The organism is Plantactinospora sp. CA-290183, from assembly GCF_050936375.1.
GTDB lineage: Bacteria > Actinomycetota > Actinomycetes > Mycobacteriales > Micromonosporaceae > Plantactinospora.
Genome location: NZ_JBNJMX010000018.1, coordinates 1 through 55,909, shown reverse-complemented (window position 1 = coordinate 55,909; position 55,909 = coordinate 1). Strand labels below are relative to the sequence as shown.

Below are 55,909 nucleotides of genomic sequence, written 5' to 3'. Positions count from 1 at the left end.
TACGCCGGTGTCGTCGCGCACGATCCGCACATGCCGGCTGCCGAGGTGCTCACCGACCGGGCGATGACTGATCACGATCAGCGTCTCCACCCGCCGCCGCGCCTCAGCGAGCAGCCGCAGTTCCAGGTCCCGGTCCAGGGAGTTGGTCGCCTCGTCGAGGATCAGCAGCGACGGTCGGCGCAGCAGCGCCCGGGCCAACGCGAACCGCTGCACCTCTCCCGCGCTGAAGGTCGAGCCGTTGATCCGCAGCCGGGTCCGCAACCCGAGCCGCAAGGGACGCATCACCTCGGTCAGCTCCACCACGGCGAGCAGGTCGTGGATCTCCTGGTCGGTCACGTCGGTCGCCCCGCTGGACAGGCTCTCCCGGATCGTCGTGTGCAGGAAGTCGGACCGGGGCGGGACGTAACACACCAGCGGGCGGAGCCGATCCGGGTCCCAGTCGGCGACCGGCACTCCGTAGACGGTCACCTGCCCCGCGGGCACCGGGTCCAGGCCGCTGATGATCTGGGCCATGGTGGACTTGCCGACCCCACTCGCACCGCTGACGGTCACGGTCTCGCCCCGCTCGACCCGCAGGTCCAGCCGCAGGTCGAAATGCTCCCTCGGGCGGTGCACCCGAACCCCCTCCAGCAGCACCGCCGACGCGTCCGCTACCGGCTCGGTGTGGGCTCCCCGCTCCATCACCGGCAACGTGAACAAACTTGTCACGTAGCGCAGTTGCCGCTCCAGCGCGGCGGCGTTGGTGAGGCTCTGGGCGATCGTGGTGACCGAGAACAGCACCGTACCCCCGAGGGTGAGGAACCCGAACAGCTCTCCGGTGCTGACCAGACCTGCCGACAGGAGCACCGAGCCCACCACGAGAATCACGTACAGGCCGGCGAACCGCAGGGCGCTGCTCGGCCCGTGCACCCAGGCGAGCCGGTACTCGAGCCCGCGGATCGACCGCTGCAGCCGGTCCAGCCGCCGGGAATGCTCAACCTGCAGGTGTGAGATCGTCCCGAGCCCTCGGTAGGTGGTCAACCCCTGGGAGATGCTGATCAGCAGATCCTGGAGCTCAGCGTCGAGTTGCAGTTGCTCCTCGGTACGGCGGTTGATCGGGATCCGTCCGAGGATCGTCAGGACGATGTGGAGCGCGGCGACGCCGGCCACCACGCCGGTCAGCGGCAGCGACATCGTCGCCATGAACGCCAGCAGGATCACCACGGCGATCACGTCAGTGAACAGCGACAGCGCCAGGCCGGTGCCTGCCTCCCGGACGGCGCGGGCGCTCTGCACCCGGTGCAGCACATCGCCCGAGGTCAGCTCGGTGCGTGCCGACGTACGGGTCAACCGGTCGATCAGTTCACTCAGCATGGCCCGGTCGAACGAGAGCCCTAGAGAGGTAAGTTGCCGATGTCGAAGCCAGAACAGCGCGCTGGTCGCGACGCTGAACGCCACCAACGCGGTGACCAGGGTGGACGTGGCGACCGTGCTGGCGACGGTGACCTCGTTCAGGTAGGGCAGCAGGATCATGTTGAGCAGGGTCAGGCCGGTGTAGAGCAGCAGGCTCATCGCGAGGACCGGCACGACCTGCCGGAACTTGATCTGTCCGGAGCGCAGCATCGGCCACAGCCAGGCGGCCCGAGTCGCGGCCCGTGGACGCCGAGGCGCGCCCGCCGCCGGTGCCGGCGTGGCTGGCGACAGCACCCAGCCGCTGGCCTGCTCCTGGTACGCGGCCTCGGTCAGCCACCCGTACCCGACCGAGGGGTCGAAAATCGATACGCGCCGCCCTCGCCGTCGCTCAACGGTCACGAAGTGATCGACGCGCAGGTGGATGATGGTGCCCGGAGTTAGTTCGGCGAACGGGAGGTCCCGCCGGCCGCGGTAACGCACGCCCACCACCGCGGCGCAGGTGTCCCGCAGGTCCTGAAGCGACAACGCGCCCCGGGTCGCCAGCGCGTCTCGCAACAGCGGCTCGGAAAACTGATATCCCTGCAGGCGCAGGCTGGCGACGAGTGCCGACACGCCGCAGTCGTTGTCCTCGGTCTGTAGGCTGATTGTCATCGGCTGCTCCCAGTTGCTCTGCCGCCGGCCACGGCGGCCGATCCGTCACTCAGACTCAGGCAGACCCCCCACCATGGCCGCGACGTGGTCTCGGTCTCCGCCAGTGCCAGCGCCATCCCGAGTGTCCCCTCGAGGACCGACAGCACGAACGGCGTGTCAAAGATGGCGGCCACCGCCTGGTCATCAATCTGGTCCAGGTGACGGGCGAGCCGGACCGCCAGCCGGTCCCGGCGGTCCGGCCCGACCAGTTCCCGCCACGCGGGAGCGAGCTTGGTGACCAGGCTCAGCCCGGCCAGTCCGTGGCAGACCGTGACGTCGGAGCCGATGTCGGCCAGCAGGTCATCCAGCCGATCGAGGGCCGCGCCGGTGATCGCCGCATTGACGAGTCCCGCCAGAACCACCGGGTCAACCTCCGGCCCCAGCGCGGTCAGCATCCCCGGCTGGCCATAGCACATGGTGACGCCGCCGACGCCCAACCAGCCGCGGTCGAGCACGGCGGGGGTCAGCTGCTCCAGATGCAGGACGAGCGCGTCGACCGCTGCGGTCACCAGCCGGTCCTGGCCGTAGCGGCGGTCCAGCATCCGCAGCAGCAGGATGCCGCCGCTGCGGCCATGGTAGAGACCGTGCGACTCCTGCTCCATGATGGAGAGCGCGACCTGGGTGATGGACTGTGCCATCCTGGCGCGAGCCGGCTCGTCAGCGAGGTCCCACAGGGTCATCCCGACCCCTCCGGCGCCATTGACCAGATCGACGTTACCGGCCTCGACGTAGTGCCGATAAAAGGCATCGAGCACTTCGACCGCCTCCGCCCGGGTCCGTGCCAGTGTCTCGGCGTGGCCGGAGCCGGGCGAAAGGCACTCGCCCACCAGGCGGTGGCGCAGCCAGCTGACCCGAAAGTCGGGCACCTGCCCGCCCCGTACGGTCAGCTCGGTCAGGGACGCCGCCAGGGCCTGCTGACCCAGCCGGGACGCGAGCAGGGCAAGGGCTGCCGCCGCCTCCGGGCTCGCGTGCCCCCGCCGCCGTAGCTCGGTGACAAGCCGACGCAGCAGTCGCCGGGCGGCATCGGCCTCAGCCATCGACCGCTCTGCTTCGGGTTACCCGCGCCTGCCGACCCTTCAACAGCCGCGCCGCCGCCAGCACGAGTTCCGGCTCCCGTTTTGTCGCCTGGCCGAGCGGCAACCCACGGTTGACGCTCATGTGGACAAGGCTGCTCAGCGCCGTGGCATAGGCGTCGCTGTCCAGGCCGGCCAGGTAGGCCAAGGCAGGCTCCGGCTCGGCGAGCGTGGCGTCGAGGGCCTGCTCCAGGTCCGGCCGAGCAGCACGGAAGGTCGCCATCCACTCCCGCTGAGCCCGCGAGCTGGGCAGCCGCGGATCCAGCCCGCGCAGCCCGCAGAGCAGGGTCAACGCCTGATCGTCGCCAGCGAGCTGCCGACACCAGGCGGCGATCCGGGCCACCGCCAACGTGTACCGGCCGGCCTGGTCCGGGCCGGCCGCGAGCCGCTGCGCCCACCAGGCCGAGTCGGCGCAGAACAGCCGTACGGCATCGGCCCGGCTCGCTACGCCTCCGTACCGGTAGTCCTCCGGTATCCAGGTCCGGAGGTCGACCTCGCAGGGCTGCTGAGGCACCATCGCGGCCAGGTGGGCGCGTAGGTCGGCCAGGAGCGGCTCGGCATCGACGCTGTGGTGCACCCGTACCCGCAGATGCGGCCGTTCGTCGTGATAGCGGATGTAGAACAGGTGCGCCCGACGCATCAACGTCATCACTTCGGTGCCCGCCAGCCAGAGCTCCACCACCCGCTCCGGGGCGTAGACGAACCAGCTGGTCCACTCCGGGTCCTCAGCCGGCGGCCGGTCCACCAGGCGGGTCCGCGATATCGGCCTGACCGGTCGCGGATCAGGACGCAGCCACGGCACCCATACGTCATGGACGTGCCCGCCCAGCTCCGACTCGATCAGCGTCGCCACCGGCAGGGCCTCGTGCAGCGTCAGCCGGCCCTCGCGACGTAGCCGCCGGGTGAACCACCACCGCTGAGTGACGTCGGTGAGATCCAACCGCATGGTCACATCCGGTCCCTCGCCCACCTCCAGCTGCGGTCCGAGCCCCACCTCCGTGAGCACATCGCACAACTGCGCCGGGTCCTCGGCCAGCGTCAGCAGATCGGCGCGGTGCTGCGCGTCCAAGACGACGCCGCGCCGAGCCACCAGACAACGGCCGGCGGTGATGCGAGGGACCATCCCGCCCGGCGGCGCCCACAGGCTGGGGTCGGCGGCCAGCGCCGGGCCGTGGGCCTCGTCCAGCAGCAACCCCAGCAGTTGCACCGACCACGGGTTGAGCTTGTTACCCAACGTCAACGGGCTGTCCCACCGAAGCTGCACGTGGCGTCCGTCGGACCGGTGAACCAACTGGAGCCGCCCCGCCAGCACGGTCACGGCCAGATCCGCTAGTTGTAGGTCACCGGTACGGTGCGGCAGGTTGAGGTTGAGCCGGGGCAACCCGCTCTCCGGCCGGCGCGCCAACGGCGCCCGCCGGTCCGGCGGGACCCACCCGATCTCTACCGGAAGCCAGCCGGGGACCGCCGGACCGGGCTCGGGCTTCGGAATCCCTAGCTGCTCACTGAGCCGGGCGCCGGGCCCACCCCAGAAGCCTGGCAGGACCAGTTTGAGCCAGGCGTCCGCTCCGGCAACCGGCTCGGCCAGCAGCGCGCCGTTGACCATCCCGAACTGCGGCTGGGTGACCACGGCGGGGTCTGGGGGCGGCGCGCGGCGCGCCTGCCACTGGTCCAGCGTGAGCGCTTCCTGCCACCACTGCACCGCGCCGCTGTCGCGACGGGTGCGCGGCACGAACAGCCGTCGGGCCGGGACCAGGCGGTCGGCGCCCTCGACATCTGCTTCCTGCCGCCGCCAACTGCCCAGCGGGTGGTCCACCGGAGCGGCCAGCAGCCACACCAAGGGCACCGCCCCGCCGCTGTAGCCGCCGGCCACATGGTCCCGCACCCGGTCGAGTCGCCCGGGTCGCCAGTGCGCGCGCAGAAGCTGAGCGGCCCCGTCCAGCAGCGCCGCCGCGCCCGCGCCGGGCAGTCGGGCCCGGACCTCGCTGAACGCGTCCACGAACTGGTCGTCCCTGAACGGCCGCTCCGCGGCGAGCGCCGCCTTGACAGCCTCGGTCGGCGCGGCCGGCCCGGACGGCTCGACCAGTATCGGTGGCACCTGCTCCGGCAGCAGCAACCTCTGGCGTACCCCTAGGTGGAACTGGGTTTCGCCACCGAGCACGACCGCCCATTCCTCCGCTGACCGGGGTGCGGCGGTGAGCTGCGCGGCGAAGCGCTCCGCGAGCTGGCGCACGCCCGAGGCGTCCGACATCGACGTGACCCCACCCTTGTCCGGGTGCAGGTACGACCACCGGCCGTGCTCGGCGGCGAGGGAGGGATTGACGAACCACCTCCCGGTCTGCTGCGGCAGGTCGAGGCGGCGCAGCCGCACATCGGTCTCAAGATCGAGCCGGGTAGCCGGTGCGCCGCTGTCGTTGTCGCTGATTTCGGCAAGCAGGCTCAGGCTGAACACGCCGAACGGGGTTGGCCGGTACCTCGCCCGGCTGCCGTAGACGGCCAGTCGAGTCGCCGGGTCCTGCCAGTCCCGGTTCTCCTCCGCCGCGCGCTGGAACACGGTCGCGTAGTCGATGGCCAGGTCCAGCAGCTGCCGCGCCAGGCCCTCGGGCGCGGCGGCATCTGGCACCGCCGGCAGTACCGGAATCCGAAGCAGGCACCAACCCGGCATCGACAGCACCGGCACAGAGGTCATCGAAGCCTCCCCGCCGGGGCCGACGAACCCGCGTTGACCAACCTGGACGGTCGCATCGCCCCATGCGGTCGCATGGTCGCTATGTCGACCCGCGCCTGCTCGAGCTGCTGCCGAATTTCCGGGTCCGTCGAGTCGCAGCCCTCCGCCAGCGCGAGCGCGGCATCGAGGGCGATGTGATAGGCAGCGCTCAACATCAACAGGAACTCCCGCCGCAGCGTCGGCGAGAACAGCGCGAGTTTCCCTGCCCCGGCCAACGTGTCGAGACTGCGCAGCATCCCGACCAGGCCGCGCCGGGCGAGAGTGTTCCGGGCGACTGCCTCGGCGTAGGTGGCCTGCCACGCACCGGGTACCGGACCCGGGCCGAGCAGCGCCAGCAGCCGTTCGGCGAGCCCGAGCGCCACCCCGGGCATGTTCGCCAGAAACAGATCCGGATCGGCGTAGATCCCGACCAGTCGACCGGCCGGGACGTCCGTCATGTCGACCACATCCGCCGGCGAGACGCGGACACCGCTGGCCCGCAGGGTGTGGCTGGCGGTCGCGAGCAACCCCGGCCCCTCCCATGGGTGCGCCACCTCGAGCCGCAGGCGGTCGACGAGGACGGTGGCCCGCCGGCCCGCCACTGGCTCGCACCCCATCGCCATCACGGCAGCCCGGTCAGACCCCGAACCGAACCGCCAGCACCCGTCAAGCACCAGCCCGCCATCCGCGCCGGTGCGTAGCCGGCCGACCGGGGCAACCACGCCGTACAGTTCGTTGCCGGTGGTGTAGAGCCTCGACAGCAGCTCCGTCGGCGCGTAGGTGGACAGGTAGTGCGCGGTGCCGTTGGCAATCATGCAAAGCCACGCGTGGCTGGCGTCCTCGTGCGCGGCGGTCCGAACGAGGTCCAGGCCCGCGACCAGGCTCTGGACCTCCTCCGGACCATTCCGCAGCCACAGCAATGGAGGGCTGAGCTGTTTCACTGGTCTTTAACCAACCTGTCGGAACTTAGTAGTTCTCACCCGGCGGCGGGCCACAGTCGATCGAACCGCAGGCAGCCCGGGTGACAATCGTGATCGTCCGCGTGACGCACGCCATGGTGGTGCCGCCCGCGGTCTTGTCCCAGGTGTCTACGTCAACCCCGGCGAGGTCGAGGTCGTCCAGGTCGACGAAATACTCGGCCTGGTTGCCCGCGGTGGAACCCGCGGTCATGTTGTCGGCCATACCAGTCCTTTCTTGTTAGGGCGAGTCGTCACGCGGGGTTTCCGCGCCACGCCCTGTGGAGGCCAGTGTGATCGAGTCGCTTATGCGTCGGCTATGCGTTCGCTATCGGCTCGGCCGCCTCGTCCCAGCGCGTCCCGGCTGGGGTGGGCCGACCCACTCCGCCGCCGGCCTTTCCATCGGACGCCGGCACACTTCGATACCGGCCCTGACGTCCCGTGCTCCTTCACTTCGGGGCCCAGCTCTGGATTCCCGAGGTTGGGGAGCGGTCGACGCCGGGCCTGTCCTATCTGGCCGCCCTGGCCGCTGCCTCGGCGCGGGGGGTGCCCGGTTCCTTCGCGCCGAGCCGTTCGCCGAACTCCTGCCAGCCGCCCGCGCAGGCCTCCGCGACAGCGCGTAGCGACTCCTGGCAGTGACCCGGGACGTTCTCCGCGACCGCGTCCGACTGGGCGATGAACGCCAGCGTCGTTGACACCAGCCGGAGCAGTGCCCTGCCCCGCTCGGTGTACCGCAGCGACGGGTCGTGGACCAGACGCCGCAACCGTGCCTCGACAGTCAGCTCGGACCCCTGCCCGGTCGCCGACGGCCATCCGCCGGCGGGCCGTAGGACACTGGCCGTGGACTGGACCCGGGCTGCCGGACCGGCCTCTGCGGCGGGCAGGAGTTTCGCACCCGCCTCGGCCGGACTCGGCACGCCGTTCTGCGCGGCGAGCTTGCGCCGCACGTCCATCGCGGTGCCCACGGAGATTCCCGCCTCGCGGGCGACCTCGCGCAGACTCACCCCTGGCCGGTTTCGCATGATCTCCGTCGCGATCCGGCGGCCCTTCTCCGCGGAGAGCGGGTGCCGGCGGCCGTCCTGGCCGATCCGGATGCTCGGTCGGTTCCGGTCGTCGGGTGACCGCCGCCGCTGCGCGGCAACGGTCTTCGGGGCGACCCCGCACACGGCCGCGATCCGTCGGTCCGACCAGTGCGGGTGCGTCGCGAGGATGCGCACTACCGCCGCGGTACGGTCCCGCGCAGACAGCGGCATACCGTGTACGGCGTTGAGTCGTACCGCGGCGACGAAGGCCTCCTCGTCCGTTCCGTCGAAGTAGACGACGGGAATCAGGCGTTCGCCGCGTGATCGCGCCGCCTCCAGCCGATGCATGCCATCGACGACGCGTAACGACGAACGATGCACCACGATCGGTGGAACCTCGTCGGCCAGGTCGACGAGCTGCTTGGTGCGGACCGGGCTCGTGCCGTCCAGACGCGGCGAGAGGCCGTCGCGCAGCACGGCGATCTCGGCCAGTTCCACCGGTTCGGACGAGGTACGAGCGAGCAGGTCCGAAAAGCACGCGGGCGCCGATTCCCGGCGACGCTCCGGTTTTCCAGCCACACACACCCTGGAAACTGTTTCCACATGGGTAACAATCGCTGAGGACGGGACCGCATACACCGGGGCTCCTGGATCGGTTGGAGGCGTCGCCGAACCCGCCGCGCAATGTCGGTCGAGGGGGTCCGATGGCCGCGCCCTCATTCGGAGCGCCAGCGAAGGCCGGTAGATCGGACATGACACGGATGCCATTGCGCTTTTGTGGGTCCGTACGGAAGAAGGGTACGGCGATCCACGTACAACTCCGGTACAAGTGGCGTACAGCCGTGCCAGGTAGCAGCGCGTGCTGGACATCAATGGGCGTGTGTCCATGCACATCGGCCGTCAGGTGCTCGTCGGCGGTCGGCTTGACCTGCGCCGTCTGGCCTGCGTACCGCTACCGCGACGAAGGCACCGCGGTCTGCTCGTCAGCATGCGAGATCAGGCCACACTGCACTTTTCGGGTGGCGACCAGTATCTCGACATGCTGTGGGATGCACTCGATGGTGTGGCCGAGCAAGCTGAGACCGCGGAAGACCACAGGGTCAACCGGCGGCACGGAGACGGTCATCGCGACCACCCCAGCCCCTGCGCGGCAATTACCCACAGTGACGGAAGACGATAAATTGGGTGTTCAAGGGGACTTGAACACCCACACGGGTACTGCGCACCGGTGCGAAGAATCTGTGTTCGAGGGGGGGAATTGAACCCCCTTGATCCGGTGCGCACTTGTGAGTGCGCACGCGCAGATACTACAGCCTGCGGCCACACGGTACCGAAACTCGCGCGGCCTGCCGCCGATGAGCGTCACACGCCGAGCACGTCTCGATCCCGACGAACGTCTTATGAAACGCGCCTAGTGACCATCCCATCAACCGGCGACAGCCGCCTCCCCAGCACCCCGATGGCCGATGTCAGAAACACCCCAAGGCATCTTGGGGATAGCCCCCGCGCACAGGGCCATCCGGTGGGCACGGTCGAGGTCGGCCCTGAACGTCCAACGTCCACACGAGATTGGCCGGGTGCACCTTTGGTGCCGGACAGTGGCCGCAGCTATCCAAACGGGTACTGAGCCGATCCGCGAAGCCCCTTCGGGGGCGTACGTCCGCCTATGATGGGTGGCCAGTTCAGCCCTCGGAAGGACACCTGACCGTGCCAGACAGGGTGACCGCCCCGGACCGCCCGCCGGACGACGGTGTCGCCTCGAGGCCTCCTACGGCTGATCCACCAGTGGCTGAGCCGGCGGGCGCTACGCGATCGCCACCCGTGGAGCCCCACGATGAGGTCCGGTGGTGGCGCTTCGGCTCGGTGGAGGTGCTCGCCGGGCTGCTCATCCTGCTGGTCGTCTTCCAGAGGCCGGTGGCGTCGGTCATCTCCACCCCACGGCTGCAGACCTGGACCACCGTCTTCGTCTCGGTGATGGTGCAGGCGGTGCCCTTCCTGGTCTTCGGGGTGCTGCTCTCGGCGGTGATCGCCGTCTTCGTGCCGCGCTCGTTCTGGGCTCGGGCGTTGCCCCGGCATCCGGCGCTGGCCGTACCGGTGGCGAGCGCGGCCGGGGTGGTGCTGCCGGGCTGCGAGTGCGGGTCGGTGCCGATCGCCGGGTCGCTGATCCGCCGCGGTGTCACCCCGGCCGCCGCCCTGGCGTTTCTGCTCGCCGCTCCGGCGATCAACCCGATCGTGCTGGCGTCGACCGCGGTCGCCTTTCCGGACAATCCGGAGATGGTGGTCGGGCGAGCGGTGGCCAGCCTGATCGTCGCCATGATCATGGGGTGGCTCTGGTTGCGGCTGGGCCGGGCCGACTGGATCCGGCTGCCGCGCCGACCCGAGCTGGACGACCTGTCGAAGGGCCGCGCTTTCTGGGCCGCGGTACGCCACGACGTGGTGCACGCCGGTGGCTTCCTGGTGCTCGGCGCGATGGCCGCGGCCTGCATCAACGTGCTGATACCCGAGCGGTGGTTGCAGACCCTGGCCGACAACCCGGTGCTGTCGGTGCTGGCGCTGGCCGTACTGGCGGTGCTGCTGTCGATCTGCTCCGAGGCCGATGCCTTCGTGGCCGCCTCGCTGTCGCAGTTCTCGCTCTCCTCCCGGCTGGCGTTCCTGGTCGTCGGCCCGATGGTCGATCTCAAACTGATCTCGATGCAGACCGGTGTCTTCGGCCGCCGGTTCGCGGCCCGGTTCGCCCCGACGACGTTCGTCGTGGCCGTAGGAGTGGCCGTCGGAGTGGGAGCGGTGGTGCTGTGAACCGGCAGGCGCAGGCGGTGGTGCTGCTGCTGCTCGGCGGGTCGGTGCTGAAGGCCAGCCTCACCGACGTCTACCTCCGGTACGTCAAGGAGGGGCTGCGGCCGTTCCTGGTCGCAGCCGGGCTGCTGCTGGTGGTGGCCGGGGTGATGACCCTCTGGTACGACCTGCGGCGTCGCGGCCAGCCGCACGAGGGCCACGAGCACGAGGGCGCCGAGCACGAGGACTCCGACGACGGGCACGGCCACCACGAACCCCGGGTGGGCTGGCTGCTCCTGCTGCCCGTCCTCGGACTGCTGCTGATCTCGCCGCCGGCCCTCGGATCGTACGCGGCCGGGCAGTCCGGAACGGCGCTGACCGGCGAGGACCCCGGCGGATACCCGCCGCTGCCGGCCGGCGACCCGCTGAAGATCACCCTGCTGGACTACGCCGGGCGGGCCATCTTCGACCAGGGCACCACGCTGGCCGACCGTCGGGTCCAGCTCACCGGCTTCGTCGCGCCCGGATCCGACGGGGAACCGATCCTGGCCCGGATGATTCTCTCCTGCTGTGCCGCCGACAGCCTACCGATCAAACTCGGCATGTCCGGGGACCGGCCGAGCGGCCTGCCGCCGGACACCTGGGTGGAAGTGGTCGGCCGATACTCCACCCAACTCGGCAGGGACCCGGTCAGCGACGTCGACATCCCGTACGTGCAGGTCGAGTCGTGGCGGCGGGTCGATCCGCCGAAGCAACCGTACGAGTAGTTCCCGGGCGTCGGCATGGCCGGAAGCGAGATTCGTCAGCGGGTCAGGGTCGCCCCGAGGCCACACATTCCGGCGGCAGGCCGGATCTGCCACGTTCCCGTCGACGTCGGCCGTGTCCGAACACGATCGAGATGTCCGCGGCTGCGTCCGTCCGCATAGGATGAGTGACCAGTCCGGCCTGCGGAACCCAGCGTACGGACAGCAGGTCGGGGCGGTTGTGGCGGCGGCCGTCCCAGCAGGCAGCGGAGGAGAGGGATGAGCAACCGTACGAAGCTGCGCCCGCAATCGCGCGGGTCCGCACCGGCCGCCACGACGCCCACCGGCCGCCGGCTGGCCTCACTTGCCCTGGCGTTCGCGCTCGGGGCCCTGCTCGCCGGCCCGATCGGCGCCGTCACCGCGGGCGACGATCCGGCCATGACCGACGAGGTGGCGCAGCTGCGCGCCGAGGAGGCTCAGCGAGACGCCGCCCAGATCGTCGACCTCACCGCCCAGGCCAGACAGGTGCAGCAAAGTCTGGTACCCGTTCTCGACGGGCTGGCCTCGGCGGTGCCGAGCGGCGGGGAGCCCGGACCGCTCGCGGCCGGGACTGATGTGACCGGCTGGCAAGCGACGACAGCCAAGACCGTCGAAGGCTTCGCCAACCCCCCGTCGGCCGGAACTGGCGTCAACATCGCCCGCTCTGGGTTGGCCGCAGCCGTACGGACGCTCGACATCGCCGTCGACACCTACGCGGCCGCGCTGGCCGTGCCAGCCGCCGCTCGCCCGCAGCTACTGGAGCTGGCCGGACGCCAGCGAGACGCCGCAGTCGCCACCTGGTCGACCGGCGCTACCCAGCTCGACGTACTCAACATCGACGCGGGCAACGGACACGCCCACGTCTTCCTGCCCGCTGCGCCGGGCCAGGACGGGCTGACCGCCGACGGTGCTCCGGAAGGCAAGTGAGGTGCGCTGATCCCAGCCGCCGCGGCATTCCTACCACTGATCCTGCCCGCTCACTTGATCAACCGACACCGCCACCGGTGCTGAGGACCCGGTCGGTGGTTGCCGGCCGGGCTCGGCCGGCAACCACCACGACGGTCTAGTGGTCGGTGCAGCAGGGGGTGGGGTCCGGCACCTCGAAGGGCGCCAACCGGTTCCCGGCTACCGGCGTCGTTACCAGCGTCAGCAGCCCGTCGCGCCACTGCGGCCGGACGAAGTCCCGGGTTTCGATCGGTGTCTCTGGTTCGACCGGTAGTCCGCCGAGCTGGACCACCCGCTCGATGGCGCTGACGGTCAGTAGCTCGTTGACGGTCAGTGTGTCCACCAGCCGCTCCGCGCCGGGAAAGAACACCGCTCGGCCGGACCGACGGGCCGTGTGTTCGGCTGCGGCGCGGCCGGCGGCCTCTCGGTAGCCGGGCTCGGTAGCTGGCAGACCGGCTGGAATATCGGTGTCGGCGGTCAGGCTGATCGCGACGTGCGGGTACGGCACCTGCGTCAGATGTGTGCAGGCGACCAGCCCGGGCAGGCCGAGCGGCTGCACGTGTTGGCGCAGCCACTGCTCGGCCTCCCGGTCCGTGCGATGCCCGAAGCTGAGCCCGAGTATGGGGCCGGCGGTCATCAACTCGGCAGGACCCAGATCGGATTGGCGTAGAACCACAGGTCCTGCCACGGGTCGGCGGCGCCGGCCACGTCCAGGGCTGGACCGACCGGGTCAACGCCGGCGCCCATCAGACCCGGCTGGCTGCGCTTGCCATCCGTACCGCGTACCCGCAGGTAGAACGGCTCGTTGACGCGGCCGAACGAGTAGGTGAGGGAGATCCGCCCGGTGCGCTTGTTGATCTCGAAGGACTTCACGACACGGGTGTTCGGCGCGGTGAAGGCGTCCTTGTCGGAAACCGGCCCGGTGACCTTGCCGGCGATCAGGTCGACGCGGGCGAGCACCGGCACGAACTGGGACCAGTTCGGGGTGTCGGCCAGGTCGACGTCGATGGTCACCTCGACGTTCGTGCCGCGCTTCACATGCAGCACGCCGCCGAGCGCCGTCCCGGAGTTCCCCCGGCGGTCACCCGCGACGCGGGCCCGTACGTCGAGGCCCTTGATCAGGCCGCCGTGGTCGACCCAGACCCGTCCGGCCCGCAGCCCGTCCATGACCGCCTTGTAGCTGAACGAGCTGGCGCCGACGTGGGTACGGCTGTACTGGCCCGGCCAGTAGTCGCCGGCCTCGGTCAGCAGCGGTCCGTACACCGGGTCGTTGGACTTGCCGTTGAGGTCGAAGTTGCTGTCCGGGCCCCGCTGCGAGGTGTCCAGGTAGTTGACGTGCGAGTCCGAGTTCGCGCTGATCCACCAGGCCTTGCCCTCGGCGAGCAGGCTGTCCCAGAGCCCGCCGACGGTGGCGGTCATCCAGTCGTAGCCGCCCCAGGTCCGGTAGCTCTCCGCCGGGTAACCGGCGAACGAATCCGCCGACGGGCTGTTGTCGTAGTAACCGCGGTTGCGGCCTGCGGTCGCTCGGGGTAGCCCGGCCGCCTGGTGTCCGGGAGCGCCTTCCATGCCGACCGCGACGGTCGGATCGGCGTCGCGCCAGGCCCGGATCTCGTGCGGCGAGTCGATGCCGCGCCGGGCCGGGTGGTTGGCCAGGAAGAGCGCCCCGTCGACGCGGCGGCGGCGGACCTGCTCGCCGAGGAACTTGATGCCGGCGATGGCGAGCGCCTCGTTCGCCGGTGACGAGCCGCCAGCGTTCTTGACAGTGCCGTCGAACGCGTTTTCGAACTCCTTCAGGACGGCGACCTCGTTACGTCCCGGGTGCACGAAGACCGTGGCGTGCTCGGCCGCCGGGATGTTCCACTCCATGCCCTGGTACACGAGCAGGTCCTTGAGCTGCTCCCGGGTCGCGACGATGTCCGGGTTGACCTTCTCCACGCCGATCTTGGCGTGCGCGACGCTGCCGTGGTCGGTGATGACGATCCAGTCCAGGCCGTACGCGTGCGCGTGCCGGGCCTGGTCGATCACCCGGTACTGAGCGTCCGAGCTGTACTGCGTGTGGATGTGGTGGTCGCCGGCGAGCCACTTGAACCCACCCGTCGAGTCCCCGTCGTGCCCCCGACCGTGGTCGTGGTCGTCGTCGCGGCCCTGCGCGAACGCCGGCGTGCCGCCCAGCACGGTCGCCGCAGCGGCTGCGCCGGCACCAAGCAGACCCGTGCGGCGTAGGAAACCACGGCGGGAGACGTCCGCGGGAGACAGTTCGCTGTCCGGCACGGAAAGGTCAAGCGCCGGCGGTACGTCCGCGTCGGCCGCATGGTCGTGATCGTGGTGATGCGGGTGGCCGTGGCCCATGTGCTGCTCCCTCGAAGGGTGAAGTCGTCGTCGCCAACCTTGTGCGGTAGTAGGAACAACAGATGTCGCCCCGACATCGCACATGCGAACATGCGACTGCCAGCATGTGGGCTGATGAACCAATTCGATTCAACCTCCACGCATAGCGCCAGGCCCGTCACCAGCCGGTATATGGCACCAGCCGCCTGGCGATACACCCCGTGTGGAGTGCCGTCCGCGCTGTGGGGCGAGCATCTTGCCAGACGGTTACGCAGACAAGATCCGCAGGTTAAAGCCACTAGCACTTCGGCCAAATTGGAAACGCGTCAGGCTCGTGCCGGAGGGGCGGTCAGATCGCCTGGGCGAGTTCGGCGAACCCCGGCGTCGGCCTCCGATAACGGCCGGCTCCACTATCACGACAAGGTGCCGCTTTCGCTCGTTCCGGAGCGCGACGGGCCGCTGGGTCTCCGACGACGCATAATGGGTACGCCTGCGATCCGGCGTCATCGACGGGGGCAGGGTTGGCGGTGCGGTCAGGGGAGACATTCAGGGAGACGGCGGTACGGTGAACCAGGCGATGCCAAGCACGACCCGGAACACCCGGCAGCGGGCCGAGGTGCTGGCCCTGCTGCGCGAGGTCGAGGGCTTCTACACCGCGCAGCAGTTGCACCACATGCTGATAGCCCGCGAGGCGCGGGTCGGGCTCACCACCGTCTACCGGACGCTCCAACTGCTGGTAGACGCCGGGGAGATCGACTCCACCCGACTACCCGGCGGGGAACAGTTGTTCCGTCGATGCAGCCAGGGCAAACACCACCACCACCTCGTCTGCCGCAACTGCGGACGGACGGTCGAGGTGGCCGGGCCGGCGGTCGAGCGTTGGGCCGACCAGGTGGCCGCCCAGCACGGTTTCACCGATGTCGGTCACACCCTCGAAATCTTCGGCACCTGCGCCACCTGCGCGCGCTGACCCTCACCGCCATACCAGGACCCTCCAGCCGACCACCAGCACGGGAGGGCGCAGCACACCTGACGCATCCCGAATCCGGTCGATCTGTGCCGTCCGTCCCCGAGCCGCCCCACTCTCCGGGACCGGCGTCTCCGGCGGCCAACGCGCCCGCGTGGCCCTGGCCCGCGCCCTCCTCATCGACGCCCCGGCGCTCATCCTCGACGAGACCCTGGCCCCGCTCGACGCCCACGCCGAGGCCGCCCTGCGCGCCATGCTCCGCCAACGCGCCCCGGACCGCGTCACCCTCGTGGTCACCCACCGCACCGCGACCATCCGGGCAGCCGACCGCGTCCTTGTCCTGCACAACGGCAGGGTCGAGGAGCATGCACCGTCGGGCCGGCCGACCGTCGGTCAGGTACCCAACCAGTAGCGTCCGCTCGGCGTCGCGCTTCGGTGCGGCGCTGCGCGAGCCTCGCTGACGGTTCCTGAAATGGCATACGAAGGGACCGACCCGCAACCCGGCGACGAACACCGCGCCCAGCCTGTTCGCCACCGCCGCCACCCCCTCGCGACTCGCCGTGCCCGCCCACGCGCGGCGCCCGCCTCGGAGAGCGACTCGCTCGCGCTGGGCGTCAGCGCTCCTCGCGGAAGTCGACGTGCCGGCGCACGATCGGGTCGTACCTGCGCAGGACCAGCCGGTCGGGGTCGTTGCGGCGGTTCTTGCGGGTGACGTACGTGTAGCCGGTGCCGGCGGTGCTGCGCAGCTTGACCACCGGCCGGATGTCGGTCTGCCTCGCCATCAGAGCTTCACCCCCCGGGCGTGCAGTTGGGCCACGACCTTCTCGATGCCCTTGCGGTCGACCGTTCGCAGCGCCTTGGCGGTGAGTGTGAGGGTGACCCAGCGCTTCTCCGAGGGCAGCCAGTAGCGGTGCCGCTGGAGGTTCGGGTTCCACCGGCGACGGGTGCGCCGGTGGGAGTGCGACACAGCATTGCCGAAGCTCGGCTTGGCACCGGTGACGTCACATCGACGGGACACGGCATCTCCTTCCTGTGATCAACGGGTAGCGGCGGCAGCCCCTGGCCTCGTGCCGCCATCCCACCATACTATAATGGAAATCGTTTCCATTAGCCCGTGAGGATCGGAATGTCGACGTCACCACTCGCACCCACCGACGCCACCACCACAGCAGCCGACCCTCGCCCGTCGCTGACCGTGCTCAGCGGCTTCTGGCCCGCCGCGACGTACGCGGTCGCCCGTGCGCTGCTCGCGACGGACCCGTCGCTCCTGCTGGTCCGGCACGACCTCTCCGAGGTACGCGACGGCGCGGTGCGCCGCACAGTCCGGGACGGCGCGGGCGTGCTGGAGAACGAGCGGATCACGCTGGCCCACGGCTGCGTCTCCTGCACTCTGCGGGAGGACGTGCTGCCAACCCTGGCCCGCATGGTCCGCACCCGCCCCGGCCGGGACCTGGTGCTGATGCTGCCCGAGGTGGTCGAGCCGCAGGCCGTCGCCGCCGCCTGCGCGCACTGTCTCGTCGACGGCGCACCGATCACCGATCTGCTGCGGGTCGACTCGTACGTCACCGTGGCCGACGCCGAGCACCTGCTCGACGGCCTGGCCAGCACCGAAGACCTCAAAAGCCTCGACATCCACGCGGCGGACGACGACGACCGAGGGCTCGCGGACGTGGTCGTCCGCCAACTCGAGTACGCCGACACGATCGTCCTGTGGGGACAGTCCCGGGAGGGGGCCTACGACACCGACCGCCTCTCGGCGCTGCTGGAGCGGATGGTGCCGTGGGCGGCGCTGGTGCGGGTCGACGGCGACGTGGTCGACGCACAGGCGTTGGGCCGCCAGCTGCGCGGCACCGGTCGCCACCGGCCGGAGACGCCTGGCGTGCTGGCGCGCGGCCTGGAGGGCTTCCTCCTCGGCGTACACGAGCCGCACCCGGACTGCGGCGTGGTCTCGGTGATCTACCGGGCCCGCCGCCCCTTCCACCCGGGCCGGCTGCACGACGCACTCGAAGACCTCGGCACCGATACGATCCGCTCCCGCGGCCACCTCTGGCTCGCCAGCCAGCCCGAGACCGTCATCGCCTGGGACTTCGCCGGCGGCGGCCTCGGCCTCGGCAGCCTCGGCCGGTGGCTGACCGCCCTGCCCGACGACCACTGGGACGAGGTACCGGTCCACCGGCGACTCGCCGCCACCCTCGACTGGGATCCCTACTACGGCGACCGCCACCAGCACCTGGTCTTCATCGGCCTGGACCTCGACCCCGCCGACCTACGCCGAACCCTCGCCCGCTGCCTGCTCACCGACGCCGAACTCGCCGACGGCGAGGAGACCTGGCGCGGATACCCCGACCCGTTCGCCGGCTGCTTCCCGATCCCGGACCTGGAGGCGGCCGGTCAGGATCCGACCGACACCGAAGGAGACCCCGCATGAAGCCCGGCATCCACCCCGCGTACCGGCCCGTCGTCTACCGCGACCGCGCCGCCGACTTCGCCTTCCTCACACGCTCCACCGCCACCAGCGACCGGACGGTCGAGTGGACCGACGGCAACACCTACCCCGTCATCGACGTGCAGATCTCCTCCGCCAGCCACCCCTTCTGGACCGGCCGGCAGCGCCTGGTCGACACCGAGGGGCGGGTGGAGAAGTTCCGCGCCAAGTACGCCCGACACGGTTCCAGGCAGGGCCGATGACCAGCACGGTGCGCATCGACTGGGCGGCGCGTACGCCGCACCTCGTCGTCGCGGCCGACGACGATCGCGCCTGGTACCAGGCCGTCGCCCGCGAGTTGGTCGCCCCCAGCGACCGGCTCGCGGTCGACGTCGGCTGCGGCGGCGCCGGCATGGCCCTCGCCCTGGCCCGGCACATGACGTGTGGCCGCGTCCTTGCCGTCGATGCCGAGGCCACGATCCTCGACGCGGCACGGGACCGGATCGAAGCCGAGTGGAGCGACCCGCGGATCCGCATCGACGTCCTGCCCGCCGACATCTCCCACACCGCCGACGCCCTGGCCGAGGCCGTGGGCGGGCATGCCGATCTCCTCTGGGCCTCGGCCGTCGTGCACCATCTCGGCGACCAGCAACGCGCTGTCGACACCCTCGCCGCCCTCCTCGCGCCCGGCGGCCGACTCGCTCTCGCCGAGGGGGGTCTCCCCACCCGCCACCTCCCGTGGGACGTCGGCGTGGGCGAACCCGGTCTGGAGTCGCGGCTGCACCTGGCCCAGGAACGGTGGTTCGCCCGGATGCGCGCCGCGCTGCCCGGCAGCCGCCCGATGCCCTACGGCTGGGGTGAGGCACTGCGCCGCGCCGGCCTGAACCCGGTGACGACCGCCACCGCCCTCATCGAGGTGTCGCCGCCACTGTCGCAGGCCCGGCTGCGCGCCGTCGTGGCGGGCTTCGCCGACCGTGTCGGCCGGCTACGGGACGCGGGCCTGCTCGCCGCCGACGATCTGCTCGCCTGGGACCGGCTCCTCGACCCCGCCGACACCGCCTGGCTGGGTCGTCGGGCCGACCTGGGGGTGCTCGAGGCACGCAGCGTTCACGTCGGTCGTCGCCGCTGACCGGCGATCGCCACCGGCCTGCGGTCCATGCCGCGACCGCAGGCCGTCCGTTGCGGAGCCGCTCTGTCCTCGCGCCTCCGTGCCGCGACGACGCCCGCGCCGGCCCGACGGGGTCGTCCGGGTTCGGGACCAACGCAGCGTCGTCAGTCCGGCCGCCGGTCGGCCTGCCGGACCAGGTCGACGACCTCGGCCACCTGCTCCGGCCGTTCCACCGGGCCGACGAGAAACCCACGCCTGTCCATACCGTTCGGGCCCCGTTGCGGATCAGGAGGAGGCGTCCAGCCGTGGAGGGTCAGACCGCGCCCCCGACCAGTCCGTAGCAGGCGGTCGGGGGCGCGGTGGCCGATCGGTGCGCTCAGCCGACCTGGACGGTGTAGTTGACGGTGGGACTGGCGACTCCACTGCCGCCCTGGGTGGTGGCCCGGAACGAGAGGGTGTACGTGCCGGGCGCGGAGAAGGCCCAGTTGCCGTGGGCGTGGGTGCCGGCGCCGATGTTGCCGGGCCAGACGGAGATCGGGCAGCCGGCGGCGGTGTGGGAGTTGAGTCGGAAGGTCGGCGCGCCAAAGGCGTTGGTGGTGTAGAGGGCGAACCGTCCGCCGGCCGGCACGGAGGAAACCCCGACCAGTTCCATCCGCACCGGTCCCTGGGCCGCGGGCACGTCCTCGGTGTTCCAGCCGGCCCACAGCAGGTTGGGGTTCTCGGTCTGTGGGGCGACGTAGACCGTGGATCCGGCGGCGCCGAGGCAGGTCCAGGCGGATCCGCTCGGCACCGCGATGGCGGAGATCGACGGCAGGCGCAGGGTCGTGCCCGCCGGGGAGAGGTCGTCGTTGGCAGGGCTGTACGTCTTGATGTCGAGGGTGAGGGCCCCGCCGGTGTAGTCGATGTCGAGGATGTCGAGGTGGCCGGTCTCGATGGTGGCCGCGGCCGCCGGGGTGGCGGTCAGGCCGACGATGGCGGCGGTCGCGGTCGCCACGAGGGCGAGTGTCCGGTGGACGAGTCTCATCGCTTCTCCAGTTTCGCTGATCGGGTCGCGGCTCAGCGCTGGACCTGGAAGGTGAGCCACACCGGGTCAGAGGTGACGCGCTGGCCGGTCGCGGCGAGCCGGCCGGTCGCCTCGACCTTGATCCGGTAGGTGCCGGCGCCCTCGAACGCCCAGTTGGCGTGCAGGTGACCGCCGACCGGTCGGGTGACCACGTCCGGCAGGCCGTCCTCGCTGTCGACCAGCACGTTCGGCGCGCCGGTGGGATCGGTGGTGAAGAGGCTGAACCCGTTCGGGCCGACCAGCCGGGTGAACCGGATCTGGACGGTGTCGCCGACGAAGACGCCGGCCTCCACCTCCTCGGTGGCCAGCCCGGCCCAGAGCAGGTTCTCGTCCTCGACCTCGGGAAGAATGTGGACGGTGGCACCCGGGGTGCCGAGGAAGCCGTACCGCGGGTCGTCCGGCACGGTCACCGCCGCCTCCGGCTTCGCGAGAAGGATCACGTCGGCCGGGTCGCGCTCCACGTCAGGGTCCACCGTCTCGTCGTGGACCGAAATCTCGAACTCGCCGTCCTCGAAGGCCACGTCGACCGCGTCGACATGCCCCTGGGACAGCGTCACGACCGCGGCCTGGGCGGGTACGGCCCAGGCCAGCAGCCCGGCGGTCACCGCCGCGGTGACACCGGTCAACGCGGACATCTTGGTTCGCATGCAACTCCTCCTCACGCCGCGACACCCTGCCACGGCTAAAGCAAACGGTAACCATTTTCAGTAGACTGTCAACACCGCGGCTCGACCAACGGCGCGAGCCTCCGACGCAGCCGACCACCTGGTCGACATGACCCGGAGGTCGTGCTAGCTTCCCCGCGAATCTGATATCGGTTTTCATTTCACGAAAGAGGTGGGGGGAGGATGACGACGAGAAGTCCGAGCCGCAAACGCCTTGCCGCAGCGGCCGCCGCCGTCGTGTGCCTCGGTGGCCTGCTGTTGTCGCCTGCCACGCCGGCACTCGGGCAGGAGCCGGCACTCGGGCAGGAGAAGGTGGTGCTCTCCAGTGGCCACACCGACGCGGTCGACGTGCACTACGAGGGTGGCCGGCTGGTGTTGAAGGTGCACGACGACACCGTGGAGCCGTCGGTCACCCGCGATCCGCAGGACGTGACCTTCCAGGTCCGGCCGGAGGCCGCGGTCGAGGTGCCGGATCTGCCGTCGTACGCGTTCCTCGGGCCGGCCGGCTCGACGATCTGGATGCTGCCGATGACGCAGGATCCGAACCTGCTGTGGCCGGGTTGGAACACGACCACGCTGCGATCGGGCGTGTTCCGGGGCGACAGGGTCAGCCTGAGCCTGGTGGACGTGGCCGGTCCGGGCCGGGTGTCGGTCTTCATGACCGACCCGGTCGGTCAGCCGCTGGTCAAGTTCCGCAGCGACGACGGGCTGCCGGACGCGATCGAGGTGCCCATCGGCACGCACGCCCACGCCAACTGGGTCTTCAGCGCCCTGGGCAGCTACACCCTGACCTTCCGGGTCGACGCCACACTGGCCGACGGCACGACCGTGTCGACCGGACCGATGCCGTACCGCTTCGTGGTCGGCGACCTGCCCGATCCCGAGCCGGAGGTCCAGCTCTCCATCCAGGGCCTGCGACCGGCGTACGCCCCGGGCGCGGCGGTGACCCTGACCGCCGTGCAGGACCCGGTCACCAACCTGGACCGGTACCGCTGGTTCAGCAGGTGCCCGGGCGCGGCGGAGTTCGTTGCGATACCGAGCGAGGTGTCCGCGGCGTACTCGTTCACCGCCACCGCGCAGTTGGACAACTGCCGGTACCTGGTCCGGCTCTACCGGGACGGTGAGGTGCCGGTGGCCGAGAGCGCCCCGGTGACCCTGAACGTGCAGGACGCCGGCGTACCGGCGGCGTCGCAGACCGTCACGGTGACCGTCGACGGGACGCAGGGCGCGTTGGTGGTCAGCGTCGACCCCGGCGACCGCACCGTGAACCTGCCCGCGGCCACCCTGGTCCCGGCGGGAGACCGCTGGCAGAGCGGCGGCGGCCTGCGCCCGGTCACGGTGACCGACACCCGGCCGGGTGAACCCGGCTGGAACGTCGCCGGACAGCTGAGCGACTTCACCGCCGGGAACACCCGGGTCAGCGGGAAGTACCTCGGCTGGACACCCACCGTGCTGGCCCAGGCGGACGGCCAGGGTGTCGCCGCCGGCCCGGCGGTCGCGCCCGGCTTCTCGGCCGGAAACGGCCTGGCCGCGAGCAGCCTGCTCGGCACCGCACCGGCCGGCGACGGCCGCGGCACCGCCCGGCTCGGCGCCGGACTGAACCTGGAACTGCCCACCGACACCGCCGCCGGTCAGTACGTCGCGACGCTGACCCTGACCGCCATCTGAGAAATCGCCTCTCGGCAGCCGTGGTGCACAGACCACGGCTGCCGAGACGCCGTATCGGCGCCGCCCTCGGCGAATCGGCCACCACCCGAGGCGCGAGACAGGCCGGGGTAGTCCGCCTACCACTGACGACAGGGAGACGAGAAGCCAATGACGGCCGACCTCTACGCGGAGTCCGGTGAGTTCATCGACGTGTTCAGCCGGGACGCCTGGCAGGCGTTCCGCCCACCGGTCGTCGCGGCACTGCACCGCGCCGTCCCGGACCAGGGACCGATCCTCGACATCGGCGCCGGGACCGGTCTGGGCACTCTGCTCGTGGCGGAGACGCTGCCGACCGCCGAGATCGTCGCGGTGGAGCCCTCGCCGATCCTCCGCGCGGTACTGCTGTCCCGACTCGCCGACAACGCGACGCTGCGCACCAGGGTGACCGTCGTCGCCGCCGGCATCCAGGCCTGGCAACCCCCGGCCCGCCTGGGCGGAGTCCTGGCGATGAACATGCTCGGACACCTCGACCCGGAGCAGCGCCGGACGCTCTGGGCCGACCTGCGTGCCCGGCTGGCGCCCTCCGCACCGCTGATCGTCAACCTGCAACCGCCCGCCGAGGTGACCACCGTGCCGCCGACCGACTTCGCCGCCATCACGATCGGCGGACGCACCTACCAGGGCGGCGGCGAGGCCCGGCCCGCCGGTGACGGCACCGTCACCTGGACCATGCGCTACCGCACCCTCGCCCCGGACGGCAGCGTCGAGCGCGAGCTGGTCGCGGCGTACCCATGGCATGTGGTGTCCCCGGCGCAGCTGCTCGACGAACTCGCCGACGCCGGCTTCACCGCCACCATCGGAGAGCTGAACGTCCTCGTGGCCACACCCCAAGGCTGATCGACGCACCGGTCCCCCGCGACCCGGCACCTAACGAAACCCCTACCGAGGAGGCCCCGACGTGAACGACAGCAGCGACGGATCCGAGGCGACCCGGATGAAGCAGGAGATGGCCGGGGTGTTCGACCGCGGCGCCCCTGCCTACGACCGGGTCGGCGTGGAGTTCTTCGGCCCGATCGGGCGGGAACTCGTACGCCGGGCCGGCCTTCGTCCGGGGCAGCGCGTGCTCGACGTGGGCTGTGGACGGGGTGCCGTCCTGTTCCCGGCCGCCGAGGCCGTCGGGCCGACCGGCAGCGCCGTCGGCATCGACCTGGCCCCGACGATGGTCGAGCTGACCCGCGCCGACGCGACCGAGGCCGGACTGACCCAGGTACGGGTCGAGGTCGCCGACGCCGAGACGCCGCCACTACCTCCGTCCAGCGTCGACGCGGTACTCGCCGGACTGGTGGTCTTCCTGCTCCCCGCGCCCCTCGACGCGCTGCGCGCCTACCGGCGGCTGCTCCGCCCCGGCGGACGTCTCGGACTCACCACCTTCGCCGCCCAGGACCCGCTGTTCAACGACGCGCTGCGCGCGATGGCACAGCACCTTCCCGAAAATCGTCGCCGGCCGCCAACGGCCGATCAGGAGAAGTTCTTCGCCACCCCCGAGTTGACCGCCGCACTCCTGGAGGCCGCCGGCTTCGAGGAAATCGTGGTCGACGAGGCGACGTTCCAGAGCCGGTTCCGCGACATCGACCACTGGATGACGTGGGCCTGGTCGCACGGCGCCCGGGCGTTGCTGGAACAGATCCCGGCCGACCGGCTGCCCGCCGCACTCGCCGACGCCACCCGGGTACTGACCCGCTCCGGCGAGGACATCGCCCTGACCACCACCGTCCGGTTCACCTTCGGCGTGGCCGCCGACTCCTGAGCCGGTAGAGCGCCGACGTCCTGCGGGCCGGCACCTGAGGCCGGTCTGCCGTTGGACCCTGGATGCCTTCGCGACGCGGCGCACCGCAGACTCGGTCGCGCCTGCTCGACCTCGCCCCGCCCGGCGAGCTGGGACGCGGGGCTGCGGCTGCTGCACCGCCGAGCATGGCCGCTGGAGTCCGCCCTGTCGTCCGGCTACGGAACGGCCGGCGACGTCTCCTCGGCGCCCGCGATCACGTCGCGATGATCCGGACGGACGCTGCCGGCCGACTCAGCCGCTGCGGGACGGCGCCAGCGCCGGGTCAGCAGACCGTGCCTCGGGGCGAAGAGCCAGGCAGTGAGAAAGAAGGCGGTGGCGACCAGAACGATGGTGCCGCCGACCGGTGTGTCGTAACTCCACGACAGATAGAGCCCGACGAGGGCGGAGGTGCCGCCGATCGCCGGGGAGAGCAGCATCATCACGCCGAGCCGGTCGGTGAGCAGCCGGGCCGTCGCCGCGGGAGTGATCAGCAGGGCCAGGACGAGGATGTTGCCGATGGTCTGCAGCGAGATCACCACGGCCAGGGTCACCAGCACGTAGAGCACGATGTCGAGCCAGAACACCGGCAGCCCGGTGGAGCGGGCCATCTCCCGGTCCAGGCAGACCGCGACGAGTTCCTTGTGCAGCGCGAACACCAGGCCGAGGATGACCAGGCCGGTGCCACCGACCAGGTAGAGGTCCCGGTCCGGGATGCCGGTGATCGAGCCGAAGAGGAACTGTTGCAACGAGCCGGCGTAGCCGGGTGCCTGTGAGATGATCACGATGCCGAGAGCGAACGTGGCGACGAGGAAGACGCCGATCAGGGAGTCCTCCCTGAGTCGCCGGTTCTGCGCGAAGATCGCGATCAGCAGGGCGGTCGCGATGCCGGCGACGGCCCCGCCGAGGACCAGGCTGCCCTGCAGGACGAAGGCGATCGCGAGGCCAGGAAAGACGGCGTGCGCGACGGCGTCGCCGATGAAGGCCATCCCGCGCAGCACCACGTAGCAGCCGACCACGCCGCAGACGATGCTGGACATGACCGCGATCGCCAGGGCCTTGGGCAGGAACGCGAGGTCGGGGTTGAGCAGGTCGGTGAGGAAGTCGGTGATGGACACTAGGCCGCCCTCACGAGTTTCAACAGCGGGGAGGTGGCGCTGACCCCGAAGGTGCGCATCCACACCTCGACGTCCTGGAGTTCCGCGGGGCGCCCGTCGGCGATGACCGTGCGGTTGAGCAGGACCAACCGGGTGCAGGACTCGATGGCGGCGACGAGGTCGTGGGTGGTCATCAGCACCGCCCGGCCCTCGGCGGCGAGGCCGGCGAACAGGTCGCCGAGCAGCTCCTGGGTGGGCATGTCCAGTCCGGTGAACGGCTCGTCGAGCAGCAGGATGCGCGGCGCCAGCGCGAGGGCGCGGGCGACCAGGACCCGTTGACGTTGCCCGCCGGAGAGTTCGCCGACCGGACGTCGGCGCAGCGCGGCGAGCTGCACCCGGTCGAGCGCGTCGCCGACCGCCCGCCAGTCGGCGACACCGGGGCGGCGGAGCAGACCCATCCGGCCGGTTCGGCCGGTCAACACCGCCTGCTCGACGGAGATCGGAAAGTCCCAGGTGAACTCGTGGCGCTGCGGGACGTACCCGATCGTCGAGCGTCCGGGGCGGGACGCCTTCCCGTCCACCAATATCCGGCCGCGTCGGACGCGGATCAGTGCCAGGACGGCGCGCAGCAGGGTGGTCTTGCCGGCACCGTTGGGGCCGAGCAGCCCGACCAGTTCCCCGGGTTCGAGGTGCAACCGTACGTTGCGCAGTACCGGCCGGCCGCCGAGGTCCACGTCCAGCTCTTCGACTTCCAGTGCTCTCATGACCGACCGTCCGGCGGCGACGCGGTGCGTTCGCGTTCGGCCCGGCGCTTCGCGGCGGCGCCCCGGGTCAGGACCACGACCAGCGCGACCGCGAGCAGGGCGGCGATCCCGATCAGCGCGGTGAGCAGCAGCGTGCCGGGGCTGCCGGATGGGTCGCCGCTGCCGGTCCGCTCGTCGCCGGCGGGCGCCTGGTCGGCGGGTCCGGGGACGTCCGCCGTGGCGGCGAACGCCTCGTCGGTGCTGGTCACGTCGCCGACCGCGAACCGCAGCGTCCGGGTCGCGGAGACCTTCTCGCCGCTGACCAGGTCGGCGGAGACCTGGATTGTGACCAGGTAGACGCCGGGTTCGGTGAAGACCCAGTTGGCGTGGGTGTGGGTGTTGACCTCGACCCAGAACGGCTTGGCGGCCGGCTCCGCGGAGCGCCACAGCACCTGGGGTGGGGCAAAGTTGCCGGACTGGAGGAAGGTGGTGAGCGTGCCCGGCCCCCGTACGCCGAGCAGGTGCAGCGTGACCCCCCGGTCGATTGTCCGCATCACCCGGGGGTCCTGGGTGTTCCAGCCGAGCCAGACCACGTCCTGGTTCTGGACCTGCGGCACGACGTGGACCCGCTTGCCGGCGTCGACGCCGAGGAAGGCGTACGCCGGGTCCTCGGGCACGGCCTGCGACGCCGCGTCGGAGACCCGCAGCACGGTCTCGTCGGGGCTGCGCCATACCGGCTGTGCCTGGGTGCCGTCATGGATGAGGAGGGTCCACTGGTTGTCGACGTAGCGGGGGCCGATGTCCACGTGTCCGGTGGTGAGCGTCGCCCGGTCGGTGGCCAGCGGCTGGTCCGCCGCGATCGACTGGCCGAGGCCGCCGGGGGTCGGCTGCTCGGCCGACGCGGGGGCCGGCACCGCTGCCAGCGCCACCATCGTCACCGCGGCGCATCGCAGAATCCCCCTGGCCGCACGAAGGCACCGCCCATGATTCGGCCTTGGCGCAGGACCGCGATGCTCTGGACCGGTTGAGCGGCGCGACCGCGCTCGTCCTGCCGTCACTGGTTCCTCCCTCATGGTGCTTTGGTCAGGCAGTCGTGCAGCGATTCGGCGTTGAACCGCATCATCTCCACGTAGTCGGTCACCTTGTCGTCGAAGGTGTCGCCGTAGATCCGGCAGATCCGCAGTCCCTCTTCCCGGGCCACCTCGGTCAGGGTGGTGGAGCGGGCGGCCAGGTTCGGTTCGAGGAAGACGGCGGGGATGTCGAGGTTGCGGATCGTCTCGGTGAGCCGGCGCCGATCGGCCAGGCTCGGCTCCGTGGCCGGGTTCGGGGTGACGAAGCCCGAGATCTCGATCCCGTACGCCTGGCCCAGGTAGCCGAAGGCGTCGTGGGTGGTGACCAGATGGCGCCGCGGCGACGGGATCCGGGTGATCGTGTCCCGGACGAAGCCGTCGAGTTGTTCGAGTTGGCCGATGTAGGTCGTGGCGTTGGCGCGGTACGTCGCCGCGCCCTGCGGGTCGACCCCGATCAGGGTGTCCCGGATCAGCTCGACGTAGGAGATGGCGTTGCGGACGTTCTGCCACAGGTGCGGGTCGATCTCGCCGTGCACGTGCTTGCCGAGTACCGCCTGGGGAAGCTGGTAGACCTGGGTGCCGGCGCGGCCGAGGAACCGGAACCGGCGGTCGCCCGGCACCTCCCGCAGCGCCTTGTTCGGCACCTCGATCACCGTGCTGGCCGGGTTGTACACCCGCTGATTTGCCTCGCCGCTGCCCTCAGGGTCGGCGAACAGGTACAACCGCCCCTGGTCGAGGTCCACGCTGATGTCCGCGTGCCCGGAGTTCAGCACCACCGCGCCGGCCATCCCGGGCACCGAATGCGGATCCACCCCGACGGCGAAGGTGAAGACCTGCTCGCCCATGGGCACGGGTGCGGTGTCCGGGGTGACCGCGAGTTGTGCCCGCACGGTCAGCCGGTAGACGCCAGGCTCGGTGAACGCCCAGCTCATGTGGGTGTGCGCGTCCGGTGGCAGGGTCGCGGTGTCGTCCCGGTAGCCGTTCGCGGGGTCGAATCCGTCAGTGGAGTCGACGTAGAACGAGGGGTTGCCGAACGACTCGGTCAGGTAGGCGACGAGCCCGCCCGGCCCCTCGGCGGCGGTGGCGCGCAGCAGCACGTCGGAGGAGCGGTTGGCGCCGTGTGCCGCGCCGGTGCCCCGGACCCGCATCCCGAGCCAGATGGTGTCCAGCGAGACGTCCTCCACCAGCGGAATGATCTCCGCCGCGTACTTCACCGCGCCCTCGGCAAGCGAGATGTTCGGCACGCCGCCGCGCAGGTTCGCGTCCAGTGCCTTGACGATGGCCTGCTCCTCCAGCAGCAGGTAGTTGCTGAACGCGACGTCGGCGTACACGACGTCGCGGACGCCCCGCAGTGTCGGCTCGTAGCTGTGCGGGTCGGCGCCGTCCGGGACCAGCGAACTGACCCGCACCCGGTCACCGCCGACGTGGCTGACCAGGTCGCGCAGGATGCCGGTGGTGGTGACAACCTGGACGCGCTCGTCGTGCGCGCCCAACGTCACCTCCGACCGGCAGCCGGCCATCAGCACCCCGATCAGCAGCGGCGCCAGCAACACCAGCCGGACCCGCGAGCTGGTCCGGCGAGGGTGCGGGTGGGCCCGGGTGACAGCGACAGCAGGCATCGGAGCCCCTTCCGACGTCTCGGCGCGACGCGGGACCGGTCGGTCCTCGCCACCGTTCCGCCGCGTCGCGCCGCACCATAACATGAAAATGGGAATGGTTATCAACTCTGTTGGAGCCGCTAGTTGGCGGTTGTCGTCCGGGTCCCGGACCCGCCGCGACGTCGCGCGACGATCCGCAGCAGCGCCCCGACGAGTACGAGGAGCAGACCCCCGGCAACCGCCGAGAGGATCCAGGAGGTGCCGGTGCGCGGCAGCCCGCCGTCGCCCCCGGAACCGTCACCCGAGCCGTCGCCGGAGCCGCCGCCACCGAAGCCCGGGGTCGGATCGGTGCCGTCGCCCACCGCTATCGCCAGAGTCTTGGTGTCGGTGACCGCCCGGCCGTCCGTGGTGGTGCCGCTCATCTGCACCCTCAGCCGGTACAGCCCCGGCTCGCTGAACGCCCAGTTGCCGTGGGCGTGCGTGTTCGGCGGGATCGCGAGTCGCTGGGGCAGGGACTTGGCCGAGTCGAACAGCACGTCGGCGTTGCCGAACGACCCGGTCAGGAAGAGCGTGAAGCGGCCCGGCCCGTCGACCCCGGCGAGGGTCCACGTCACGTCACCCCGGGTCCCGGCCACCACCGACTCGTGCTGGGTGTTCCAGCCCGGCCAGACGATCCCGGAGCGCTGCGCCTGCGGCAGCAACCAGACCTCGTCACCCTCCGCACCCAGGAAGTCCGCCCCGGCCGGGACCTTCGTCTTCGCGTTGTCCTTGACCTGCAGGACCACGTCGGCCAGTTCCCGCCACACCGCCGGAGTGACCGTGTCGTCCTTGACCCGGATCGTCCAGTCAGCGCCCAGCAGTTGCGGCCCCATGTCCACGTGCCCGTCGGAGATCACCTTTCGCTCGCCGGCGGCCGGAACGGCGTTCGCCACCACCGGCTGCGAAGCCGACGGGGTCGGCGCGGCCCGTGGCGCACCCGGAAGTACCTTGGCCTGGGTCTGCGACGACGGCCGGACGGTCTCGACCTGGGCCGCCGCGGCGGGCGGCGGCACCGCCGGCCCCGGCTTGATGGAGGGGACCGTGACCCGGTACGTCACCTCGGCAGTCACCGTCCCGCCCGTCGTCAACGTCGCCGACGAGCCGAGGCTGAGCCGGTAGTCACCGGCCGCGTCGAACGCCCAGACGACCGGGGTGCGGGTCGCGACCGGCAGCGAGACCTCCCGGGCACCCACGCCGAGCAGCTCCCGGGCCGCGCCCAGGCCGGACACCGCATAGGCGGTGAACCGGCCCGGGCCCTCCACCGCCGCCAGCGACACGGTCACCGCGTCGCCCCGGACCACCCCCCGTCCCACGCCCGTGGTGTCAAACGCGGGCAGCCCCTCGTTCCCGGACGTAAGCGACCAGACCGGCTGACCGGGCGCGCCGAGGAACGAGAACTCCCGGTTGTCCGGCACCCGCACCGCCACGCCGCCCTCCGGGCTCAACAGCACGTCAGCCGGCTCGTGCCCGACCGCATGCCGGGCTATCTGGGTCGCGTCCCGGACACGCATCGAAAGGTCACCGTCGACGACGGAGAGGGACACCAGATCCGCCCCCGCCGGGTCGACCGGCGCCGGCGCGGCGCGTACGGGTGCGGCAGCGCCGGCCAGTCCCAGTACGGCCAGGGCGAACCCGGCCGCGCCGACGCGCAGATGTGCTGTTCTCATCATCCTCCTGCCCTTGCTCCACTGGACGTTGTCGATGTCGCGGCGGGGCTCGTCCGCACTCCTCGGCCGGGTCACGATTCGCCCCCTGGATGTGCCGTCGGCGTCTCGGGTGCCGCCTCCGGCGTACGACTCTCCGGTTGTCGCGGCATGCCGCGGGTGCCGGTCGGCTGTTCGGCGGGTGCGGACGCGACCGTGGCAACGGCTTCGGCGCGACCCTGCTCGCGAGCGGCGGCGACGGCCTGCTCCAGCTGCCGGGCGGCACGGCGGCGCCTGCGTCGGCGGGCCGCCAGAAGAGCCCACACCGCGCCGCCGACGAGGGCGACGAGCAGCAGTTGGATCCACGGCACGGCCCAGACTGTGGTCACCTGCGACGCCGCCGCCGGCGCCGGGTCGAGCACCTGACCGTCGACGGCCGTCGGGACGACAGTGGTGGTGACCGTGAGCCGGAACAACGGAGGCACCCGGGGTAGCCGGACGGTGGTCTGGATCGCGTCACCGGGCAGGATCTGCGGCAGCGCCGCGCCGGACGCGTCGCGGCCGCCCAGGCCGAACAGCCCGGCGGCCTCGACCGTCGGCTCACCGGCGAGCCGCACGTTCCCGGTGTTGCGGATCGTGGCCGTCGCGACGATCTCGCCACCGCCGAACGGATTGACGGAAGCACGGTGACGCACCTGAAGGTCCTCCAGGGCCAGCGCAGGGCGCAGCTCTCCGGTGACCCGCATATAGATCCGCACACCGACCCGGTGGTCGACCGCGACCTGGTTGCCCTGGCCGTCGGTGCCGGTGGCGGCGAGTGTGGCCACGATGCCGCCGGCATGGTCTCCCGGGGTGGCGTTGTCGGGCACCGTCAGGGTGAACGGCACGTCCACCCGGGAGGTCGACGGGATCGTCAGTGTCGAAGCGGTCAGCCGTACCCAGGAACCCACGTCGACCGGCCGCTGCGCCCCGGGCAACAGGTCGAAGCCGCCCTGCGGCGTGGTGACGGCGTCGCTGGCGTAGAGGCGCAGGGTGAGCGGCCGCGCGGAATGGTTGGTCACCGCGACGTAGTCCGTCACCTCGGCCCCGGGATCGAGCTTGTACCCGAAACTCGCCCGCCCGTTCGGGCCCGTGGGACTCGACGGGGCCACCCCCCATGTCACCGGCGCGGGCGCGGCGGGCGCACCGCTCGTCGACGTCGGCGCCGGGGTCGGTCCAGGCGCGGCGGCGGCCGGGACCGCGCCGAGCACGACGACGCCGACGGCGGTGACGATGGCGGTGGACAGGCGCATGGTGGGTGGCGGATCCATTCGGGTAGGGACGCGACCGGCGCTCGGACGCGTGGCGGGGACAGCTGGTCGCCGGTCAGGTTCCGGGCACAGACAGACTATAGGTATCGGTTTTCGTTTTCATCATCGCACCCGCCACGTTGGCAGAGTGACGGCGACACCACCAGGAAGCTCCACTCCGCCACGCTGACGCGACCGGGGTTACTGCCTGGCGGTCGGCGCACGGTGATCGGCGCGCAGGCACGCCCCGCACACCCCGTACAGGTCGCCGTGCTGAGGATTCGGCACGACATCCTCGTCCGCGCGTACCTGCTGGAGCCAACGGGTCACAGCGTCGGCGGACCGCTCCACCACCCGCCCGCACACCTCGCACACCAGGTTGTGGTGCGGCCCGTCCTGGCAGTGCCGGTAGGTCAGTTCTCCGTCCCGGTGAAACGCAATAGCCCTGGTTGCTCACCCGAGCCTGCATGCGGTAGCCAGCCAAAGATCATCGGTAGCTCGTCGCTCAGGCCGCGAAGGCACTGCCCTCCCATGTTCCGGCGGGACAGCCTCCTGTCGCGGTGCCATCTTCTGAAAAAATGTTGACAACGCAGCACAAGAGATTCAGTCTAGCCATGTCACATGACTTTGAAAGGACTGGACATGACACAGATTGCGCTCGCACTGGCGAAGTTCGCCCGCGCGCAAGGCGATCTCTACCTCAACCTGGCCGCCGATTTGGAGGCCGCAGCACAGGTCCCTGACCTAACCGTGGACGCTGAGGTCGAGATCCCGACCGGACGCGGCCAGCGCCAGCAGCAGATCCTCGCCGTGCCCGGTCTCGGCACCGAGAACGGCATGAAGACTGCCGACGTAGCCGCCGCCATCAGCTACGACGGACCGAACACCCACACCTCGCTGCAAGCACTGCACAGGGCCGGCCTCGTCGAGCCGGTCCCCGGCGTGTCCCCACAACGATGGCGGCTGGCCCCTCGCTATCGCACCACCAGCGTCGTCTTCATGCGTATGGCTTCCCGCGTCCGTGACGGCGAGTGGACGACCTACGGAGACATCTCGATTGCCGTGCGTGGCGACACCAAGGCAGCCCGAGGCGTTGGGCAGGCCGCCGCAGCGCTCGCCAACTTCCCCCATCCCGAACGAATCCTCATGGAGGGCGGGCGCATCAATCCGAAGTGGCGCGACAGTCAGGATCGTGGACCGGAGTACTGCCGCCAACTGTTGGAGGAGCAGGGCATTCGGTTCGACAACGATCTCGCCGATAAAACCCAGCGCGTGACTTGGGACGCTCTGCGTCGCCGCGACGAGTCCGAACCCGTCACCGAATGACGGCGCGAACGATGTAGCCAGGATGGAGCTCATGGCACACGGACCGAACACTATCGAGATCAACGGCACAGCGATGCTTCTCACGATCGTCAGCGGCGGCACCGCAGTACATCTCACCGCTGCCACAACACCCGTCGCTGGCCGCGAAGCAGTACCCGACTTCTACTTCGACGGCAACGACCGCGTGCCGGCCGACTACGACCTCATGGCCCTGCGCGAACGTCGATGGTCCGACAAGACGATCTGTGGCCGCGTCTGGGCGGTCATGGTCGGCGGCGACGGCGGCGCTGTTGGCCAGCACGGCGACGTAGCGTACGCCCCAACCTGCCGGCGCTGTCTTACCTTGATCGACCGCCACTTCCCGAAACCCGAACCCGACGACCGGCTCGCGCTCGTTGCTCAACTCGCTAGTGCCTCGTCATGCAGCCTTGAACGGGTAATCGGGGTGGCGGATCTTGGAGCCGGTGGCGAATGCGGTTTTCGGTCGGGTGTGTTGGTTGCGCCAGCGGATGTAGTCGCCGATGGCGATGTCCTGCTCGGCGTGGCTGCGGTGGTCGGTGCCGTTGAGGGCGAAGTACCGCACCGCGGCGAACTCGGCCTCGATCCAGTTCAGCCAGGACGCGTAGGTCGGCAGGAAGACCAGGTCCACCTGGTTGGCGGAGCACCAGGCGCGCACGTCGGGCTGCTTGTGCGGGGAGAAGTTGTCCAGGATGAGGTAGAGGCGCTGGTCGGGCCAGCGGCGACGCAGGGTCTTGAGGAAGCTGAGGAACTCGCGCCAACGTTTGCGGTCTCGGATGCGATAGTGCAGCTTGCCGGTGGTCAGGTCCAGGGCGGCGATCATGTGCCGGACGCCCTGGTCACGGGTGTATGTGGCCCGCAGCCGAACTGGTTGTCCCTGGGGTCGCCATGCGCGACCAGGGCGGGGTTGCAGATTCAACGGGCCGAACTCGTCGACACAGAGCACCCGCCCGTCAGCGGGTGGGTGGTCGTAGAGGTCCAGGACCCGGCGCATCTTGGTGGTGAAGTCGGGGTCCGTGCTGGCCTTCCAGGTCTTGGTGGCCTGCCAGGACACCCCCCGCTCATGCAGGATCCGCCGGACAGTCTCGACGCTGATCGCATCGACGTGACCAGAGGCGATGAGGTAGTCGCGCAGCTTGGTCAGCGACCAGCAGGAGAAGGGTTGGCCGAGGAAACGGGGGTCGCACCGAGCGGTGACGCAGATCCAGTCGCGGGTCTGCTCATCGATCCGTCTCGGTGCGCCCCCGCTCCATTTTGGGTCCAGCGCGTCGAACCCCCGATCGTTGAACACATGGATCACGTCCCGCACGTAGTCCTCGGTCACCTTCAACAAGTGGGCGATGTCCGGGGCCGGCTGCCCCTGGGCGGACATCAGCACCACGATCGCCCGGCGCAGCTTCACCGGGTCCTTCGCGGTCCGGGTGATCCGCTGCAACCGCTGACCCTCGGCCATCGACACCTGCCGGACGAACACCTCCGGGCGTCTGCCCACCAGCCATCACCTCCCACCACGAGCGTTGGGAGACAGCCTGCCCGATAGATCCTCAGAACTAACGGATTACACGATCAACGTTCCAAGACGAGGCACTAGCGACGTGGTCGTGGACCGACGAGGGTACGTCGAGATCCACCACGTACCCGGTGATCAGCAAGACGCGCTGCGCAAAGCCGTCCGCGCTGCGATCCGGAAGCGCGCCGATCACCCGGTCCGGACCTACTCGATCAACGGCGTCATCTACGTCGAATGCCAGGCCATGTACGACCGGTACGCCCGCCAGAACGACCGCGAAGCGGCCGATGCCGTGGACGCGGTACTGAAAGGCGAACCGCCGCCGCACCTCGAACGCGATTGGGTCATCTCATGGGCCACCTGGGGCGTCACCTAACGCCGGGGCGGCCATGAGACAAGCAAACGGCTCCTCGCCAATCTGGGCGAGGAGCCGTTCTGCGATCCGAGCGAGAACTGAGCCGCAACGGTCAGATGCCGGTCGATGACCACGCGTTGTTGCAGTTCTGTGAGGTGCCCCCGGCGGGGCATGTCACAGTTCTGTGAAGTGCCCCCGGAGAGGCAGCAAGGCGAGCGCGCCGACGGCCACCACCGAGGCGGTACAGCAGCCGGACCGCTGGTCGTCAGTGTGAGTGACGGGGTACGGCGCTGCCGCTGCCACCGACGAGGAAGTCCAGGTCCGCGCCCCTGTCGGCTTGCAGGACGTGTTCGCTGTACAGCCGTACCCATCCCCGGTCGGCCACTGGCGGCGGTGGCTGCCAGGAGGCGCGGCGTTGGGCCAGTTCCGCGTCGTCGACCAGAAGTTCCAGGCACCGCGCCGCGACGTCGACGCGGACCAGGTCGCCGGTGCGCACCAGCGCGAGCGGGCCGCCCACGGACGCCTCCGGGGCCACGTGCAGGATGCAGGTGCCGTAGCCGGTGCCGCTCATGCGGGCGTCGGAGATCCGCACCATGTCCGTGATGCCCTCGGCGAGCAGCCGTCGTGGCATGGGCACGTTGCCCACCTCCGGGAAGCCGGGGTAGCCCCGTGGTCCGGCGTTTCGGACGACGATCACCGTGTCGGAGGTGACGTCGAGGTCCGGATCGTCGGCGGCGACGACGTACTCCTCGATCCGGTCGAAGACGAGCGCCGGGCCGGTGTGCGTGAGGAGGTGGGCGGAGGCGGCGGAGACCTTCAACACCGCCCCGGACGGCGCGAGTGACCCGCGCAGCACCACGGTGCCCGAGCCGACGGGCTGGAACGGCTCCGCCAGGGTGCCGATGACGTCCCGGTTCCAGCACTGTGCGCCGTCGACGTTCTCCGCCACGCTCCTGCCGCTGACGGTGATGTGGTCCATGTGCAGCAGCGGGGCGAGTTCCTTCATCACCACCGGAAGGCCACCGGCGTAGGCGAAGTCCTCCATCAGGTACGTCCCGGACGGCATGAGGTTGACGAGCATGGGCACGTCGGCGGTGAGGGTGTCGAAGTCCTCCAGCGACAGGGGGACGCCGAGGCGTCCGGCGATCGCGAGCAGGTGTACGACGGCGTTGGTGGAGCCGCCGATGGCGGCGTTGACCCGAACGGCGTTCTCGAACGCCTGCCTGGTGAGCACCGAGGACAACCGTTGGTCCTGTTCGACCATGGCGACGATCCGGCGTCCGGCGGCGTGCGCGAGCGCGTACCGCCGGGAGTCGACCGCCGGCACGGCGGCCGCCCCCGGCAGCTGCACGCCCAGCGCCTCGGTCACACAGGCCATCGTGGAGGCGGTACCCATGGTCATGCAGTGGCCCCGGCTGCGGGACATACCGACCTCCGCCTCGGAGCAGTCGGCCGCGGTCATCCGACCGGCCCGCATCTCCTCGGTGAAGCGCCAGACGACGGTGCCCGAGCCGATGTCCTGGCCGCGGAACTTGCCGTTGAGCATCGGGCCGCCGGTCATCATCAGGGTCGGCAGGTCGACGCTCGCCGCCCCCATCAGCAGGCCGGGGGTGGTCTTGTCACAGCCGGAGAGCAGCACCACCCCGTCGAGCGGGTTGGCGCGGACCGACTCCTCCAATTCCATCGCCAGCAGGTTGCGGTAGAGCATGGTCGTGGGTCGCATCAGCGGCTCGCCCAGGCTCATCGCCGGGAACTCCAGCGGCAGGCCCCCGCTCTCCCACACGCCCCGCTTCACCGACTCGGCCAGGTCGCGCAGGTGGGCGTTGCAGGGTGTCAGCTCCGACCAGGTGGTGGCGATGCCGATCACCGGGCGACCGTCGAAGACGTCGTCCGCGAACCCCTGGTTGCGCATCCAGGACCGATGGATGAACCCGTTGCGGCCCTCCGCACCGAACCACTGCCCGCTGCGCAGCGGTCGATTCGTCGTCGACATCAGCACACCTCTCTGTCATCCGTCCGGCCGCGTGGGGTGCGCGGCGATCATTGAGCGGGTGGTGGTTCGGCTGGTGACACGAGCGCGACCTACCTGACGCCTCCGACGGACAGCCCGCCGCGCCAGTGCCGTTGAAGACTGAAGAACGCGATGATCAGCAGGATCACGGACACGAGTGAGCCCAGGATGATGAAGAACTGCAGGGTGCCGATGAGCGAGAAGACCAGGATCAGGATCAGGATCAGCGCGGGCGCGATCAGCGGGATCTTGATCCGCAGCGCGATGCCATCGTCCGGCGCCGTCCATCCGGGCGGCCTCCTTTGGCTGGGCAGCGGCGCCTCGAGGAGCCGACTTGGGAACTACCGCCGGCAGGGAGACGGTCATCGCGACCACCTCCGCCCCCTGCCCGGCAATTATCCACAGTGACGAGCGACGATAAATCGTGTACTGCGCACCGGTGCGAAAAATCTGTGTCCGAGGGGCGATCGATACCAGCGCCCCGCCGCCACGCCCAGATGCCGATCTCACGATCGATCATCGCCGTTACGCACCGCCTGGGTGGACGGGGCGTAACGGTAGTAGAAGTTGGAGCACGTCGCGGCGTACGGCGGGGTGGCGATCCTGCCCCTGTCGACCGACGCGTCGCGGATGATGAGGAACGTCCACCGCTCCCCCACCACCTCCAACGCTCGGCTACTGAACCTGAAGCGACTCGCTGAGCGTCACCAACACCGGGACAGAGCCACCGGCTGAGCATCAACGTGGGTGCTCGTCGGCGGCAGGGCGACCCAGCGGGTCGCGGAAGTTCGTACTTCCCGGACGCGTGCCGCCACCCGCAGGGACCGCCGCCGCCAGCGAACCGTTGCCGAGGATGAGCGGTGGCGTGAGAGGCCAGCGGCGAGCGGAGGTCGTTCCCGCTGTTGCCGTGTCGCGTCACGGCTGGCCGGCGCCTGTCCGAGGGAACGCGCGACAGCAGCCGGCTCACCTGGTGCCTGCCTCGTCCGCCTCGCGTCCATCGACCGGTGGACGCGTGGTTCCACCGGTCGAGGCTGTCTGCGGAATGGACCCGGCGACCAGCATTTCAGGCATGAGACGCGTCCCTGTACGGATGGCACGTTGGAGCGCCCGGCACCCGTGGCGCGCCATCACCGGCTGGTTCATGTTCGTCGTTGTGTGCATCGGCGTGGGCATCACGGTCGGCAGCAACCCGGCCACCACGGAGGACTTCTGGGTCGGTGAGGCCGGTCGCGCCGAGGCGATGGCGACCGAAGGTGGCCTGCAGCGCAAGCCCGTCGAACACGTCATCATCTACGCCGATTCCGGGCCGCTGGACATGGCGGCGGCCCGCGTCGCGGCCGAGGACCTCACCGGCCGGATGCGGGTGCTGCCCGAGGTCGACAGCGTGGCGGCCCCGGTGCTCTCGCAGGACGGCAACGTGCTGCGGGTCTCCGTGGTCCTGACGGGTACCGAGTTGGAGGGCAGGGAGAACGTCGGCTCGCTCCTGGATCAGACGGCAGAGGTAGCCGACAGGCACCCGGGCCTGGTCATCGAGGAGACCGGATCGCCCTCGATCAGCAAGGGCGTGAACGACCAGCGTGGTGAGGACCTTGCGCTGGCTGAACGCATCACGCTGCCGATGACGATCATCGCGCTGCTGGTCGTCTTCGGTTCGGTGGTCATGGCCAGTGTGCCGCTGCTGCTGGCGCTCTCCTCGATCGCGGCCGCCCTGGGGCTGTCCATGGTCGCCTCCCACCTGCTTCCCGACCCGGGGATCGGGACCAACATGATTCTGCTCATCGGCTTGGCGGTCGGTGTCGACTACACGCTGTTCTACCTCAAGCGGGAACGCGAGGAACGGGCCCGCGCCGAGGGCCGGGTCGGTTCCGAGGCGCTGGTGGAACTCGCGGCGGCGACCGCGGGTCGGGCCATCGTGGCCTCCGGGCTCGCGGTGATCGTCTCCACGGCCACCCTGTACCTGGCCACGGACGTCATCTTCTCTTCCCTCGCCACGGGCACGATCCTGGTCGTGTCGGTTGCCGTGATCAGCTCCCTGACCGTCCTTCCCGCGCTGCTGGTGAAGATCGGCCAGCGGGCCGAGCGCCGTGCCGCGAAGAAGGCCGCCCGCCGGGCGAGGCGGGGCAGGCCAGCCCGTACGAAGCCGGCGAAGCCCGAGACCGGCCGCGTCTTCGGCGCACTGCTACGGCCCGCGCAGAAGCATCCCGCCGCCACGTTGTGCGTATCTGTGCTGGTCATGCTCGGATTGGCGGCACCCGCGCTCGGCATGAAGCTCGTCGACCCGAGCAGAGACACCTTCTCCCGCGACATTCCGGCCATGCCGGTCTACGACCGGTTGACCTCCGCCTTCCCCGAGCTGCTGGTCAGGCACGAGGTTGTCGCTCGATCCACCCCGGACCGCGCCCCAGAGGTGCGGCAGGCCCTGGCGGAGCTGGGACGGCGGGCCCAGGCGGACCCGTTGTTCGCCCACAACGCCGCGCCGGTGGTGCGGACCTCCGCCGACGGCCGGATCAGCGTGCTGGAGCTGGCCGTCCCGTACCCCGCGCCCGCCGACGAGGCGATCGCGTCACTCGCCCACGTCCGCGAGGACTATCTGCCGGCCACGGTCGGCACGCTGCCCGGCGTACAGGCGGCGGTGAGCGGTGATGTGGCCCGGGGCCAGGACTACGTCGACCACGAGATGAGCAAGCTACCGCTGGTCATCGGAGCCCTGCTGCTGCTGACCTTCGTGATGACCGTGGTGGCGTTCCGCTCGGTGGTCATCGGCCTGATCGGCGTCTTCCTCAACCTGCTGTCCGCCGCGGCCGCCCTCGGTGCGCTGGTCGTGGTCTTCCAGGGGACGTGGGCGGAGGGCCTGCTGGACTTCGAGTCACTCGGCGCGATCGCGTCCCGGGTGCCGTTGTTCCTGATCGTGATTCTGTTCGGACTGTCGATGGACTACCAGGTGTTCGTGGTCAGCCGGATCAAGGAGGCCATGGACAATGGGATGTCGGCCCGTGAGGCGGTACTGGCGGGCATCGCCCGATCGGCGAAGGTGGTGACCAGCGCCGCGGTGGTGATGGTCACGGTGTTCGGCGCCTTTGTCGCCCTGCACCTGACCGAGATGAAGCAGATGGGCTTCTGCCTGGCGTTGGCCGTGCTGCTCGACGCCCTGGTCATCCGGATGATGGTGCTGCCGTCGATCCTGCTGCTCCTCGGCGGCAAGGCCTGGTGGCCGCTGCGCCCGGCGCGACCGGGGCGGGCCAGCGCCGTGCATGCCCGGCCGCCGACGCAGACCGTACGCTGACGCCATGGTCCGACGGCCACAGCGCGGCGACCCGTTCTGGATCTGGGCGCTCCACGGGTGGGACGTTCTGTCCTGGGCGCTGCTCGCTCTGCTGATCCTGCTCACCGCCGTGGGAGACCTTCCCGGCACGGCGCGGTACGGGTCGCTCGCGCTGATGGTCGGGCTCGGTCTCTGCTACGCGATGATGCGCAGGTCTCCCGATAATCCGGTGTTGACCCCGCAGCGTCATCTGGGCCTGCTGGTCCTCGCCCTGGGCGGACTCGCCTACCTGCGGGACGGGTTCGGGGTGCTGTACCTGGTGCTGCTCCCCCAGTTCACCATCGTGGCCAGGAGCACGCGGTCCGCGATCGTCCACAGCGGCCTCGGCGCCGTCGCGATCACGATCGGTGGGGTCCTCCGGGAGGGATGGAACCTCGACGTCCTCACCACCAACACCGTCTCCTCGCTCGCCGTCTACGCGGTGAGCGTCCTGATCGCCGTGCTGACGCCCCGGGCGCTGCGGCTGACCGCCGAACGCACCCAACTCCGCGCCGACCTGGCGACCACCCAACTGCGGCTGGCCGAGGCGCAGAAACGCCAGGGCGCCGCGGAGGAACGCGAACGCCTCGCCCGGGAGATCCACGACACCCTCGCGCAGGGCTTCGCGTCGATCATCGTCCTCGCCGAGGCTGCCCACGCCGGCCTCGCCAGCCATCCGGACAGGAGCGCCCAACAGCTGCGGTCCATCGAGCAGACCGCCCGCGACAACCTCGCCGAGGCCCGGGTCCTCGTCGGCTCCGCCCCGCAGAGCGGCCTGGCCTCCGGCTCCGTGGCCCGCACCCTGCGCCGGACCCTGGACCGGTTCACCGAAGACACCGGCCTGACCGTCACGGCAGACCTGCCCGACATCGACGTCGACCAGCCAACCCGGATCGCGCTGCTGCGCTGCACCCAGGAGTCCCTGGCCAACATCCGCAAGCACGCCGCCGCCTCCACCGTCGGAGTCGTCCTCACCCGGCACCCCGACCGGGCGGAGCTGGAAATCACCGACGACGGCCAGGGCTTCGTGGTCGCCGAATCCCGCGGCTTCGGCCTGGACGGCATGCGCAAGCGCCTCGACGAACTCGGCGGCGAACTCACCGTCACCAGTTCGGTCGGCAACGGCACCCGCGTCCTGGCCGTGCTTCCGACGAACGGGCCGGTGTGACATGCCAAAAGACAGGCTCCGCATCATCCTGGCCGACGACCATACGGTGATGCGCGCCGGCCTCGTGGCGCTACTGGCCTCCGAACCCACCATCGACATCGTCGGCGAGGCTGGCGACGGCCGCGCCGCCATCGAGCTCGTCAAACGCGTCGAACCCGACGTGGCGCTCCTGGATTTGCGGATGCCCATCCTCGACGGTGTGGCGGCCACGGCCGAGATCCTCGCCGTACGGCCGCGGACCCGGGTGCTGATCCTGACCACGTACGACACCGACGCCGACATCGAACGCGCCGTCGAGGCCGGCGCAACCGGATACCTGCTCAAGGATGCCACGCGCGACCAACTCGTCGAAGCCATCCACTCCGCCTCCCGTGGCGAGACCGTGCTCGCCCCACGGGTCGCGCGACGGCTCGTCGCCCGCATGCGGCAACCCACGCCGGTGGCCCTCACGTCCCGCGAGATCGACGTGCTCAACGGCGTGGCCGACGGCCTCAACAACGCCGACATCGGCAAGCGGCTGTTCATCGCGGAAGCCACGGTCAAGACCCACCTGCTACGCATCTTTGCCAAACTCGACGTCAACGACCGCACCCACGCCGTGGTCCTGGCACTCGAACGCGGCCTGCTGACCCGCCCTTGACCGGTCCCCTCCGCCGGCGCCCGCGGGGCCGACGCGCGGGTGACGGTCGACGAACGATTCCGGCCCGCTCGCGTACGTCCAGGCGCCTTCCCGGCGCCCAACCAAACACCCGGACGATACTGCGATCAGCGACCCGGCCGCTCGTGCCCACCGCGCTCAACACGTAGACGGTGTCGGCCACTCGCGCGAAGTGGGAATCCGAGGCGGGCACGGGAAGCGGCCGTCGAACCCGACCCTGTGGCCCCGGGCCGACAGCGGCGCCTCGGGGAATCACCTGGGGAAACTACCGGCGACACGGACGCGGTCACGCAGCCGCCCCCGCCCCCGCGCGGTGATTACCCACAGTAACGTCAGACAGGAAAAAGAGTATTCAAGGGGGCTTGAACACTCCCACGGTATTGCGCACCGATGCGAAAGAACTGTGTCCGAGGGGTGATCGATACCGTAACCCCATGCCACGGCACCGGTAGCGGACATCGTCATGGGTTCCGGTGCCGATGAAGCGGGGCGTTGGGCACCGTCAGCGCCCCGCTCATCGGCGGAGCTGTACCAATTGTTCTGTCAGGCGGTCTTGGGCGTGGTGACCACCAGCGGGGGCCGGCGCCGTCTTCGATCGACCGCGAAGCGCTCCGTCGGAGACGAGATCACCGGGTGATGTCCGCGGCCGCGCCGCCTTCGTCGTCGGGTCCGCCCCGTTCCATAGCGATCGCGAGGGTCGCCAGCTTCTCCAGTGCGCTGTTGAGGTGGACGATCTCATCCTCGCTGAGGGCGGAGAGGAAGGCCGTGTTCCGGGTCCGCGCCGCGGCGATCAGACCTCTGTAGGTGCGCCGGCCGGCCGGCGTCAGGGAGATGGGCGAACTATTGCCGGGGCCACTGGAGCGGACGACGAGACCACGGTCGACGAGCTTCGTGACGATACGGCTCATTTGAGCAGGGTCGATGCCGGCGAGTCGGGCAATGCGATTCGTGGTGCTCGCCACGCCGCCTCCGAGCAGTGCTAGGGCCCGCCATTCACCCAGGCTGACGTCGAATTCACGACGGAAGAGCAGGGCCGCGCTGCGCTCGAATGCGTTGACCACCCGGTGTAGCCGAAATGAGAGTAGCTCGGTTATCACCAGATCCGTCGCTAGCGTCTCCCCGCCTGCGGTCGCTTCCACCATGCGCGCAAGTTTGCCACGCCGGATCCGGACCACCCCGGGCCGGCCGGGCCGCGGCGCCGGCCCCTGCCGGCGGTCCCGCTCGACGTCCGTGACGTCGGCGCGCGTAGCCGTGTCCCGGGGATCGAACGTGGTTCGCGCCGTTGTCGCGGCGGACCCGCCGACGACCGACCCGGCACGAGACTGTTGACAATCACAACACCCGGTACACATACTCTGCGATCATCAACCTCGGCCGTGGCCCCGTTCGTCCTGGCTGCGGGCGGTCGGCTCTCGAAACGGAGAACCCATGCAGACTCTGCGATACGAGTCGATCCGCTACCTGTTGCGGCCGTCGAGCATCGCTGTCGTCGGCGCGTCGGACCGTCCGGACCGGATCGGGGGCCGCCCCCTGCGCATACTCGCCGACCGTGGCTACCGCGGGTCGGTCTACCCGGTCAACCCCAAGTACGAGTCGGTGCAGGGCCTGCGCTGCTACCCGGACATCGCCTCGCTGCCGGCGGATGTCGAGCTGTTCGTCATCTGCATTCCCGCGGAGGCGGCGGTTGCCGCGCTGGAAGAGGCGGCCGAGCGTGGTGCGCGGGCGGCCGTGGTGTTCGGCGGCGGATTCGCCGAGACCGGCGCCGGTGGAAAGGCGCTACAGGATCGGCTGTCGCGCATCGCCGAATCGGCCGGAATCGCGCTCGCGGGACCGAACAGCCTGGGGCTCGCGTCGTTCGCACACCGCTCCTTCGCGACGTTCGCGACGACCCTGGAAACCATGCCGGCGATCGAGGCGGGCGGGGTGGCTCTCGTGTCGCAGAGCGGCGGCACCGCCTTCAACCTGCTGACCGAGGCGTACTGGGCGGGCGGGCGCTTCTCACACGTCATCGCCACCGGCAACGAGGCAGGTGTGACGTTCCCCGATTACCTCCGCTACCTCGCCACCGATCCAGCCACCTCCGCCGTGATCGGGTACGTCGAGGGCGTCGCGAGCGGCGAGCAGCTGGCCGTCGCCCTCGGCGAGTTGCAGTCCGCGGGCAAGCCGGTCTTCCTGCTGAAGTCCGGCGCGTCCGAGCGGGGAAGCAGATCGGTGGCCTCGCACACCGCGCAGTTTTCCGGTGTGGACAGTGCTTTCGACGCCGTCTTCGACCGGTTCGGCGCGGTCCGGCTGCGAGGCATGGACGACGCGGTCGACGTCGCCCGCGCCCTGACCATCGACACGCCGGTCGACGGGCTGGCGGTGGCGACCAACTCCGGCGGCGCCGCCGCGTACCTGTCGGACGCGTGCGACCGGTTCGGCGTACCGCTGACCGACCTGTCCGACGGCACGATGCGGGACCTGCGGGCGGCGCTGCCGGCGTTCGCCGGGCTGACGAACCCGATCGACTTCACCGCCCAGGTGATCAACGACGTCGACCTGATGGCGAACACCCTGCGGATCCTCGACCGTGACCCCTCGGTCGACACGTTGCTGGTCTTCCTCGGCAGCATGGAGTACCTCGGGGAGAAGCTGATCGACATCCTCGTCCGGACCCGTGCCGAGCTGCGCAACCCGCTCGTGCTGTCCTGGCTCGGCGTGAGTGACCGAATCCGCCTGGCGGCCGCCCAGGCCGGCCTGGTGGTCGGCGCCGACCCGGCCCGGGCGCTGCGCGGGATGGGACTCGTCCGGGCCGGCCGACAGGGCCAGCGGCAGGCGCCGGGCCGGACCGGACCGGCGCCGGCGATCGACCTCGGCGGGCCGATCGGCGACGGCCTTCCCGGGCTCAAGACCGGCCAGCGGCAGGGCCTCGACGAGGCGCGGGCGATGGAGCTGCTGGACCGGCTGGGCGTACGCACGCCGCGGCGGGTCGAGGTCAGCGGCACGGAGGGCGCGCTGGCGGCGGCCGAGCAGGTCGGCTACCCGTGCGTGCTCAAGCTCGTCGAGCCCTTCGTGGCACATCGGGCGCGGCAGGGCGCGGTCGAGGTCGGGCTCGACGGCCCGGACCGGCTGGCGGCGGCGTACGAGCGGATGGCCGGGCAGTTCGGCATGACGAAGGCGCTGGTCGTCGAGCAGGTCCCGGCCGGACCGGAGCTGATCGTCGGGGTACTCGCCGACGCCACCTTCGGCAGCCGCGCCGTGCTCGGCAGCGGCGGAATCTGGGCGAACGAGATCGACGACGTACGCACCCTGGTGCCGCCGTACGACCCGGCGTACATCGAGCACGAGTTGCGGCGGCTCAAGCTGGCGGCACAGTTCGAGACCCAACCGTCGGTCGACGTGCCGGGGCTGGCCGAGGAGATCGCCGCCGTGCTGACCCGGCTCGACGCCGTCGTCTCCGACGGCGCGGTCGGGATCGGGGAGATCGAGTGCAACCCGATCCGGGTGCTCGACGGCGGGACCGTGGTGCTCGACGCGCTGGCCTTCACCACCGAGGCCAACCGATGAGCGGGACGACGTCCGAGCCGGTGGTGCATCGCCCTGGCCTCGGCATCTCCACCAACGTCGGACACGCGAACGCCGAGCGGATCGAACTGCGCCGGTACGACCTGGTCGACGAGCTGATTGGGCACACCTCGTACACCGAGACCCTGCTGCTCGCCGTGACCGGCCGGCGGCCGTCGGACGCTCAGATCCGCGCCGTTGACGCCGTCCTGGTCAGCCTGGTCGACCACGGGATGCAGCCGAGCGCCCTGGCCGCCCGGCTGACCTACTCGGCGGCGCCGGACGCGCTCCAGGGCGCGCTGGCCGCCGGTGTGCTGGGCGCGGGCAGCTCGCTGCTCGGCTCGATGGAGCAGGCCGGCAAGCTGTTGGCCGGCATCGGCGCCGAGGTACGTGCCGGCACCGATGCCCGGGTCGCGGTCGAGCGGGCGGTCGCGCGGATCCTCGACGACGGCCGGCGGGTGCCCGGGTTCGGGCACGGGCTGCACCGGACCGGGGATCCCCGGGCGATCCGGCTGCTCCAGGTCGCGGCCGAGCTGGACGTCGCGGCCGAGGAGACCGGTTGGCTGACCGCGGTCGGTGCCGCGATCGAGCAGCGGGCCGGTCGCCGGCTCCTGGTAAACGCCACCGGCGCGGCGGCGGCGATCCTGCTCGGCGTCGGCATCCCCTGGCACCTGCACCGCGGAGTGGCGATCGTCAGCCGCACCGCCGGACTGCTCGCACACATCAACGAGGAACTCGACCAGCCGATCGCCCCGCAGGTACGCAACGCGCTGCGCGAGGCCAGTTGGCTCCCGGAGGACCGTGGCCCGGCGGGAGGCTCCGATGCCTGACCCCTCGGCGATCATCGGCAACAGCACCGGTTGGGCGCCGTTTCGCTGCGAGCGCTGGCGGGCCGAGCGGGTCCGAGAGGTGTCCGGACTCGCCCAGCACCCCTACCTGCCGGTGGACGGCCGGGCCGAGCTGGTCCCACCGTCCTTCCTGAGCGCGCAGTACGTGGACGCCTTCGCCCTGGGCGTCCCGGACGCACCCGCCCGGCTGAACGGCGGGAACGCGTGCCGCTGGCTGGCCGAGGTACGGGTCGGCGACGCGCTCGAACGCAGCGCCACGGTGGTCGACGTCGAGGTCAAGAACGGCCGGACCGGGCGGCTGGAGCTGTACACCATCGAGACGGTGTACCGGCGGACCGACTCCCGGGCCGAGGTGGCGAAACTCCGGTACACGGCGATCCGGCGGTTCCCGGAGCCGGCGACCGCAGCGCCCCCGGCGACCGGATCGCGGCCGAGCGCGGCTGGCCGGCCGACCGGGGCGGAGCTGCCCGCAGGCGCGGTCCGGGTCTTCTCGACCACCGTGTCCCCGCGCGACGTCGTCCGGTACGCGGTCGCCACCGAGGACCTCTACGAGGCGCACTACGACGAGTCCTACGCGCGGTCCAGCGGACTGCATCGACCATCGTGCACGGCCTGTTGAAGATGGCCTGGCTGGCCCGCGGCGCACTGGAGTACGGCGGCACCGGCAGCGTGCTGCGGGAGCTGTCGGCCTCGTACCGCGGAATGGACCTGGTCAGGGACGACTTCACGGTATGGGTCCTACCCGAGTTGGCCGACGGTGGCGACGGCGGAACGCGGCTCCACCTGTACGGGCAGTCCCAGGGCGGTGCGGTCTCCACGGTCGGCGCGGCCGTGCTCGAACCGGCGTCGACCGATTCGACATCCATCGCAGCCGGGGCGGACCCGGACTGCGCGCGTACGCATACGCGATCTCAGACGCAGGAAGAGGAGTGAGTGTCGTGGGTCAACCCACCACCGCAGAATTCGATGCCGGTCTGCTGCCCGGCGAGCCCAGTCGGACCCTGCTGATCGCCGGAAAGTGGACGACGGCCGAGACGACGTTCGACGTACTCGACCCGGCGACGCTGGAGGTCGTCGGGCGGGCCGCCGACGCCGGCGAGCCGGAGGCCCGGGCCGCCGCCGAGGCGGCGGTGGCCGCGTACGACGGGTGGCGTACCGAGGCCGCCGAGGCTCGGGCCGCGCGGCTGCGGGCCGCCGTGGCGGCCATCCGGGCGCACGCCGAGGGCCTGGCCCGGCTGATGTCGGTCGAGAACGGCAAGCCGTACGCCGAGGCGCACGGCGAGGTCCTCCGGGGCGCCGCCATGCTGGAATGGGGTGTCGAGGAGGGGCGCCGAGCGTACGGCCGGGTCACCCCGTCCTCGGCCCACGGCCGCGGTGTCGTGCTCACCTCCCCGGTCGGCCCAGCGTTGCTGATCACCCCGTGGAATTTCCCGGCGAGCATGCTGATGCGCAAGATCGGGCTGTCGCTGTCGGCCGGCTCGCCCGTGGTGGCCAAGCCGGCGGAGCAGACCCCGCTGATCGCGGTCGCCGTGACCAGGCTGATCAACGAGCAGCTTCCACCCGGCGTGCTGAACGTCCTCACCACCTCGCGCCCCGCCGAGGTCGTCAACGCGATCATGGACGATCCCCGGATCCGCAAGGTGAGTTTCACCGGCTCCACCGAGGTCGGGCTGAGCCTGGCCCGCCGGCCCGGTGCCGTGCTGCGGCGCGTCTCCCTGGAGATGGGCGGCCACTCGCCGGCCATCGTCTTCCCCGACGCGGACCTCGACAGCACGGTCGACAACCTGATGATCGCGAAGTTCCCCAACGCGGGCCAGAGCTGCATCTCGGTCAACCGGCTGTTCGTACACCGCTCCCTGGTGGCCGAACTGACCGGCCGGCTCGCCGAGCGGGTCGCCGCGCTGCGCCTCGGGCGCGGGCTCAGCACCGGGGTGACGACCGGTCCGCTGATCGACTTCGCCGGCCTCGCCAAGGTGCAGCGGCACGTCGAGGACGCGGTCGCCAAGGGCGCGACCGTGCTCGTCGGCGGCAACCGTTGGACGCCGGACGACCCTCGGCTCAAGGGCGCCTTCCACGAGCCGACGCTGCTGACCGACGTGCACGAGGGGATGGCGATCGCCCACGAGGAGACCTTCGGGCCGGTGCTCCCCGTCTACCCGTTCGACGACGGCGACGACGTGGTCGCCCGGGCGAACGACACGACATACGGTCTGGCCGCGTACGTGTTCGGCTCGGACTTCAACCGGCTCTGGGACGCCATGGAGCGGCTCGAGTTCGGCGTCATCGGAGTCAACGACGCCATGCCGAACCGCCCGGAGCTGCCCTTCGGCGGCTTCAAGAACAGCGGCCAGGGCCGGGAGGGCGGCACCGAGGGCATCGAGGACTACGTCGAGACGAAGGCCATCGCGATCAAGCGATGACGGCGTCCGGCTCCTGGGGATGAGCGCCGGCACCGCGCACACGGTGCCGCACGGAATTGCGATTCCACCAACCGCCCGGCTCGGGCGTAGTGGTCAGCCGCCATACCGGCTGGCCGGAATAGGAGACCTGGTGTTCCACCGCAGCCGACCCCCACGATGGATTTCCGCGACAACGCGTACCAGCCTGGCCCTGGTACTCGTCGCCACCGCACTGACCGCCTGCACCCTCGACTCCGGCAGCGTCACCGACTCCGGTGCGGAGTCGGCGTCCGGCGAGGTCCTGGTCGGCGTGGCGCTGCCGTTCTCCGGTGCGGTGTCGCGAACCGGCAACCTGTACCGCAAGGGCATCGAACTGCGCCTGAAGCAGGCCGAGGAGTCGGGCGAACTCGGCGACATCTCCGTCAAGGTGGACTATCAGGACGACGCGAACAACCCCAGCGAGGCCGTGCCGCTGGTGACCCGGTTCGCTCAGGCCGGCGCGGTCGCCATGTTCGGCGCCCACTCGTCGCCGGTCGCGCTCGCCCAGGCGAACGCCGTCCAGGCGGCCGGACTGCCCGAGTTCGTGTTCGGGGCGAGCAACTCGATCAAGAACCCATTCCAGTACCAGGTGAACGCCCGGGACTCGGAGCAGATCAAGAACGTCATCAACTTCGCCGCCCGCAACAACTTCCGCCGGGTCGGCATCTTCACCGACACCGGTGCGTACGGCACCTCGGCCAAGCAGCAGCTCGACGCCATCCTCGGCGAGTCCGACCTGGAGATCGTCGGGTCCGAGACGTTCGAGCCGACCGCCTCGAACCTCGCCCCGCAGCTCGTGTCGCTGCGGCGCAAGAACCCCGACTTCGTCGCGATGTTCAGCTTCGGCACCCCGTACGCGGCGGTGGTCAAGGGGAAGGCCGAGATCGGGTGGAAGGTGCCGATCGTCGGCAACGTGGCCGCCGGTGACATCGCGGTCGGCGAGATCGCCGGCAAGGACGCCGACGGGCTCTACTTCATGACGCCGCTGGGCGACGACTCGCCGGCCAGCCGTACCCTCGCCGAGAACTGGGCGAAGGCGCACCCGGAGGACCCGCTGACCTTCGAGGGCGCGACCGCGTACGACGCCATGACGGTCCTGATCCGCGCGTTCAAGGAGGCCGGCACCAGCCGGCAGGCCGTGCAGGACTGGCTGTCGAAGGCCACCGCGATCGAGGGTCTCGCCTGCGGCAAGTCGCCGTGGAACCTGACCGAGCGCGCGCCGATCAAGGCCGACGACCTCGCGTTCCGGCTCTGGAGGACAGGAGAGACGGTCGCTGTCTGACCGCACCCGGAGATGACTGAGCTACTTTATTTCACGATCATCGGGCTCTGCATAGGTTGCGGCTACGCGCTGGTGGCACTCGGCATCTCGACGCTGTTCAACGGTACCGGCGTGCTCAACTTCGCCCAGGGTGACGTCGTCATGGTCGCGGCGCTGTTCGTGGCCGTCCGCACCACCGCGGGCGGCGGGTACCTCGCCGGGTTCCTGGAGGCGGTCGCGATCGTCCTGGTCGCCAGCGTGCTGCTGGGCCTGCTCTTCGTCCGGCCGGCGCTGGCCCGGCGCCGGGACATCGACCTGATCATTGTCGGCACGATCGGCATCTCGACGGTGCTGGCGAACCTCGCGAACAACGTGCTGGGCTCCGAGACGTACCGGCTGACGAGTCCGGTCACCGCGCAGGCGATCAGACTGGAGTCGTTCAGCATCTCGTTCGACTACTTCGCGATCCTGCTGGCCGCCGGGCTGCTGATGGCCGCCTTCTTCGTCTTCTACAAGAAGACCGACATCGGGCTGCAGATGCGGGCGATGTCCGCCGACGTGGACGCCGCGCGGCTGTCGGGCGTGCAGATCGCCCGGCTGACGGTGGTCGGCTGGGTGTTCGCGGGCGTCGTCGGGGTGTTCGCCGGTGTACTGCTGGGCACCGTGCTGCTGGTCAGCGCCAGCATGGGCGTGGCATTGACGATCAGCGGGTTCGCCGCCGCGATGATCGGTGGGCTGCGGCACCCGTACGGCGCGGTCGTGGGCGGCGTGATCATCGGTCTCGCCGAGAACTACGCCGCGGGATACCTGAACACCGCCACCCGGCAGGCGATCGCGCCGCTCATCATCATGGCCGTGCTGCTGGTGCTGCCACAGGGCATCCTGGCCGGCCGCGGCATCAAGGCGAGGGTGGTCTGATGGCGACGGCACAGGGTGCTCCCCGGGCAACCCGGGTGACCCGGCAGGGCGTGCACCTCGGCGAGGCGGCGGCGATCGCCGTCGGAGCGATCGCGCTCGCGGCGGTACTGGGCCCGCACGAGGCCCAGATCGCCGCGATGACCGCGATCTTCGCGCTGGCCGGCGTCGGACTGAACATTCTCGTTGGGTACACCGGACTGGTCTCGCTCGGCCACGTCGTCTTCTTCGCCATCGGCGCGTACGGCTGGGCGAGGCTGACCGAGTCCGGCGGGGTCGGGTTGGCGCTGGTGCTCCCGATCCTCGTCTCGCTGCTGGTGGCGGCGCTCATCGTGCTGGTCACGCTGCGCGTCGTCGGCTACTACTTCGGCATCACGACCCTGGCCATCGGCCTCCTCTCGGTGGTCGTGGTGCAGAATGCGACCCCGATCACCGGCGGGTACGCCGGGATCAGCGGGATCCAGCAGATCGCCGTGCCGGGGTTCGCCGGCCCGGGGCAGGTTCTGGTGATGTCCGGCCTGGTGCTCGCCGTGGCGTACTACCTGCAGAGCAGCCTGCGGGAGTCGCCGCTCGGCGCCGCGATGCTGGCCACCCGGTTCGACGTGCCGGCGTCCCAGTCGCTCGGCCTGTCGGTGGCCTGGATACGGTTGCTCGCGTTCATGATCAGCTCGGTGCCGGTCACGATCGCGGGAGCGTTCCTCGCCCAACTCGTCCACTACATCGGGCCGGACCAGATGTCGCTGGAGACCTCTATCCGGCTGATCGCCATCGCCATCATCGGCGGTCGGGGTTGGCGCTGGGCACCGGTGCTCGGTGCGGTGGTCGTGGTGACCCTGCCCGAGCTGCTCCGGCCACTCGCCGAGTACCGGCTGGTGTTCTACGGCGTCGCGCTCGCCTTCGTGGCGCTGTTCATGCCACGTGGGCTCAACCAGATTGTGACCTGGGCCAGCGGGCGGATCCACGCGGTGAGAGGAAGCACCGGATGAGTACCGTTCAACTCTCCGTACGCGAGATGACCGTGCGGTTCGGCGGCGTCGTCGCGGTCGCACAGCTCAGCCTCGACGTCACCGGCGGCGAGATCGTGGCCCTGATCGGGCCGAACGGCGCGGGCAAGAGCACCGCGATCAACGGGCTGTCCGGGTTCGTACCGGTCACGGTGGCGACCATGTCCGTGCGGTTCGGCGACGACGTCATCGACCTCGCCCCGCTGTCGCCCCCGCAGCGCAGCCGGCTCGGCATTGTGCGTACCTTCCAGACGCCGCGGCTGATCCCGGAACTGACGGTGTGGCAGAACGTCGCCATGGGCTCGATCGCCGGCGACGTGCGCCGCCGGTGGTTCGAGATACTCGGCGGGCCGGGACTGTCGCGGGGCGCGCGGGACCGGCATGACCGCGCGGTCACGGCACTCGCGGCGCTCGGGCTCGACCGGCTCGCCCAGGACAGCCCGGGCGAACTCAGTCTCGGGGAGCAGCGCCTGGTCGAGATCGCCCGGTCGATGGTATCCGGCGCCCGGGTGCTGCTGCTCGACGAGCCGTTCGCCGGGCTGTCGTCGGTCGAGCAGCAGCGGCTGGCGGCCGAGATCGACAAACTGAGGTCGGCCTCGGTCGCCGCGCTGCTGGTGGAGCACAACCTCGAACTGGTCCGGTCGCTGGCCGACACCGTGGTCGCCATGGACCAGGGGGCGGAGTTCGCCCGTGGGAACGCGGCCACGGTCCTGGACTCGCACGAGGTCCGCGATCGGTACCTGGGTGAGGTGGCGTGATGAGGGACGATCCGACACGGCTGCCGGCGGCACTGGAGTTGACCGCGTTCTCCGCCTACCACGGTTCCGTGGCTGCGGCGAAGGACGTCTCGCTCCGGGTCGGGCGGGGCAGCGCGGTGGGTGTGCTGGGCCCGAACGGCGCGGGGAAGTCGACGCTGCTGCTGGCCGCAGCCGGTTTCGTCCGGACCACGGGCGGGGTGTCGATCGGTGGGCAGGTCGCCGACCGGCTCTCCCCGGCCAAGCGGCGCCGGCTCGGCCTGGCAATGGTGCCGCAGGAGCGGGCCGCCGTGCTGGAGCTGTCGGTCGCCGAGAACCTGCGGCTGTCCTGGCTCACCGGCCGGCGGGCCAGCCCGTACGAGGAGGCGCGGGAGTCGGTGCTGGAAATCTTCCCGGCACTGGCCGGGCGGCTCGGCGATCCGGCGGGAAACCTCTCCGGCGGCCAACGCCAGATGCTGGCGGTGTCCCGCGGCCTCATGGCGACCTGTGACGTGCTGCTGCTCGACGAACCCACGGCCGGCCTGTCGCCGAAGCTGATCTCCGAACTGGTGGACGCGATCCGCACGCTGAACGAGCGCGGCATCACCGTCCTCCTCGTCGAGCAGAACTTCTCGGTCGTCGAGCGCACCTGCTCGTACATCCACGTGTTGAACGGCGGGCGCATCGTCTGGCACGGCCCGACCACCGGCATCGACCGGGACAACATCGGCGACCTGTACTCGGGAGCCCGTCGGCCGCAGCCGCCGGCTCCCGCAGCGCCAGATCCGGCGCGGGAACCCCGCGTACGGCCTGAGACGGACCGGGCCGTGCCGGCCCGGTCCGGGGAACCGGGGGAAACCTGATGGAGACAACGTTCTTGCCGGCGAGCGACTCGACCGCCGAGTTCATCTCGCCGGCCACGGTCGTCAGCGGCCGGGGTAGTGCCGGACTGATCGCCCAGGTGCTGTCGTCCCGGTTGCGCCTGGCCGATGGCGCCTCGGTGTTCGTCGCGGTCGACGACGCCGTCGCGGGCGCCGGACTACTCGCGCCGATGCTCGACGCGCTGAGTGCGGCGTACCGGGTGACGGTCGTCGGCGGGTTCGGCGCCGAACCGGACGACGCCCGCATCGACCGGGCGGCGGCACGCGCCCGGGAGGTCCGGGCGGATGTCGTCGTCGGGGCCGGCGGCGGGTCCGTGATGGACGCTGCCAAGATGATTGCGCTGCTGCTGGAGAACGCCGGCGGCGCCGCCGACTGGCTCGGCCCGGTCGCGCCGCCCGGCGGCGTAGCCCCGCTCCTCATGGTGCCCACGACCTGCGGCACAGGCTCCGAAGCGACCCGGGCGGCGATGGTGACGGTGGCCGGGGCGAAACGCATCTCGGCCACCGCCGGGTACGTCGCCACGGCGGTCGTGCTCGATCCGGCCCTGCTCGACGGGCTGCCCGGACGGATCGTCGCGATCACCGGAATGGACGCGCTGTCACATGCCGCCGAGGCGCTGATGTCCACCGACCGCTCGCCGATGACCGTGCACCACGCCAGGACGGCGATTGCCCTGCTGGTCGGCAACCTGGAGGCGGCCTCCCGCGGTGACATCGAGGCCCGCGCCGCCTGCCTCTGGGCGTCGCACCTGTCGGGCCAGGCGCTCAACGCGGGTGTGCTGCTGGGGCACTCGCTCGCCTACTGCGTCGCGCACGAGCGGTCCGTACCGCACGGTGTGTCGTCGGGGCTGGCGCTGCCGTACTGCATCGCCTTCAACGCCAGCGGGCTCGAGCCGGACTGCGCCCGTACCCTCGCCCGGGCCCTCACCTCGGGACGCGGCGACGACCTCGTCGACGCGGCGAACGCGGTACAGGCACTGCTCGGTCGGCTGGAGCTTCCGACCACGCTCGCGGAGCTGGGTATCGGCGAGGACGCCGACGAGCGGATCGCACAGCGGTGCGTCACGGAGTACCCGCGCGCGAACAACCCGACGCCGATGACCGTCGACGCCCTGCGACGGCTCGTGCCGTCGATGCGTACCGGCGATCTCGGCGCGGCGTTCGAGGCGACGTTGACCGGGACGGCGACGGTGGGATCGCGGATGAAGGCTCTACCCCGCGATTGAGGTTCTCGAGCAGCTGGCCGTTTCCCTGAGCGTCTCGCCGCTCGTCACCATGAATCCCGACCTGCTCTTCAGGCGGGGCACGGAGATCGTTTTCGTTGCGGACGTCATGTACAAGCTGACCGGGAGCGGTCTGGCGCGTACCAGCGACTATTACCAGCTGCTGGCCTACACCACCGCCCTGCGACTACCGCGCGGGATGCTCATTTACTGCCGCGCTGACCCGGCTCCGGACCGAGTCATCAGGGTGGTCGGGGGCATCCAGCGCCTGCACACCTATCCCGTGGATCTGGGTGGATCGCCTGAATCAACGGCCAAGGCGCTTGACGAGGTCGCGGAGTCGATCAGGTGCGTTGTCCTGACCGCCGTTCACCCCACCCTCGACTGGCTCCAGGAGGAGACCATATTTCCTCTCAGCCCGGACAGGAGCTATCGGCGCTGAACCACCAGAAGCTCATCGCGGGCACGGGTTGCGGCCACGTACACCAATGACCGGGCGCGCAACTCGGCGTCGTGCCGCTCGATGTCATCCAGGCTGTCGAGCCTGACCTTCTCGGCAGCCGACCGGAAACCGACGTCGGCGAGTACGACCTTGGCGAACTCCATGCCTTTGGCCCTGTGCATGGTCATCACGAGCACCCGGCCTTCCCCCGGGCGGTCGCGGTCGACTGCTCGTGCCGGCACGCCGCGCTCGTTGAGCGCGTTGACAACTCGCTCACGCTGGAACTTGTCGTGTACGAGGACGGCGATTGTCTCGGGTGTCGCCCCGCCGTCGAGCCAGGGGCGGACACGGTCAGCGATCGTGTCCAGTTCGGCGATGAGCGACTCCGCGGTCTCCACCGCCGGTGCTGGCCCCGATCGCGCCGAGCGGTAGC

54 protein-coding genes (1 of these 54 cut by a window edge) are annotated in these 55,909 nt (G+C 70.5%); 28 read left to right on the top strand and 26 right to left on the bottom strand.

Annotation, left to right across the window (positions count from 1 at the left end; genetic code table 11):
- The 7 genes from ACQEUR_RS20625 to ACQEUR_RS20595 all read right to left on the bottom strand — a co-directional run.
- Window positions 1-2,043: the 5' portion of an ATP-binding cassette domain-containing protein gene (locus ACQEUR_RS20625; protein ID WP_433033643.1), read on the bottom strand. The gene continues 45 nt to the left of window position 1, outside the view; 2,043 of the gene's 2,088 nt are visible here — the first part of the coding sequence; its start codon is at window positions 2,041-2,043; the stop codon falls past the left edge of the window.
- The gene (locus ACQEUR_RS20620) at window positions 2,040-2,948 is read right to left on the bottom strand and encodes a hypothetical protein (protein WP_433033640.1); all 909 of its coding nucleotides are present in this window, start codon (window positions 2,946-2,948) and stop codon (window positions 2,040-2,042) included. Before ACQEUR_RS20620 ends, ACQEUR_RS20625 begins: the two co-directional genes overlap by 4 nt.
- Before the next feature lie 163 nt (window positions 2,949-3,111).
- Window positions 3,112-5,841: a thiopeptide-type bacteriocin biosynthesis protein gene (locus tag ACQEUR_RS20615; protein WP_433033637.1), complete on the bottom strand. Its 2,730-nt coding sequence runs from the start codon at window positions 5,839-5,841 to the stop codon at window positions 3,112-3,114.
- A complete protein-coding gene (locus tag ACQEUR_RS20610; protein WP_433033634.1) occupies window positions 5,838-6,800 on the bottom strand; it encodes a hypothetical protein in 963 nt (320 codons plus the stop codon). Before ACQEUR_RS20610 ends, ACQEUR_RS20615 begins: the two co-directional genes overlap by 4 nt.
- Before the next feature lie 25 nt (window positions 6,801-6,825).
- Window positions 6,826-7,041: a hypothetical protein gene (locus ACQEUR_RS20605; protein WP_433033631.1), complete on the bottom strand. Its 216-nt coding sequence runs from the start codon at window positions 7,039-7,041 to the stop codon at window positions 6,826-6,828.
- 283 nt (window positions 7,042-7,324) lie between these two features.
- On the bottom strand, window positions 7,325-8,335 hold the full coding sequence (locus ACQEUR_RS20600) for a ParB/RepB/Spo0J family partition protein (RefSeq protein WP_433033628.1): 1,011 nt from the start codon (window positions 8,333-8,335) through the stop codon (window positions 7,325-7,327).
- Between the two features lie 454 nt (window positions 8,336-8,789).
- Window positions 8,790-8,963 (bottom strand): hypothetical protein, encoded by a 174-nt coding sequence (locus tag ACQEUR_RS20595; protein WP_433033625.1) that lies wholly within the window; start codon window positions 8,961-8,963, stop codon window positions 8,790-8,792.
- Between the two features lie 695 nt (window positions 8,964-9,658).
- Between ACQEUR_RS20595 and ACQEUR_RS20590 the strand changes: the two genes are divergently transcribed.
- From ACQEUR_RS20590 to ACQEUR_RS20580, 3 genes are all read left to right on the top strand, one after another.
- The gene (locus tag ACQEUR_RS20590; protein WP_433033622.1) at window positions 9,659-10,633 is read left to right on the top strand and encodes a permease; all 975 of its coding nucleotides are present in this window, start codon (window positions 9,659-9,661) and stop codon (window positions 10,631-10,633) included.
- Complete coding sequence (locus tag ACQEUR_RS20585) at window positions 10,630-11,376, top strand: TIGR03943 family putative permease subunit (protein WP_433033619.1); 747 nt, start codon at window positions 10,630-10,632, stop codon at window positions 11,374-11,376. The genes ACQEUR_RS20590 and ACQEUR_RS20585 overlap by 4 nt, the downstream gene beginning before the upstream one ends.
- A gap of 255 nt (window positions 11,377-11,631) precedes the next feature.
- Entirely contained in the window at window positions 11,632-12,318 is a 687-nt protein-coding gene (locus tag ACQEUR_RS20580) for a hypothetical protein (protein WP_433033616.1), read from the top strand.
- Window positions 12,319-12,454: 136 nt separating this feature from the next.
- On the opposite strand, the gene ACQEUR_RS20575 is transcribed toward ACQEUR_RS20580, so the two are convergent.
- Both ACQEUR_RS20575 and ACQEUR_RS20570 read right to left on the bottom strand, forming a co-directional pair.
- Complete coding sequence (locus ACQEUR_RS20575; protein ID WP_433033614.1) at window positions 12,455-12,973, bottom strand: hypothetical protein; 519 nt, start codon at window positions 12,971-12,973, stop codon at window positions 12,455-12,457.
- The gene (locus ACQEUR_RS20570; RefSeq protein WP_433033612.1) at window positions 12,973-14,685 is read right to left on the bottom strand and encodes a PHP domain-containing protein; all 1,713 of its coding nucleotides are present in this window, start codon (window positions 14,683-14,685) and stop codon (window positions 12,973-12,975) included. Before ACQEUR_RS20570 ends, ACQEUR_RS20575 begins: the two co-directional genes overlap by 1 nt.
- Window positions 14,686-15,241: 556 nt before the next feature.
- Here ACQEUR_RS20570 and ACQEUR_RS20565 point away from each other — a divergent pair.
- Complete coding sequence (locus ACQEUR_RS20565) at window positions 15,242-15,634, top strand: Fur family transcriptional regulator (RefSeq protein WP_433033609.1); 393 nt, start codon at window positions 15,242-15,244, stop codon at window positions 15,632-15,634.
- Complete coding sequence (locus ACQEUR_RS20560) at window positions 15,582-16,043, top strand: ATP-binding cassette domain-containing protein (protein WP_433033606.1); 462 nt, start codon at window positions 15,582-15,584, stop codon at window positions 16,041-16,043. Before ACQEUR_RS20565 ends, ACQEUR_RS20560 begins: the two co-directional genes overlap by 53 nt.
- Window positions 16,044-16,245: 202 nt before the next feature.
- Here ACQEUR_RS20560 and rpmG read toward each other — a convergent pair whose 3' ends face one another.
- Window positions 16,246-16,413: a 50S ribosomal protein L33 gene (gene rpmG / locus ACQEUR_RS20555; RefSeq protein ID WP_433033603.1), complete on the bottom strand. Its 168-nt coding sequence runs from the start codon at window positions 16,411-16,413 to the stop codon at window positions 16,246-16,248.
- Window positions 16,413-16,649, bottom strand: a complete 237-nt coding sequence (rpmB, locus tag ACQEUR_RS20550) for a 50S ribosomal protein L28 (protein WP_433033600.1) — start codon at window positions 16,647-16,649, stop codon at window positions 16,413-16,415. Before rpmB ends, rpmG begins: the two co-directional genes overlap by 1 nt.
- Before the next feature lie 108 nt (window positions 16,650-16,757).
- On the opposite strand from rpmB, the gene ACQEUR_RS20545 reads away from it, so the two are divergent.
- Genes ACQEUR_RS20545 through ACQEUR_RS20535 form a run of 3 tightly spaced genes read left to right on the top strand, consistent with a single transcriptional unit; the run spans window position 16,758 to window position 19,185 of the window.
- Window positions 16,758-18,059 carry a CobW family GTP-binding protein gene (locus tag ACQEUR_RS20545; RefSeq protein WP_433033597.1) on the top strand — a complete coding sequence of 434 codons (1,302 nt, stop codon included), beginning with the start codon at window positions 16,758-16,760 and terminating at the stop codon, window positions 18,057-18,059.
- Window positions 18,056-18,319, top strand: a complete 264-nt coding sequence (locus ACQEUR_RS20540; protein ID WP_433033594.1) for a type B 50S ribosomal protein L31 — start codon at window positions 18,056-18,058, stop codon at window positions 18,317-18,319. Before ACQEUR_RS20545 ends, ACQEUR_RS20540 begins: the two co-directional genes overlap by 4 nt.
- Complete coding sequence (locus ACQEUR_RS20535) at window positions 18,316-19,185, top strand: class I SAM-dependent methyltransferase (RefSeq protein WP_433033591.1); 870 nt, start codon at window positions 18,316-18,318, stop codon at window positions 19,183-19,185. Before ACQEUR_RS20540 ends, ACQEUR_RS20535 begins: the two co-directional genes overlap by 4 nt.
- 355 nt (window positions 19,186-19,540) lie before the next feature.
- On the opposite strand, the gene ACQEUR_RS20530 is transcribed toward ACQEUR_RS20535, so the two are convergent.
- Both ACQEUR_RS20530 and ACQEUR_RS20525 read right to left on the bottom strand, forming a co-directional pair.
- Entirely contained in the window at window positions 19,541-20,188 is a 648-nt protein-coding gene (locus tag ACQEUR_RS20530) for a choice-of-anchor M domain-containing protein (RefSeq protein WP_433033588.1), read from the bottom strand.
- A gap of 32 nt (window positions 20,189-20,220) precedes the next feature.
- Window positions 20,221-20,874, bottom strand: coding sequence for a choice-of-anchor M domain-containing protein (locus ACQEUR_RS20525; protein ID WP_433033585.1), 654 nt, complete (start codon window positions 20,872-20,874; stop codon window positions 20,221-20,223).
- A 201-nt stretch (window positions 20,875-21,075) separates the two neighbouring features.
- Here ACQEUR_RS20525 and ACQEUR_RS20520 point away from each other — a divergent pair, with 201 nt between their 5' ends.
- The 3 genes from ACQEUR_RS20520 (at window position 21,076) to ACQEUR_RS20510 (ending at window position 24,346) form a co-directional block, all read left to right on the top strand.
- Window positions 21,076-22,560, top strand: coding sequence for a choice-of-anchor M domain-containing protein (locus tag ACQEUR_RS20520; RefSeq protein WP_433033582.1), 1,485 nt, complete (start codon window positions 21,076-21,078; stop codon window positions 22,558-22,560).
- 147 nt (window positions 22,561-22,707) lie between these two features.
- Window positions 22,708-23,436: a class I SAM-dependent methyltransferase gene (locus ACQEUR_RS20515; RefSeq protein ID WP_433033579.1), complete on the top strand. Its 729-nt coding sequence runs from the start codon at window positions 22,708-22,710 to the stop codon at window positions 23,434-23,436.
- A 97-nt stretch (window positions 23,437-23,533) separates the two neighbouring features.
- Window positions 23,534-24,346, top strand: coding sequence for a class I SAM-dependent methyltransferase (locus ACQEUR_RS20510; protein ID WP_433033681.1), 813 nt, complete (start codon window positions 23,534-23,536; stop codon window positions 24,344-24,346).
- A 194-nt stretch (window positions 24,347-24,540) separates the two neighbouring features.
- Here the strand turns inward: ACQEUR_RS20510 and ACQEUR_RS20505 are convergent, their stop codons facing one another.
- The 7 genes from ACQEUR_RS20505 to ACQEUR_RS20475 form a co-directional block, all read right to left on the bottom strand.
- Window positions 24,541-25,479, bottom strand: coding sequence for an anchored repeat-type ABC transporter permease subunit (locus tag ACQEUR_RS20505; RefSeq protein ID WP_433033576.1), 939 nt, complete (start codon window positions 25,477-25,479; stop codon window positions 24,541-24,543).
- Complete coding sequence (locus tag ACQEUR_RS20500; protein WP_433033573.1) at window positions 25,479-26,222, bottom strand: anchored repeat-type ABC transporter ATP-binding subunit; 744 nt, start codon at window positions 26,220-26,222, stop codon at window positions 25,479-25,481. Before ACQEUR_RS20500 ends, ACQEUR_RS20505 begins: the two co-directional genes overlap by 1 nt.
- Window positions 26,219-27,133, bottom strand: coding sequence for a choice-of-anchor M domain-containing protein (locus ACQEUR_RS20495; RefSeq protein WP_433033678.1), 915 nt, complete (start codon window positions 27,131-27,133; stop codon window positions 26,219-26,221). Before ACQEUR_RS20495 ends, ACQEUR_RS20500 begins: the two co-directional genes overlap by 4 nt.
- A 137-nt stretch (window positions 27,134-27,270) precedes the next feature.
- Window positions 27,271-28,791, bottom strand: coding sequence for an anchored repeat ABC transporter, substrate-binding protein (locus ACQEUR_RS20490; RefSeq protein WP_433033675.1), 1,521 nt, complete (start codon window positions 28,789-28,791; stop codon window positions 27,271-27,273).
- 218 nt (window positions 28,792-29,009) lie between these two features.
- On the bottom strand, window positions 29,010-30,575 hold the full coding sequence (locus ACQEUR_RS20485) for a TIGR03773 family transporter-associated surface protein (protein WP_433033570.1): 1,566 nt from the start codon (window positions 30,573-30,575) through the stop codon (window positions 29,010-29,012).
- A 71-nt stretch (window positions 30,576-30,646) separates the two neighbouring features.
- Window positions 30,647-31,843: a WxL protein peptidoglycan domain-containing protein gene (locus tag ACQEUR_RS20480; RefSeq protein WP_433033567.1), complete on the bottom strand. Its 1,197-nt coding sequence runs from the start codon at window positions 31,841-31,843 to the stop codon at window positions 30,647-30,649.
- Window positions 31,844-32,041: 198 nt separating this feature from the next.
- Entirely contained in the window at window positions 32,042-32,257 is a 216-nt protein-coding gene (locus ACQEUR_RS20475) for a hypothetical protein (protein ID WP_433033673.1), read from the bottom strand.
- 225 nt (window positions 32,258-32,482) lie between these two features.
- Between ACQEUR_RS20475 and ACQEUR_RS20470 the strand changes: the two genes are divergently transcribed.
- The gene (locus tag ACQEUR_RS20470; RefSeq protein WP_433033565.1) at window positions 32,483-33,166 is read left to right on the top strand and encodes a hypothetical protein; all 684 of its coding nucleotides are present in this window, start codon (window positions 32,483-32,485) and stop codon (window positions 33,164-33,166) included.
- Here ACQEUR_RS20470 and ACQEUR_RS20465 read toward each other — a convergent pair.
- Both ACQEUR_RS20465 and ACQEUR_RS20460 read right to left on the bottom strand, forming a co-directional pair.
- Entirely contained in the window at window positions 33,156-33,569 is a 414-nt protein-coding gene (locus ACQEUR_RS20465) for a hypothetical protein (protein WP_433033562.1), read from the bottom strand. The genes ACQEUR_RS20470 and ACQEUR_RS20465 overlap by 11 nt on opposite strands.
- A gap of 15 nt (window positions 33,570-33,584) precedes the next feature.
- A complete protein-coding gene (locus ACQEUR_RS20460; protein WP_433024466.1) occupies window positions 33,585-34,676 on the bottom strand; it encodes an IS630 family transposase in 1,092 nt (363 codons plus the stop codon).
- Between the two features lie 103 nt (window positions 34,677-34,779).
- Here ACQEUR_RS20460 and ACQEUR_RS20455 point away from each other — a divergent pair, with 103 nt between their 5' ends.
- Complete coding sequence (locus ACQEUR_RS20455; RefSeq protein WP_433033560.1) at window positions 34,780-35,070, top strand: hypothetical protein; 291 nt, start codon at window positions 34,780-34,782, stop codon at window positions 35,068-35,070.
- 244 nt (window positions 35,071-35,314) lie between these two features.
- Here the strand turns inward: ACQEUR_RS20455 and ACQEUR_RS20450 are convergent, their stop codons facing one another.
- Complete coding sequence (locus ACQEUR_RS20450) at window positions 35,315-37,042, bottom strand: IlvD/Edd family dehydratase (protein WP_433033557.1); 1,728 nt, start codon at window positions 37,040-37,042, stop codon at window positions 35,315-35,317.
- Between the two features lie 524 nt (window positions 37,043-37,566).
- On the bottom strand, window positions 37,567-37,719 hold the full coding sequence (locus ACQEUR_RS20445; RefSeq protein WP_433033554.1) for a hypothetical protein: 153 nt from the start codon (window positions 37,717-37,719) through the stop codon (window positions 37,567-37,569).
- 410 nt (window positions 37,720-38,129) lie between these two features.
- Here ACQEUR_RS20445 and ACQEUR_RS20440 point away from each other — a divergent pair, with 410 nt between their 5' ends.
- Genes ACQEUR_RS20440 through ACQEUR_RS20430 form a run of 3 tightly spaced genes read left to right on the top strand, consistent with a single transcriptional unit; the run spans window position 38,130 to window position 42,169 of the window.
- Entirely contained in the window at window positions 38,130-40,343 is a 2,214-nt protein-coding gene (locus ACQEUR_RS20440) for an MMPL family transporter (RefSeq protein WP_433033551.1), read from the top strand.
- Between the two features lie 4 nt (window positions 40,344-40,347).
- Window positions 40,348-41,529, top strand: coding sequence for a sensor histidine kinase (locus tag ACQEUR_RS20435; RefSeq protein ID WP_433033548.1), 1,182 nt, complete (start codon window positions 40,348-40,350; stop codon window positions 41,527-41,529).
- A 1-nt stretch (window position 41,530) separates the two neighbouring features.
- Window positions 41,531-42,169, top strand: coding sequence for a response regulator (locus ACQEUR_RS20430; RefSeq protein WP_433033546.1), 639 nt, complete (start codon window positions 41,531-41,533; stop codon window positions 42,167-42,169).
- Window positions 42,170-42,813: 644 nt separating this feature from the next.
- On the opposite strand, the gene ACQEUR_RS20425 is transcribed toward ACQEUR_RS20430, so the two are convergent.
- Window positions 42,814-43,329 (bottom strand): MarR family winged helix-turn-helix transcriptional regulator, encoded by a 516-nt coding sequence (locus ACQEUR_RS20425; RefSeq protein ID WP_433033543.1) that lies wholly within the window; start codon window positions 43,327-43,329, stop codon window positions 42,814-42,816.
- Window positions 43,330-43,615: 286 nt separating this feature from the next.
- Here ACQEUR_RS20425 and ACQEUR_RS20420 point away from each other — a divergent pair, with 286 nt between their 5' ends.
- The 12 genes from ACQEUR_RS20420 to ACQEUR_RS20365 all read left to right on the top strand — a co-directional run bounded on the left by ACQEUR_RS20420 (window position 43,616) and on the right by ACQEUR_RS20365 (window position 55,476).
- Window positions 43,616-45,733 carry an acetate--CoA ligase family protein gene (locus ACQEUR_RS20420; RefSeq protein ID WP_433033540.1) on the top strand — a complete coding sequence of 706 codons (2,118 nt, stop codon included), beginning with the start codon at window positions 43,616-43,618 and terminating at the stop codon, window positions 45,731-45,733.
- Window positions 45,730-46,560, top strand: a complete 831-nt coding sequence (locus ACQEUR_RS20415; protein ID WP_433033537.1) for a citryl-CoA lyase — start codon at window positions 45,730-45,732, stop codon at window positions 46,558-46,560. Before ACQEUR_RS20420 ends, ACQEUR_RS20415 begins: the two co-directional genes overlap by 4 nt.
- Window positions 46,553-47,197 (top strand): FAS1-like dehydratase domain-containing protein, encoded by a 645-nt coding sequence (locus ACQEUR_RS20410; RefSeq protein WP_433033535.1) that lies wholly within the window; start codon window positions 46,553-46,555, stop codon window positions 47,195-47,197. Before ACQEUR_RS20415 ends, ACQEUR_RS20410 begins: the two co-directional genes overlap by 8 nt.
- Before the next feature lie 2 nt (window positions 47,198-47,199).
- Window positions 47,200-47,511, top strand: coding sequence for a hypothetical protein (locus tag ACQEUR_RS20405; protein WP_433033532.1), 312 nt, complete (start codon window positions 47,200-47,202; stop codon window positions 47,509-47,511).
- Between the two features lie 5 nt (window positions 47,512-47,516).
- Complete coding sequence (locus ACQEUR_RS20400; protein WP_433033530.1) at window positions 47,517-48,998, top strand: NAD-dependent succinate-semialdehyde dehydrogenase; 1,482 nt, start codon at window positions 47,517-47,519, stop codon at window positions 48,996-48,998.
- Window positions 48,999-49,128: 130 nt separating this feature from the next.
- A complete protein-coding gene (locus tag ACQEUR_RS20395; RefSeq protein WP_433033527.1) occupies window positions 49,129-50,298 on the top strand; it encodes an ABC transporter substrate-binding protein in 1,170 nt (389 codons plus the stop codon).
- A 12-nt stretch (window positions 50,299-50,310) separates the two neighbouring features.
- Complete coding sequence (locus ACQEUR_RS20390; protein ID WP_433033524.1) at window positions 50,311-51,195, top strand: branched-chain amino acid ABC transporter permease; 885 nt, start codon at window positions 50,311-50,313, stop codon at window positions 51,193-51,195.
- Complete coding sequence (locus ACQEUR_RS20385) at window positions 51,195-52,178, top strand: branched-chain amino acid ABC transporter permease (protein WP_433033521.1); 984 nt, start codon at window positions 51,195-51,197, stop codon at window positions 52,176-52,178. Before ACQEUR_RS20390 ends, ACQEUR_RS20385 begins: the two co-directional genes overlap by 1 nt.
- A complete protein-coding gene (locus ACQEUR_RS20380; RefSeq protein WP_433033518.1) occupies window positions 52,175-52,954 on the top strand; it encodes an ABC transporter ATP-binding protein in 780 nt (259 codons plus the stop codon). Before ACQEUR_RS20385 ends, ACQEUR_RS20380 begins: the two co-directional genes overlap by 4 nt.
- Window positions 52,954-53,793, top strand: coding sequence for an ABC transporter ATP-binding protein (locus tag ACQEUR_RS20375; RefSeq protein ID WP_433033515.1), 840 nt, complete (start codon window positions 52,954-52,956; stop codon window positions 53,791-53,793). The genes ACQEUR_RS20380 and ACQEUR_RS20375 overlap by 1 nt, the downstream gene beginning before the upstream one ends.
- On the top strand, window positions 53,793-55,037 hold the full coding sequence (locus ACQEUR_RS20370; RefSeq protein WP_433033512.1) for an iron-containing alcohol dehydrogenase family protein: 1,245 nt from the start codon (window positions 53,793-53,795) through the stop codon (window positions 55,035-55,037). The genes ACQEUR_RS20375 and ACQEUR_RS20370 overlap by 1 nt, the downstream gene beginning before the upstream one ends.
- 49 nt (window positions 55,038-55,086) lie before the next feature.
- On the top strand, window positions 55,087-55,476 hold the full coding sequence (locus tag ACQEUR_RS20365) for a 5-methylcytosine restriction system specificity protein McrC (protein ID WP_433033510.1): 390 nt from the start codon (window positions 55,087-55,089) through the stop codon (window positions 55,474-55,476).
- On the opposite strand, the gene ACQEUR_RS20360 is transcribed toward ACQEUR_RS20365, so the two are convergent.
- A partial coding sequence (locus ACQEUR_RS20360) for a 3'-5' exonuclease (protein WP_433033507.1) occupies window positions 55,464-55,909 on the bottom strand: 446 nt, incomplete at its 5' end. The genes ACQEUR_RS20365 and ACQEUR_RS20360 overlap by 13 nt on opposite strands.

Bases quoted from the DNA above. Each gene is read 5' to 3' on its own strand.
- ACQEUR_RS20615 (WP_433033637.1), bottom strand. From the start codon at position 5,841: ATGACCTCTGTGCCGGTGCTGTCGATGCCGGGTTGGTGCCTGCTTCGG.
- ACQEUR_RS20605 (WP_433033631.1), bottom strand. From the start codon at position 7,041: ATGGCCGACAACATGACCGCGGGTTCCACCGCGGGCAACCAGGCCGAG.
- ACQEUR_RS20595 (WP_433033625.1), bottom strand. From the start codon at position 8,963: ATGACCGTCTCCGTGCCGCCGGTTGACCCTGTGGTCTTCCGCGGTCTC.
- ACQEUR_RS20580 (WP_433033616.1), top strand. From the start codon at position 11,632: ATGAGCAACCGTACGAAGCTGCGCCCGCAATCGCGCGGGTCCGCACCG.
- ACQEUR_RS20575 (WP_433033614.1), bottom strand. From the start codon at position 12,973: ATGACCGCCGGCCCCATACTCGGGCTCAGCTTCGGGCATCGCACGGAC.
- ACQEUR_RS20570 (WP_433033612.1), bottom strand. From the start codon at position 14,685: ATGGGCCACGGCCACCCGCATCACCACGATCACGACCATGCGGCCGAC.
- ACQEUR_RS20565 (WP_433033609.1), top strand. From the start codon at position 15,242: ATGCCAAGCACGACCCGGAACACCCGGCAGCGGGCCGAGGTGCTGGCC.
- ACQEUR_RS20560 (WP_433033606.1), top strand. From the start codon at position 15,582: ATGTCGGTCACACCCTCGAAATCTTCGGCACCTGCGCCACCTGCGCGC.
- rpmG (WP_433033603.1), bottom strand. From the start codon at position 16,413: ATGGCGAGGCAGACCGACATCCGGCCGGTGGTCAAGCTGCGCAGCACC.
- ACQEUR_RS20545 (WP_433033597.1), top strand. From the start codon at position 16,758: ATGTCGACGTCACCACTCGCACCCACCGACGCCACCACCACAGCAGCC.
- ACQEUR_RS20540 (WP_433033594.1), top strand. From the start codon at position 18,056: ATGAAGCCCGGCATCCACCCCGCGTACCGGCCCGTCGTCTACCGCGAC.
- ACQEUR_RS20535 (WP_433033591.1), top strand. From the start codon at position 18,316: ATGACCAGCACGGTGCGCATCGACTGGGCGGCGCGTACGCCGCACCTC.
- ACQEUR_RS20530 (WP_433033588.1), bottom strand. From the start codon at position 20,188: ATGAGACTCGTCCACCGGACACTCGCCCTCGTGGCGACCGCGACCGCC.
- ACQEUR_RS20525 (WP_433033585.1), bottom strand. From the start codon at position 20,874: ATGCGAACCAAGATGTCCGCGTTGACCGGTGTCACCGCGGCGGTGACC.
- ACQEUR_RS20520 (WP_433033582.1), top strand. From the start codon at position 21,076: ATGACGACGAGAAGTCCGAGCCGCAAACGCCTTGCCGCAGCGGCCGCC.
- ACQEUR_RS20515 (WP_433033579.1), top strand. From the start codon at position 22,708: ATGACGGCCGACCTCTACGCGGAGTCCGGTGAGTTCATCGACGTGTTC.
- ACQEUR_RS20510 (WP_433033681.1), top strand. From the start codon at position 23,534: ATGAAGCAGGAGATGGCCGGGGTGTTCGACCGCGGCGCCCCTGCCTAC.
- ACQEUR_RS20500 (WP_433033573.1), bottom strand. From the start codon at position 26,222: ATGAGAGCACTGGAAGTCGAAGAGCTGGACGTGGACCTCGGCGGCCGG.
- ACQEUR_RS20495 (WP_433033678.1), bottom strand. From the start codon at position 27,133: ATGGTGGCGCTGGCAGCGGTGCCGGCCCCCGCGTCGGCCGAGCAGCCG.
- ACQEUR_RS20490 (WP_433033675.1), bottom strand. From the start codon at position 28,791: ATGGCCGGCTGCCGGTCGGAGGTGACGTTGGGCGCGCACGACGAGCGC.
- ACQEUR_RS20485 (WP_433033570.1), bottom strand. From the start codon at position 30,575: ATGAGAACAGCACATCTGCGCGTCGGCGCGGCCGGGTTCGCCCTGGCC.
- ACQEUR_RS20480 (WP_433033567.1), bottom strand. From the start codon at position 31,843: ATGCGCCTGTCCACCGCCATCGTCACCGCCGTCGGCGTCGTCGTGCTC.
- ACQEUR_RS20470 (WP_433033565.1), top strand. From the start codon at position 32,483: ATGACACAGATTGCGCTCGCACTGGCGAAGTTCGCCCGCGCGCAAGGC.
- ACQEUR_RS20450 (WP_433033557.1), bottom strand. From the start codon at position 37,042: ATGTCGACGACGAATCGACCGCTGCGCAGCGGGCAGTGGTTCGGTGCG.
- ACQEUR_RS20440 (WP_433033551.1), top strand. From the start codon at position 38,130: ATGAGACGCGTCCCTGTACGGATGGCACGTTGGAGCGCCCGGCACCCG.
- ACQEUR_RS20435 (WP_433033548.1), top strand. From the start codon at position 40,348: ATGGTCCGACGGCCACAGCGCGGCGACCCGTTCTGGATCTGGGCGCTC.
- ACQEUR_RS20430 (WP_433033546.1), top strand. From the start codon at position 41,531: ATGCCAAAAGACAGGCTCCGCATCATCCTGGCCGACGACCATACGGTG.
- ACQEUR_RS20425 (WP_433033543.1), bottom strand. From the start codon at position 43,329: ATGGTGGAAGCGACCGCAGGCGGGGAGACGCTAGCGACGGATCTGGTG.
- ACQEUR_RS20420 (WP_433033540.1), top strand. From the start codon at position 43,616: ATGCAGACTCTGCGATACGAGTCGATCCGCTACCTGTTGCGGCCGTCG.
- ACQEUR_RS20415 (WP_433033537.1), top strand. From the start codon at position 45,730: ATGAGCGGGACGACGTCCGAGCCGGTGGTGCATCGCCCTGGCCTCGGC.
- ACQEUR_RS20410 (WP_433033535.1), top strand. From the start codon at position 46,553: ATGCCTGACCCCTCGGCGATCATCGGCAACAGCACCGGTTGGGCGCCG.
- ACQEUR_RS20405 (WP_433033532.1), top strand. From the start codon at position 47,200: ATGGCCTGGCTGGCCCGCGGCGCACTGGAGTACGGCGGCACCGGCAGC.
- ACQEUR_RS20390 (WP_433033524.1), top strand. From the start codon at position 50,311: ATGACTGAGCTACTTTATTTCACGATCATCGGGCTCTGCATAGGTTGC.
- ACQEUR_RS20385 (WP_433033521.1), top strand. From the start codon at position 51,195: ATGGCGACGGCACAGGGTGCTCCCCGGGCAACCCGGGTGACCCGGCAG.
- ACQEUR_RS20380 (WP_433033518.1), top strand. From the start codon at position 52,175: ATGAGTACCGTTCAACTCTCCGTACGCGAGATGACCGTGCGGTTCGGC.
- ACQEUR_RS20375 (WP_433033515.1), top strand. From the start codon at position 52,954: ATGAGGGACGATCCGACACGGCTGCCGGCGGCACTGGAGTTGACCGCG.
- ACQEUR_RS20370 (WP_433033512.1), top strand. From the start codon at position 53,793: ATGGAGACAACGTTCTTGCCGGCGAGCGACTCGACCGCCGAGTTCATC.
- ACQEUR_RS20365 (WP_433033510.1), top strand. From the start codon at position 55,087: ATGAATCCCGACCTGCTCTTCAGGCGGGGCACGGAGATCGTTTTCGTT.